This window comes from Flavobacterium ginsengiterrae, from assembly GCF_039539785.1.
Lineage (GTDB): Bacteria > Bacteroidota > Bacteroidia > Flavobacteriales > Flavobacteriaceae > Flavobacterium > Flavobacterium ginsengiterrae.
This window is the reverse complement of record NZ_BAABDU010000002.1, coordinates 1-57,671: the sequence shown is the minus strand read 5'-3', so window position 1 is coordinate 57,671 and position 57,671 is coordinate 1. Positions and strand designations below refer to the sequence as shown.

Below are 57,671 nucleotides of genomic sequence, written 5' to 3'. Positions count from 1 at the left end.
TAATTTAGAATTAGAAAATATTCTATAAAAAAACAAACCCGACAGATTTAAAACCTGTCGGGTTTATTTTTTTTAGAGCCTTCGATTTTGCTCAGGCTCAACGAAGTCGAAGATGTTTCAAGCTATTAAGATTTGAACCAGCTTTCTACCAATTCATCTTCAAATGAAGCTGCATTTTTATGAATAAATTCGTTTGTGTTTTTATTATACGAATAATCTAAAGCCCATGTTTTGTGGTTTTTAGCTAATTCTTTAATGCTTTCGCAAACAAAAGCAATTTCTTCGTTAGTTGTAGTTGGATGAATTGACATTCTAATCCATCCCGGTTTTTTAATCAAATCCCCAATCGTGATTTCATTCACCAGTTTATTAGAAGTTTCCTGATCTACGTGCAGTAAATAGTGACCGTAAGTTCCGGCACAGCTGCAACCGCCTCGAGTCTGGATTCCAAATCTGTCGTTTAATAATTTTACACCTAAATTAAAATGAAGATCATCTATAAAAAAGGAAACAACTCCTAAACGATTTTTATGCTGTCCTGCTAAAATTTTAATATTTTCTACAGGCTCTAATTCATTAAAAACAAAATCAACAATTTCATGCTCACGCTCTAAAATGTTTTCAATTCCCATTTCTTCTTTAAGCTCAATTGCAAGAGCGGTTTTAATAACCTGAAGAAATCCCGGAGTACCACCATCTTCGCGATCCTCAATATTATCAATATATTTATGTTCGCCCCACGGATTTGTCCAGCTTACAGTTCCTCCGCCCGGACAATCAGGAATCATATTGTTGTATAATTTTTTATTAAAAATCAAAACACCAGAAGTTCCGGGTCCACCCAGAAATTTATGCGGCGAAAAGAAAATTGCGTCAAGTGATGCTTCAGGATCAGCAGGATGCATATCAATATCAACATAAGGGCCAGAGCATGCAAAATCTACAAAACAAACTCCATTATATTTATGCATTAATTTTGCTGCTTCATGAAAAGGTGTTTGTAAACCTGTAACATTCGAACAAGAAGTAATCGAAGCAATTTTTATAGTTCTGTCACTGTATTTTTGTAATAACAGTTCTAAATTATCTAAACAAAATAAACCTTTTTCGCAAGATGGAATTATTTCAACATCGGCAATGGTTTCCAGCCACGAAGTCTGATTAGAATGATGCTCCATGTGCGAAATAAAAACAATAGGTTTCTTTTCGGCAGGAACAGTCGTAAAATTTTTAAGATTTTCTGGAATTTTTATACCTAAAATACGCTGGAATTTATTAATAACTCCGGTCATTCCTGTTCCATCAGTAATTAAAACATCATCTTCGTTTGCATTCGTATGACGCTTAATAATATGTCTGGCATGATGATATGCTTTTGTCATGGCAGTACCTGACACCGTTGTTTCGGTATGTGTGTTGGCAACAAAAGGTCCAAAATGATTGAGAAGTTTCTCTTCAATGGGTCTGTAAAGTCTTCCGCTGGCAGTCCAGTCTGTATAAACAATATTCTTTTTGCCAAAAGGTGACATAAATTCCTGATCTATGCCAACAATATGCTTCCTAAAATCCTGAAAATAAGTTTCAAGGCTCATGGTATTATTTTTGGTATTCATTAGTTGTGCCTGTGTTTGACTGCAAATATATTGCTTTTTTATATAATTGAGGATTTATCAATAACAAACTTCAAAAACTGAATAAACTTTTAGTATTTTTAGTCAAACGGAAGTTTTTTAGATAAATTATCACAATATTCTATCGGATTAATAGGGCATGTAAACTTAACGATCACATTTATGGGAAATTTATCAACTGCTACTTTTGGCGGAGGATGTTTTTGGTGTATAGAAGCTGTAATTCAGCGCTTAAAAGGAATTGAAACAATAAAATCCGGTTTTTCAGATGGTTTTATAAAAAATCCGGCATATCGTGAGGTGTGTACAGGTAGAACAGGACATGCAGAAGTTATTCAGGTTACCTTTAATTCTGACATAATTTCATATCATGATTTGCTAACCGTTTTTATGACAAGCCACGACCCTACAACTTTAAACCGTCAGGGCGGCGACAGCGGCACGCAATATCGTTCGATTATTTTATATCATGATCAAAATCAAAAAGAAATTGCAGAACAGGTTTTTAAAGAAGTTCAGCCACTTTATGCTGATCCAATTGTAACACAGCTACAAGCTTTTCAAGTTTTCTATGAAGCCGAAGAAGATCATCAAAACTATTATAACAACAATCAGGAAGCCAGATATTGTGAGGTTGTAATTGATCCAAAAATTCAAAAACTTAAAAAAATGTATGCTGATAAATTAGTAAACTGATTTTTTTTCTGCCACAGATTACATGAATTAAAAGGATTTTGATTTTGTTGTAATAATTATTAAAATCCTTGAAATCTATGGCTAAACAATAAAAAACTAAAAATGAAAAATTTAAAAATAAATAATCGATTTACAGCAGAACTTCCTGCAGATCCGGAATTAACGAATGAAATCCGCCAGGTTAAGAATACCTTGTTTTCGTATGTAAATCCAACAAAACCATCAAACCCGAAATTAATTCATGCTTCTGAAGAAGTGGCAGCATTAGTTGGGATTTCCAAAGATGAAATACAATCAGAAGAATTTTTGAATGTATTTTCAGGAAAAGAAATTCTCGATCAAACCCAGCCTTATGCGATGTGTTATGCAGGACATCAGTTTGGAAATTGGGCAGGACAATTAGGTGATGGCCGCGCCATAAATTTAACAGAAGTAGAAAATAATAAACAGCGTTTTACACTTCAGTTAAAAGGTGCCGGAAAAACTCCTTATTCACGAACTGCTGATGGTTTAGCTGTTTTGAGATCATCTATAAGAGAATATTTATGTGCCGAAGCCATGCATTATTTGGGTGTTCCCACTACCCGATCACTTTCTCTAATTCTTTCCGGTGATCAGGTTTTACGAGATATTTTGTACAACGGAAATCCTGCTTACGAAAAAGGAGCTGTTGTGTGTCGTGTTGCACCTTCATTTATTCGTTTTGGAAGTTTTGAAATGCTGGCTGCCAGAAATGAACTGAAAAATCTGAAACAGTTTGTAGAATATAATATCAAACATTATTTTCCTGAAATTACAGGAGAACCTAAAGAACAATATTTACAGTTTTTTCAAAAAATTGCCGATTCAACACGCGAAATGATTTTACACTGGCAGCGAGTAGGTTTTGTTCATGGTGTTATGAATACAGATAACATGTCTGTACATGGAATTACGATTGATTACGGACCTTACGGGTGGCTGGAAAATTACGATCCAAACTGGACTCCAAATACTACAGACAGTCAAAACAGAAGATATCGTTTTGGAAACCAGCCTCAGGTTGCGCATTGGAATTTATATCAATTGGCAAACGCAATTTATCCTTTAATTAACGAAACAGAACAACTGGAAAAAATATTAGAATCTTTTATGGATAATTTTATTTCAGATTATAAAATTATGTTTTTAAGTAAATTAGGCATATTTACTTCAACTGAAACTGACAATGATTTAATTGACAATCTGGAAGCTGTTTTACAATTAGCGGAAACCGATATGACGATATTTTTCAGAAATTTAAGTACCGTAAAAAAATCAGATTCCGCAGATGAAGCTGTCAAAAAAATAGAATTTGCATTTTATAAAATAGAAGAGTTTTCAGGAGAAATTTTAGAAGCCTGGAAAAAATGGTTCACGGTTTATCTTGAAAGATTAAGCGTAGAAGAATTATCGGATGAAGAACGTTCAGAAAAAATGAATGCAATTAATCCCAAATATGTTCTTCGAAACTATATGGCACAATTGGCTATAGATGCTGCCGATAAGGATGATTATTCGCTAATAAATGAGTTTTATACTTTATTGCAAAAACCTTATGACGAACAGCCGGAATATGAAAAATGGTTTGCAAAACGACCAGATTGGGCAAGATCTAAAGTTGGCTGCTCAATGCTTTCCTGCAGTTCTTAAGTTTTTGCCGCGAATTCATGAATTTTAATTTTCTAAAATGACAAAAAGATTAATTCGTGAATTCGCGGCTAAAAAAATTACTTTGAAGCAATATAATCCACAATCATATTGGCGTGGATTCTTGAGTTTTCGATAAACCACTTATGCGTCTGCATTCCTCCGCATACAACACCTGCCAAAAATAAACCTTCAACATTTGTTTCCATAGTTTCAGGATTGTAAACCGGAATTTTTAATTCATCATCAGAAAGCTGAATACCAATGCTTTCAAGAAATTTTAAATCAGGTTTGTATCCCGTTAATGCCAGAACAAAATCATTTTCTATAGTAACTTTTCCGTTTGGCGTTTCAATTTCAACTTCATTATCCCGAATTTCGGTCATATTCGATTCAAAATATGCTTTGATACTTCCTTCAGCAATTCGGTTTTCAACATCGGGTTTAACCCAATATTTTACACGGTTGTTTATTTCGTTTTTGCGAATTACCATGGTTACGTTAGCGCCTTTTCTCCAACATTCAAGAGCAGCATCTACAGACGAATTATTTGCACCTACGACCAAAACATTTCTAAATGCATATTCGTGAGCTTCTTTATAATAATGGCGCACTTTTGGTAATTCCTCGCCTTTTACATTCATTAGAATAGGAATATCATAAAATCCGGTTGCAATAACTACATTTTTAGACTGGTACAAGTTTTTATCTGTAGAAACCACAAATAGAGAATCTGTTGTTTTTTTAATTTCGGTTACTTTTTCAAATAGATTTATGTTGAAATTAAAATAACGATGAATGTTTCTATAGTATTCCAAAGCTTCCTGACGACCCGGTTTTGGTGCCAAACAGTTAAACGGAATATCGCCTATTTCCAGTCTTTCGGCTGTTGAAAAAAAAGTCATATATAACGGATAATTGAAAATACTATTTACAATTGCCCCTTTTTCTATAATCAGGTAGTTTAAATTCTTTTTTTGAGCTTCTATTGCACAGGCCAGTCCAATTGGTCCGCCTCCCACAATTATTAAATCATATTGTGTTGTCATATTATTCTTTTTCCCAATTCTTAAAAGGATTCTGGCTCAAATAAGCATTGTAGTATCTTTTATCGTTTGTTACTTCTTCTCCAAGCCATTCTGGTTTTTCAAAACTTTCAGTTTCAGACTGAAGTTCAATTTCAGCCATTATTAAACCTTCATTTTCTCCATAAAATTCATCAACTTCATAAATATGGTTTCCTGATTTAATTTCGTAACGTGTTTTTTCAATTTTACCTTTTTCGCATAATTTCAGCAGTTCAGCAGCTTCATCCAGCGGAATTTGATTTTCCCATTCAAAACGCGTCATACCACCCTGATGTCCAATCCCTTTTATAGTTAAATAGGCTTTTTCTCCTTTAATTCTTACGCGCACTGTTCTTTCGGGAACTGAACTCAAATACCCTTGTGCAATTTTATTTTTTGCAAATGCCTGTTCTTTAAAATCATCAGATTTTACAAGAAATTTTCGTTCTATTTCGAGCATTTTAATTCTAAATTTATTTTACTGCAAGTTACTTAATTTAATTCAGTCATGAAATTGGGTTTTTAAAAATCTAAACTTTCATGTTCATTTTAACTTAAACCTTAACTGGTATGAAATGAAACCAATTTAACTGATTATTAATATGTTGAGTATTTGTATTTTGCCTAAATTTGATAGAATCTTAATTTATTTACTATGTCTAAAAAAGCACTTTATTTGTTAGGCATTGCTCTTACCATAATTTTAGGTACATTTTTGTACATAAAGTTTTGCTGCAATTGCGGTGTAACTGAACCGAAGGCTGCTGAAAAGGCACCGCCAGCGGTAATTAAGACCAATAATTTTGTCCCTTTTGTACTGAATGGTTCTGGATTTGAATATCAGACTAATGATAATTTCAAATTCTTGAAAAATAATACCGCCATAATTCAGCCTGTAAGCGACTCAATTATAATTGGAATTGAAAATCTTAAATCGTATCTGATTTCAAATCCAAAGCAAAAAGTAACCATTACGGGTTATGCGCTATCTGATGAAACAAACACTTCAAAATTTGAAAATCTTGGTCTTGCAAGAGCAGACGATGTTAAAAATTATTTCGTTTCTAAAGGTCTCACAGCTTCGCAGTTTGATACTAAAGGAGAAATTGTAAACAGTTGGAAAATAGATGCCGATACTTTAATTGGACCTGTTGAATATAAATTTGAAACTATCGATACTTCTTCTGTCGGAAGCGATAACTGGACAGCATTAAAAGATAAAATTAATGCCAATCCTTTAACACTTCATTTTAATACCAATAAATCTAATTTTGATTTTAATTCTGATGAAAAGGAGAAAGTGTCAGATATTTCAAAATATTTAGAGAATGTAAAAGATGCTTCGGTCTTAATTATTGGACACAGTGATAATGTTGGAAACCGGGAATCGAATATAATTCTGGCGCAAAAACGTGCTGATTTTGCTAAAAACTATTTAATAAAAAATGGCATAGAAAATTCAAGAATTGCAACAGAGTCTAAAGGACCCGATGAACCTGCCGGCGATAATACAACGGCTGAAGGAAAAGCCAGTAATCGAAGAGTTGTAATTACAATTAAATAATTAAAAATATACGATCATGAATTTACCATGTATTTTAATACCAATAGTAGTAGGGATAATCTGCGGAATTTTAGGCTACCTGCTTGGAAAATTGAATTCAAAAGGAGATGATTCACTTACTGCTTCACTGCAGGCCGATTTAGATGCCTGCAAAGCAAATACAAAGAATTTGAACACTAAAATATCTTTGCTTGAAAAAGATCTAGAAGCCGCTCATGCGAAAGTTTCTGCTTCTGTTTCTAAATCGTTTGTCGCTTCTGAACCTGTTATTGTATTTGACAGCACACTGGCAGAAAATGTTTTAGGCCGAAAAATAAAACAAGATGATTTAAAAATTGTGGAAGGAATAGGTCCAAAAATTGAAGCGCTTTTTAACGAAGCCGGAATTAAAAGCTGGAAAGATCTTTCTGAAGCTTCTACAGAAAAACTACAATCAATTTTAGATGCCGGCGGTGAAAATTATGCCATTCACAATCCGAGTACCTGGCCAAAACAAGCTCTGTTTGCTTATGAAGGAAAATGGCAGGAATTAAAAGAGTGGCAGGAAAATCTTTTGGGAGGAAAGGAATGAGAAGAAGTGACAGAGTTACAAAGTGACAAAGATTTAAAGCTTTTTTTGCTGCTTTGCCACTTTGTAACTCTGTTACTTTGTCACTAAATTAGTTATTTCAGAATCCCATTTCAGAGATGTATTGTACCATAATTGTCCTTTTGAAACTTCGAGCGGACAGTCAAAATTATTGGTATAAAGGGCTCCGGTTCCCAAGCCTTGAGGCATATTAGAATTCAGGGTATATGTCCATTGTGCAATGGCATTTAAACCAACATTGCTTTCTAATGCCGATGTAATCCACCAGCCAATATCGTATTTTTCGGCTAATGTAATCCATTCTTGTGTTCCTCTAAAACCGCCTATAAAACTTGGTTTTAAAATGATATATTGAGGCTGAATTTGCTGAAGCAGTTTTTCTTTTTCTTCGAATGAATAAATGCCGATTAACTCTTCATCTAATGCGATTGGAAATGGCGTGATTTTACACAAATCAGCCATTGCCTGAATATTACCTTTTTTAATAGGCTGTTCGATGCTATGCAGCTGAAATTGATTTAACTGACTGAGTTTATTTAAAGCTTCATTTACAGCAAAAGCACCGTTTGCATCTACGCGTATTTCGATTTCATCTGCTGAAAAATGCTCGCGTATAAAAGCCAATAATTCGAGTTCTTTTTGAAAATCGATTGCTCCAATTTTTAGTTTAATACAGCTAAAACCTGCCGCTAATTTATCTTCAATTTGCTCTTTCATGAATGCAGGTTCTCCCATCCAAACCAAACCGTTAATTTCTATTGATTTTGATCCGGAAGTAAAATCAGATGGAAAAAGCAAATAAGGATTTTCGCTTTTGAGAGATAAAAAAGCCATTTCAATACCAAACTGAATTGATGGAAATTCTAGTAAAGATTCCCAAAGCACTTTTTCTCCTAAATGAATGTTTTCGCAGGTCCAGCGCAATCTTTCTTCATAATCATCCCGATCATCAGCGCTTAAACCACGCAGAATACCACACTCTCCTATTCCCGTTTTTCCGTTTTCTTCTAAAACAATAAACCAGGTTTCTTTTTCGGTCATAATGCCTCGTGACGTTCCTGACGGACGTTTAAACTCAAGCATATATTGATGATATGAAGCTGTCATATTTTTGTTTTTAAACCATATAAGTCATATAAGTTTATTTAATATTTTGCGTTAGCAGTTTAAAATAAACTTATATGACTTATATGGTAAATATTTTAATTATATAATTTTAAAACTTTTTCAAAGTCTTTTGAAGGCAGGCCTGCTTTTTCGAAAACTGCAAAATCAGATTTTGTTTTTTCTTTCCAGCTTATGTTATCTGTAACATTTTGATCCTGATATTTTTTATAGATTGCTTTGGCATCGCTGTAATTATTGCTTACTAAATAAACGTGGGCTAAATTTAGTTTTATAAGCAACTCTGTATCGTCAAATTTTTCACCTTCCTGCAAAAACTTAAGGGCTTTTGCATATTGTTTCGTTAAAATATAGCAGTAACCAATTGAATTATAATCTAATGCTGTGGCTTTTCCGTCGTTGATAATTGTGCTTGATTTTTGGATTGCCTCGTTGTATTTTTGCTGCTTTATTAAACCAGAAACCTGATTTCTTAAATCGTTATAAACGTTTTTAGAAATATCGGCATCTTTATAACAAGCGTTCCCAAAATCTTTGTACACTTTTGTTTTTTCTACGGCAAGCAGTTTGTCAAATTCTGAATAACGATATTGTTTCATTATTTTTTCAAGAATACAAACACAAAAATCATCAGAATTGGCCATTTTTTGTGCCATTGTCGATGTTTTGCAAAGACTGATGATTTCATTTTTGTTATCCTGATTCCAGCCTCGATTGAGTTTTACGTTAACCCAAGGGACGACTTCTAAAACTACTTTCTGGCTCAAAAACCAGTTTTTACTTTCAAATCCAAACCAAATTGTGGTCGTGTTTTCTTTTAAGCACGAATTTTTTCCTAACGAAATACGTTTTGCATCCTTACTAACAGGTTCTCCCTGAGAATAGCAGGCTTTGTCTATTTTTCCGTCGGTTACGTATTTTTTAGCGTTTTCGTTTGAAGTAAAAAGCGAATACGTACATTGATCATCTCCGGAAATATTAGACATTAAAAAAACAGCTCCGGCAGAACCTTGCCCTATACCGTACGGATCTGGAATTGATTTTAAAAGAGAAACCAGACTATTGGCCATTTGCTGATTTTTGTCAAGAAGCGTGATTCTGTAAACAATTTCAGTTGTTCCTACTGGCAGATCTTCTGTTTTTACTACAATACGGTCTCCGGCAGAAACCAGAATTTCTTTTGTTGTAGCACGTTCTTTATCCCAATAGCCGTCTTTTTGAGCAAAAGAGCTGTATGTTGAAGTAATTAAAAGAAGTAAAAATATTCTTTTGAAATTCATATTTGATTTATTTTTCGAATTCAAATGGACTCATAAAAAATTGTGCCAAAAAATATTCTTTTGAAACCGAATGCCCTAGCCCCGATAGAAGCGACATCCTTTTATGGTGGGGTTCACCATAAAAGATATAGCGGATAGCGGGATTAGCTCCTTATTTCTATTATTATAAATTATAATTCTATGGATTCTCCAATACCTAAGAGCATCAAATCTTTTCCTTTATCAAAGAATTTACGAATAGATTCTTCGTGGTTGATTTCGATGTAACCAAAAGTATCGAAATGGTAACCAAGAATTTTATCGCATTCTACAAAATCAGAAGCGATAATAGCGTCTTCTACATCCATTGTAAAATTGTTTCCAATTGGCAGAATTGCTAAATCTAATTTTGTTCGCAGCGGAATCAATTTCATGTCATAAGTCAACGCAGTATCTCCGGCGATGTAAATGTTTTTGTGTTCGCCTTCAATAACAAAACCTCCGGGATTTCCTCCGTAAGTACCGTCAGGAAAAGAGCTCGAGTGTATTGCATTTACATATTTTACTTTTCCAAAATCAAATTTCCAGCTTCCACCGTGATTCATTGGGTGCGCATTAAAGCCTTTTTTAGCGTAATAGCTTGTAATTTCAGCATTTGAAACAATAACTGCATTTGTGTTTTTTGCAATTGTTTCAACATCTAAAACGTGATCGCTGTGTGCGTGAGTTAATAAAATATAATCTGCTTTTAATGTGTTTATGTCGATGGCTGCTGCCTGTGGATTTCCTGAAATAAAAGGATCAACGATAATATGTTTTCCTCCAACTTCAATCGCTAATGAAGCGTGTCCGTAGAATGTTATTTTCATTTTTTCAAATTTTAAAATTGAACTTGATTTTTATCTTCCGCCCATGAAAAGATTAACAAAAATGTCTGCGATTAAAGAAATCATACATACTGTTAATAATATAGAAAGCAAGAATGTGCTTAGTGCCAGTTTTTTTAATTCTGGATCTAATAACTTAGGATTTTGGTTTTTATAAACCGTGATTAAATGTTTTGTTAATGGAATGTAAGCCAATAAAAACAAATACTGATCTAAACGATAATCGCTTAAAATAGCAAATACAACTACTAAAACCATTGCCGTAACAATTAAAAAGTAGTGATAGTTTTTTGCTTTTGCGCCGCCCATTTGCACCACAATTGTGTTTTTGCCTGATTTTCTGTCTGATTCTTCGTCGCGCATATTGTTTAGGTTTAAAACACCAACGCTTAATAATCCTATTGAAACTGCCGGAAGTATTAATAATGGATCTACTTCTTTAGCATATAAAAAATTAACTCCTAGAGTGCTTACAAGACCAAAGAATATAAAAACGAACAAATCGCCAAATCCTTTATATCCGTAAGCTGAGTTTCCAACCGTATAGCGGATTGCCGAAATAATAGCTGCGATTCCAAGTAAAAGGAAAAATATCGAATATCCGAAATTGTCTTTTCCAAAAGCAAAATAAATCAGGGTTATTGCTGCTAATAAAGTCAATACAGAAGTAATAATGATTGCTTTTTTCATGGCTTGCGGCGTAATAATCCCGCTTTGAATAGCACGCTTTGGTCCTACTCTGTCGGCATTATCAGTACCTTTTACACCATCGCCGTAATCATTGGCAAAATTTGATAAAACCTGTAATCCCAATGTTGTTAAAAGCGCAAAACCAAAAATTTTCCAGCTAAAAACTTCTGTTGGTGTATTAATGGTTTCTGTAGGGTTTGAAAGTGCATAAATACTTCCAACTATAATTCCGGAAACTGATAAAGGCAATGTGCGCAGTCTTGCGGCTTCAATCCAATGTTTCATATTTTAATTTTAGATTTTAGAATAGAGATTTTAGATTATTTTCTGACTTGAAAAATTATAGATTGAAAAATCTACAATCTGAAATCAGAAATCTAAAATTATTTACGGCAGCCATTTGTTTTCACCGAAATTTGGTTTTCTTTTTTCTAAAAAGGCATTTCTTCCTTCTTTTGCTTCTTCGGTCATGTAGGCTAAGCGTGTTGCTTCGCCGGCAAAAACCTGTTGTCCTACCATTCCGTCGTCTGTTAAGTTCATGGCGAATTTCAGTATTTTAATAGAAGTTGGTGATTTTTGAAGAATTTCCTGCGCCCATTCGTATGCAGTTGCTTCTAATTCGTCATGCGGAATTACGGCATTTACCATTCCCATTTCAAAAGCTTCCTGAGCAGAATAGTTTCTTCCTAAAAAGAAAATTTCACGAGCTTTTTTCTGTCCAACCATTTTAGCCAGATAAGCAGATCCGTAACCACCGTCAAAACTGGTAACATCAGCATCTGTCTGCTTAAAAATAGCGTGTTCTTTACTTGCAAGAGTCATATCGCATACTACATGAAGGCTGTGTCCGCCACCTACTGCCCATCCCGGAACTACGGCAATAACTACTTTTGGCATAAAACGAATTAATCGCTGTACTTCTAAAATATTTAAACGGTGTTGCCCGTCATCACCTACGTATCCTTGGTGTCCGCGAGCGTTTTGATCACCGCCGCTGCAAAATGAGTAAACTCCGTCTTTAGTTGAAGGACCTTCTGCAGAAAGCAAAACTACTCCAATAGAAGTGTCTTCCTGTGCATCGTAAAAAGCCTGGTATAATTCTGAAGTTGTTTTTGGTCTGAACGCATTTCTAACATTTGGTCTGTTAAAAGCAATTCTGGCAACTCCATTACATTTTTTATAGGTTATATCTTCAAATTCTCTGGCAGTAATCCAATCCATTTCTATTTGTTTTATTTTAAAAAATTATAGTGTAAAAATAAAGCATTTTTTACATTTTACCCTATTGATTTTTGTTTTAGTCAGCATTAATAATACTTTCAATGTTAACAATTAGATAATGCAGCCAAAAAATAACACTTTTTAACATTAGTTTTAAAAAATAATGAGTAATTTTACACCCTAGAAATCAACGAGATACGAGTTGTTTTGTTGATATAAGATTGATTTTCTTTCACTGATTTATTAACCTAAAAAATGATTTTTTTGAGAAAATTTAAAAAATTTGTCGCTCATTTTTTTACGGTTTTAATTAGTAAACCTGTTAATAATGGGCAAATGATTTATTCGTTTGTTGAAACTTCAAAAAGGAGAAAGTAGCACCTAAGGTTAAACGCTAGAATTGTTTTGTAATTAGTATCAAATTGATTACGAAAGAGGAATAAATGCTAACTAAAACTTTCTAAAAGTTATTTTATTAAACCAAATGGATTAGCCGTGAAATTAAATTTTTGATTTTAAAATGAACGTTTTAATCGTTTAAAGACATACCATTTCAGAGTAATTTCAAAAATTCGTAAAGCTATTACTTTTGAGATGAATTCGAATTTATTTTATTTCTGTTTTTTTTTAATTACAATTTTTTTTAAAACTAGAATAAAAAGGGAAAGGCTGCTTGTAATGAGCAGCCTTTCTTGTTATGTGGATTTTAAAATTCCAAAAGGTAAAATTTCCAAATTCCAAATTCCAATTTATCCTTAATACATTGGAATTTGGAATTTATATTTTTGAATTTTATTTGGGATTTAATTTTCTTTTACAAGATAAATTCCATCTTCTTTAATTTCAATGAGTTTTTCCTTGTATAAAGCTCCAACTGCTTTTTTAAAAGTCTTTTTACTCATTTTTAAAACCGTTTTAATGTCTTCAGGATGTGAATTATCGTTTAAGCGTAAAAAACCTCTGTTTGCTCTTAATTCATTTAAAATCTTTTCGGCATTTGGTTCAATGCCTTGATATCCTTGAGCTTGCAAAGCAACATCAATTTTATTATCAGGACGAATATTTTTGATATATCCGCGCATTCTGTCGCCGGTTCTTATCGAATCATCGTAAACTTCATCTTTGTATAAAAGACCTTTATGCTGTTCGTTTATAATTACATTAATCCCTAAATCAGTAATATGCGAAACAATTAAATCAACTTCTTCACCTTTTTCAACGGTGAGCTGATCATTGCTCAAAAACTGATTTGTTTTACTGGAAGCAACTAAACGATTTGTCTGTTTATCTAAGTATAAATATACCAAATAGCGTTTTCCTTTTTCCATAGGTCTTGCCTGCTCTTTAAACGGAACAAGAATGTCTTTTTCCATTCCCCAGTCCATAAAAGCACCAACCTGATTAATGTAGTTTACCCTTAAAAGAGCAAATTCATTTAAAAAGATATAAGGTTCAAGGGTTGTAGCAACGGGACGCTGTTCGTGATCTAAATAAACAAAAACAACAAGTTCTTCGCCTATTTCAAACTCTTTTGGAACGTATTTATTTGGTAATAAAACATCGTGAATTCCATCTGGATCAATTTCAGGATTTCCCAAAAATAAACCAACTTTGGTATCACGTAATATAGTAAGTGTATTGTATTTTCCTATTTCAAGCATTATATTAAGTTTCTAAGCCTTATAGCGGCTAAGTTTCTAAGGTGCAAATGTACGAAGTTTGAAATGGTAATAGGGAAATGTTTAAAATTAAATCTTATAAAAAGAAAAAAGCGTCAAAATTTGACGCTTTGAGTTTTTTATTTGTAAACACTTTCTTTTTTAAAATGTATGGTCAATAAATAATAAATAACGACTCTGTATTTATGTTTATTTGACTTTCCGTACTTTTCTAAAACCGCATGAATAGCTTCATCTAATGCCGGAGTATCTGCTAAGCCTAATTTTTTAATTAGAAAATTATTTTTAACAGTGTGAATTTCTGAATCTTGATTTCCTGCTACTGTAGAGGCGTCAGCATTATAAATTGACGGCCCGCAGCCAATAGTTACTTTTGTCAGCAAATCCATGTTTGGAGTCACGCCGCATTTTTCTTTTAATTCAGCTTCATACTTCTTGATTAATTCTTCTCTCTTGCTCATAATAAATTAAATATTGGTTATATTAATGCAGTCAAATCTAAATAATATTAGAAATGAAAACAAATTTTTAACAATATTTAACTTACAATATATTACACAAGCTCTTTAAAGTATTGTTTTAAAATAACATCATTTTCCTGCGTTGGCGTAAATACTTCTAAAATTGCAGGAGCATCGTTTGCATTGTAAAGCTGTTTCAGATTTTCATTTAAAGAAGATAAATCACTTGCTTTAAAATAATTAAACTGATACATCTTAGCCAAATGTTCGGCTGTTAAATGATGTGAAGTTTCAAAGTAAGTATTAAAGACTGGTTTTTCCTGATGTCCGGGCAAAATTCTGAAAATACCGCCGCCGCCATTATTTATTATAATGATTTTGAAGTTTTTAGGAATATAAGAGTTCCACAGCGCATTGCTGTCGTATAAAAAGCTGATATCGCCGGTTATAAAAACCGTTTGTTTATTACTTGCTGTGGCCGCACCTACTGCTGTAGATGTACTTCCGTCAATACCGCTTGTACCTCTGTTGCAATATACTTCAATCGAAGGATCAATATCTATTAACTGTGCGTATCGTATAGCAGAACTATTGCTGATTTGAAGCTGGCTGTTTTTAGGAAGTGATTCTATTACTTTTTCGAATACTTTAAAATCTGAAAAACCAATTTTTTTAAGGTAATCCTGTTTTCTGATTTTTCTTAAGTTGTAAACTTCTTCAATTTTAGAGAAATAATCACTTTTTGTAAACTCTGTTTTTGAAAGCAGATCTTTAAAGAAATCATTCGGTTCCATTACAAAGTGTTTACTTAAAGCATTAAATGTATCGTAAGCACGTAAGGTATCTATATGCCAATGGTTTGCTGGTTTGTGTTTTCTTAAAAAAGCTTTAATTCGTTTAGAGACAATCATACCTCCAAATGTGATTAAAAGCTCTGGCTGAAAATCATTAAAATCGTCATCATCAAACGGCGTAATTAAGCTGTCTATACTGCTTATAAAACTTGGATTATGAAGATTTGAAGTTGTTTCTGTAAGTACTACAATCGACGGATCTTTGGCAAAATTTTTCAAGATTTCCGCATCAACAGAATTGGCTTCGTTTATACCGCCAATAAGAATAAGCTTTCTTTTGGCTTTATTCCAAATTGAAATAATTTCGTCTTCGTTCTCTATAATTTTTGTTTCCGGATTTTCTACCAGATTTGTAATCTTGGGCTGTACAGAAAGTTCTGAAACGGTTTCGTACAATGGCTCTTCAAACGGAGCATTAATATGAACTGGTCCTTTTCTTAAAATAGATTCTTCTATGGCTTTGTTGATTTTTAAATCATTTTCCGCAGAAGCTTCTTCGGCTAAATTGGCATTAAAAACAGAATGATTTAAAAAGACATTTTCCTGACGAATGGTCTGCCCGTCGCCAATATCGATTTTACTCTGCGGACGATCTGCAGAAATTATAATCAAAGGAATTTGACTGTAAAATGCTTCGGCTACAGCCGGATAATAATTTAAAAGTGCTGATCCTGATGTACATACAACCGCTGTTGGTTTTTGAGTCTGCTGTGCAATTCCCAACGCAAAAAAAGCGGCGCAGCGCTCATCGGCAATACTGTAACATTTAAAATTTGGATTTTGCGCAAAACCTATAGTTAAAGGTGCATTTCGCGAACCTGGAGAAATTATAATATTGTGAATTCCTTTTGCTGAACAAATCTCGATAATGCTTTGTGCAAGCGCTATTTTGGGGTAAATCATTCTAAATGGTGTATAATATTTTAAGAAAATTAAGTACTGAAAAATTTTCTTTTGCGATTACAAAGTTACGAACTTCGCGTCTTATTTAACTTATATATTAGGAAGATATTAAGAGTGTTTTTAGAAAAAGAGGATATATTTGTAAAACAGAATTTTCTTTACCTAAATAAGCACTTATATGCGTTTTTTATATTTACTATTTGTTTTTATTTCTATACCCGCCGTACAATCACAAAATCAATTTTCTGTTGATGGAATATCTTATAAAACTGCAATCGAAAATGCAAAAAAGGAAAACAAACCTGTTTTTGTAATGCTATATGCAGATTGGTGTCCGCATTGTAACCAAATGAAAAAAGAAGTTTTCAGCGACCCGAAAGTGATGGATTTTTTGAATAAAAATTATATATGCGTTTGGAAAAATATTGAAAAAGAAGAAGGAATAGCGCTTAAAAATAAGTTTAAAACCACTTCTCTGCCTGCATTTTTGTTTTTAGATTCTAATGAAACGCTTTTATATGCTTTAAAAGGAGAATTGAAAACACCGGAATTTTTAGCCGAAGCAAATTATGCATTAAATCCGAAATTCCAGCTTCCGTATTTAGAAAAAGAGTTTCTGGCAGATCCAAATAACGTTACCAAATTTTTTGCTTATTTAAATACACTAAAAAAAGGAAAAGACAGAACCGAATTGTCGATTCCAACGCATATTTATCTTCAAACACAATCAGATGATCAGTTAATCAGCGAAACCAATTGGCGTGTGATTGCAAATGGCGTTACAGATATTAGTTCGAGGGAATTTCAATATGTTTTAAAACATCAAAAAGAATTTGCTGCCGTAGCTTCGCAAGATCGTATAGATCGTAAGGTAGAAAATATTGTAAATGAATTACTGCGTCCGTTAGTTGATAATCTGGATACGGTAAGCTATTACAAAAAAAGAGAAGTAGCGAAATCTATCAAATTGCAGAAAACAGATTTACTTGTTTTTAAATTCGATTTGACTATGGCTGAACGTACTGAAAAATGGAATTTCTATAAAAAAGTAACTTTTGAAGATACCGAAAAAACAGCCTGGAATGACGCAGGCTTACTGAAAGAAATTGGACAAACGTATTTAAAGCATATTAATGATACCGAAGGCTTAAAAAAATCTATTTCGTGGGTAAAACATTCTTTAGAATTAAATGATTCTTTTGACGGAAACCTGCTTACAGCAAGACTTTACAATAAAATTAAAGATAAAAAATCAGCATTAAAATATGCGAAAGATGCCAAAGCAATTGGCAAAGAAATGGGCTGGAATACAAATGATGTTGATGCTTTACTTGCTGAACTAAATTCAAAATAACTTAAAAACATATTTATTCGTCGTAAATTTGTGATGAATAAATTCAACTAAAAATGAGCGTTATACTTAGACCCGCCGTAACAAGCGATTTAAATAAAATTCTGGAAATTGTTAATCATTCTATTCTTCATACAACTGCAAATTACAGCTATGATGTGCAGACTATTGAAGTGCAGACAAAATGGTTTGAGGATAAAAAGTTTAAAAATCTTCCTATTATTGTGGCCGAGCTTGACGGCGAAGTGGTTGGTTTTGGGAGCTACGGACAGTTTAGAGAAAAAATAGGATACCAATATACGATTGAACATTCTGTTTATGTAGTCGACAATATTATAGGAAAAGGCATTGGATCTAAATTATTAACTGAACTAATTCGTTTGGCAAAAGAGCAAGGTTATCATGTTATGATTGGTGCCATCGATGCGGATAACGCCGGAAGCATTGCTTTTCATGAAAAATTTGGTTTTGCTGCCACAGGAACAATTCGCGAAGTAGGTTACAAATTTGATCATTGGCTTGATTTGGTTTTTATGCAGCTGATCTTAAAATAACAGAAAAAATAAATTCAAAATAAAAAATCCAAATTCCAGCTTTATAAGTATTGGAATTTGGATTTTTTATTATTTAAAAGATTAAAAACTTTATCTGCTCCACTCAGAGATACTGTCTTTATTCATTTTTACGTAATCTTGGTTGTTCGCCGCTTCGGCTGCTGCTAAAGAAGCTTTTGCAGTTTCAATCGCACCTTTTTTATCACCTTGTTTTGCTTGGATTAATGATTTTAATCTGGAAACATAATAAGGCTTTTCTGTACTCATATCTAAAGCTTTATCAACATAAGTTCTTGCAGTTTCAATATTTCCGTTTGAAGAAAATAAATATTGAGCCGATGCAAAATAGTCATTCCATGATGGTCCAGATAATGTTTTCTCGATACTTGCTGTTGCAGTTTTAGCCGTTGGTACTTCAAATTTTAAAGCTACATGAGAGTTTTCCCAAGACATTTCTAAATAAGCAAAATTTGGATCTAAACCATTAATGCCAATTGTAAAAGTTTCAACCGGTGTTGGAAGTGCATTTTCTTTAACCGTTGTTCTTAACACAACATAAGAGTCATTCCAGTTTTCTGGTAATCCCCAGTTGTCTGTAGAAAGGTAAAAAATAACTTCCCAGCTTTCGATTTTAGGAATTGTGTAAATCGCGTATTTTCCTTTTTTCAAAGTTTTACCATCGATTACAACATCATCACTGAAATTGATAATAGTGTTTTCGTTTGCTCCTGTTCTCCAAAGTTTACCAAAAGGAACTAAGTTACCAAAAACGGCTCTTCCTCTGGCTCCTGGTCTTGAATACGTAACTTCAACATCAGTTAAACCAACTGTTTGTTTGATATATGCTTTTGGACTCGCTTGCGGTGTTTTAACCTGAGCTTCAACTGCAAACGGAGCCAAAACAATGGCTAGTGCAATAAGTAGTTTTTTCATTTATGATTTTATTTGTTTTTGTTCAAATTTACGAATTCAATCAGCTTACAAATGTTAAATTTTATATAATTCAGGCTTTAAGCTGTGATATTTTTTCAGCATTTAATTCGCTAAAATTATTGATAATTAAATCGGCCAGAGAAAGATCCTGCATATACGAATGGTCGCTGTTGTAGCCCACGCAGTAAATTCCCGCTGCTTTTGCTGCTTTTACACCGTTTGTGCTGTCTTCAATAATGATGCATTCGTCTTTTGGAGCGATTGATAATGATGCAGCGTGAATAAAAATTGCAGGGTTTGGTTTTGACTGCGGAAAGTCTTCGCCACTTACAATATGCGAAAAATACTGGTGCAGATTAAATCTTGTAAAAACGCGCTCTATAGTAACTTTTGATGCCGATGAAGCCAGAATGAGCTGAATACCGCTGTTGTATAAATCTTTAATTAAATCTTCTACACCTTCTAATAAATATAAATCTTCTTTAGTATCAAAAGCATCATTAAAAAGGTTTCTTTTTCTTTTAATCAAATCTTCAACTTCATGTTCGATAGACGGGAAACTTCCTTTTAAAGCCTGAAACGTATTTCGGGTTGAAAATCCGGTAAATGAAGTATACATTTCTTCTGAAACTTCAATATTCAATTCTGAAAATTGTTTGTAATAAGCATAACGATGAACGGGTTCTGTGTCGACAATTACGCCGTCCATATCAAAAATTACTGTTTTAATCATTTTTTTTAGATTCTGAGGTTCTGAGTGACTAAGGTTCTAAGGTTTTCTTTTGCACTTTTTTAATCATTGATCATAAACTTAGAAGTTTAGTCTCTTTGCTCCTTAGCCTCTTTATTAATTAAATAACGAATAACGGTTTCTGCGGCGTGTAAACCAAATAATCCTGGCATGTAACTGTTTGTTCCGTAGAAAGATTTTTTAAAGTTTTTACCGTCTGTAAGTTTCAGGCTGTTTTCATTTTGAATTTCAGATGAAAACACCACTTTCAGTTTGTTAATTTTTACAGCTTTTAAACGCTTACGAATCGTTTTTGAGAAATAACAATTGATGGTTTTAGAAATATCGGCAACTTTTACTTTAGAAGCCAGCATTTTTCCTCCAGCTCCCATACTGCTTATGATTTTAACTCTTTTGCGTTTTGCAGCGATAATTAAATTGAGCTTTGGAGTAATACTGTCAATACAGTCTAAAACATAATCAAACTCTGAAGAAACGATTTCAAATGCTCTTTCCGGCGATAAAAATTCCTGAACACGAGTCAGATTTAATTCCGGATTTATATCCATTAAACGGTCGCCTACAATTTTAATTTTGGGTTCTCCAACAGTAGAATGCAAAGCTGGCAGCTGTCTGTTAATATTAGTAATATCTACCACATCGCCGTCTACAATTGTCATATTCCCTACTCCGGCTCTTGCTAAAAATTCGGCTGCAAACGATCCAACGCCGCCCAAACCTACTACTAATACATTTGCATTACGCAAATTTTCTAATCCTTCTTTTGTAAATAAAAGCTCAGCTCTTTCTGTCCATTCTGCCATATACTATAACTTTGTTTTTTTAATTGTTTTATTTTAGGTTTAATGATTCCAGTTTTCAAAAACCTCTTTATAATTACTTGAAATAATCTCTTGTAACTCTTTTAAATTTATGTTTTTATATTCTGAAGCTAATTCATAAACCTGCTGAATATTTTCTTCCATTGAATCAGTTTCTAAAAAGAACCGTCCGTTTGGAATATTCTGAAAAACGGTTTTTAAATCAGGATTCTTTAATAGATATTTTCCAAATGAAAGATAAAATCCGTCTTTTAATAACTGTTCTGCAAGCTGTTTATTTTTGGCAAAACCATGGATAATCATAGGTACCGAAATTTTCAGTTTCTTTTTAATTTCGGTTACTTCCTGAAAAGCAGCAACACAGTGAATTACAACAGGTTTTTTATATTTTTCTGCTAATGCTAATTGCTTTTCAAAAACCGGAATCTGCAGTTCTAAGGGAACTTCAATTCGTTTATCAAGACCGCATTCGCCCACAGCCAGACAATTTTTATTTTGAAGTTTATCTTCAACAATTTTCAGTTCGGCATCAATTTGATCTTCTTTAATGTGCCAGGGATGTATTCCGACAGAATAAACCGTAATAGTTTCATCAAATTCCTGCGGATATTGATTTACCAATTCTAATACATTAGACTGATTTGTAAATTGATGTGTATGAAAATTGAAAAACTCCATTAATGAAAGGTTTTTACACCAGCTTTAACTTCAACTTTTAAGTCGTTTTCTAATGGAACCAGCGGACACGAATATTTATGATTATAAGCGCAATACGGATTATATGCCTGATTAAAATCAACTGCAATCGTATTTCCTTTCGGAATTTTTAAATCTATATATCTTCCTCCAATATAACTTTCTTTACCACAGGTTAAATCTGAAAAAGGCAGAAATAAATGGTCTTTATATTCTTTTTGTTTAGAAAGTTCGATATTTCGGTACACATTTAACTGCATTTCTTTACCGTCAAGTGTAAAAAATAAAGTACCGTATTTAATGTATTTTGGAGTTCGTGTTCCAGTAGTTTTCATTTCAAAAGCTTTTTCGTTTTTTGCTTTTTCAAACTTTGCGTTTACAAAAAACTTCTCGTTTATTGGGTAAAAATCTAAAGTTTTAAATGTCTTTAAATCTTCTTCCATTAATGGACTTGTCTTAGCGTCAGCATATTCTGAGTTAATCTGCTTTTGAAACTTTTCAGCTTCACTCTTACTGAATTTCTTTTGGCTGAAGCCGAAATTAAAAGCCAGTAACAAAATTAGGATTACACTTTTCTTCATCTGGAAAATTTTATGCAAAAATAGTTTAAAACTAACAAAGCAACAACCGTTGTACGTGACAAAGTTTCCTAACTTTGTGGCAAATACATCATTTATAATGCTCAAAACTGCTTTTAACCACTACATCAACAATTTTAAAGGATTTACAAGAGAAATTTGGATACTTGCTTTAATTACATTTATAAATCGTGCGGGTACAATGGTATTGCCGTTTTTATCTAAATATTTAAAAGAAGACCTTCATTTTACTTATAATCAGGTTGGGTGGATTATGGTTTCTTTTGGTTTTGGTTCTATGCTGGGTTCTTGGCTGGGCGGTAAACTATCTGATAAAATTGGTTTTTACAAAATCATGATTTTCAGTTTATTTACAAGTGGAATTTCTCTTTTCTTTATACAATATGTAACTACTTTTTGGGGACTTTGCATTGCCATGTTTGTATTAATGGTAATTGCTGATATGTTTCGTCCTGCGATGTTTGTGTCATTAGGCGCTTATGCAAAACCCGAAAACAGAACCCGTGCCTTAACATTGGTACGTCTTGCCGTTAATTTAGGTTTTGCCGCTGGGCCTGCGCTTGGCGGTTTGATAATTATGGGAATGGGATATTCTGGATTATTTTGGGTCGACGGAGCTTCTTGCATACTTTCTATATCTATTTTTGCTCTACTTGTAAAAGAAAAGAAAAAAGTTGAACACGATGATAAAGCGGAAAGTGCGGGAGATACAAAATCAGTTTTTCATGATAAAATTTTCTGGGTTTTCTTGTTTGTAAGTTTTGTAACGGCAATGATTTTCTTTCAGCTTTTTACGACCCTTCCTTTATATCATAATGAAAAGTTTGGTTTAAGTGAATTTCAAACCGGACTTTTAATGACTTTAAACGGACTTTTGATTTTTGCTCTCGAAATGCCTACGGTTGGTTTTATGGAAAGAAAAGCTTTTCCTAAAATCAAAATCATTATTATAGGATCGTTTGTAATGGCATTTAGTTTCGTTTTATTACTTATTAATATTTGGGCAGGAATTCTGGTTATAAGTATGATTTGTATTTCAATAGGCGAAATCCTCACTTTTCCTTTTTCTAATGCATTTGCTTTGAGCCGTGCTCCACGCGGACAGGAAGGTCGTTATATGGCTTTGTACACAATGAGTTTTAGTCTTGCCCATATTGTGAGTTCAAAAGTGGGTTTTGAAATCATATCTGATTTTGGTTATCAAATAAACTGGACTTTTATGGCCTGCATTGGAGTTTTGGCGACTTGTTGCTGTGTATGGATTAAAAAGGCTCTTCTTCTCGAAAAAAGAAAATAATTCTTGTTTTATATTTTAAAATACTAAAATTCAAATCATTAACTTTGATTTTGAATCGATTTTCTATGCTTTTAATTCAGATAAAAACGAAAAATTTAGTTAAATAACTATTTTTATAGTTGCGTAACTAAAAAAATAGTTGTAGGTTTGAATTAAAATTAGAAAACATGCAAAAGTTAACCAACAAAGAAGAAGAGATAATGCAGATTTTATGGAAGCTTAAAAAAGCTTTTGTAAAAGAGATTCAGGCAGAGATAACTGAAGATCAGCCACATTATAATACGCTTTCGACAATTGTTCGAAATCTGGAGGAAAAAGGGTTTGTAGCGCATAATGCTTTTGGAAATACACATCAGTACTATCCAATTGTAACTCTCGAAGCATACAGCAAAAAATACATGAAAACTGCTATTGATAATTATTTCAACAGCTCTTATAAAAATATGGTTTCGTTTTTTGCCAAAGAAGAAAAAATCTCTGCTGCAGAATTACGCGAAATATTAGACATGATCGAAAATCCAAAAGAAGAAAAATAAATCGTTATGGAAGCATTACTTATTTATATCGCAAAATCATCCGGATTAATCGCCCTGTTTTATTGTGCTTATTTCTTTTTACTTAGAAAAGAAACATTTTTTAACAGCAGCAGATGGTTTTTACTTACGGGATTAATTACATCTATAGTGCTTCCGTTAATTGTTTATACTAAAGTGATTTGGATAAATCCTGCTTCTGTATCAAATTTAAATTTTTCTGAAACAAATTTTATTCAAACAGCAGAAAATAAATCTTTTGAAATTAACTGGATTTATTTGGCACTTTTTGTTTACAGCATAGGTTTTACTGCTCTTTTAATAAAATTTGCGATCGATTTTTACAGCTTAAATTCTGTTATAAAAGGAAAAAAAATCCAACAGCAGGCTGATTTTAAATTTATCGACACAAACGAAAACATTGCACCCTTCTCCTATTTTGAATATATCGTATACAACTCATCAATGTATACAGCATCAGAATTAGAAAATATTATTGAACATGAAAAAATACACAGCGATCAAAATCATACTATTGATGTTTTGATTTCGAGAGCATTTTGTATGATTTTTTGGTTCAATCCCATAATATGGCTTTACAGAAAGGCAATTACACAAAATCTGGAATTTATTGCAGATAAGGAAGCCTCTGAAAAAGCAGCCGATAAAAAAGCATATCAGTACACACTTTTAAAAATAACAACACACGAAAATTGTGTTGCCATTACCAATCATTTTTATCAATCATTAATCAAAAAACGAATAGTTATGTTAAACAAAAATCAATCAAAAAAGAAAAATTTGTGGAAATACTGTGTTGTAGTTCCCATGCTTGCCGCTTTTGTATTACTTTTTCAAATTGAAACTATTGCAAAAGAAAAACAGCAGACTGTAAAAGAAATTTCGGAAAAAATTAAATCTGTTGATGTTTATAAAATTAGAAAAACTTCTACAGATGCAGAACTTCAGGAAATTAAAGAGAAATTGAAAAAAAATCACAATGTTGATTGTGAAATTTCAGAAGTAAAACGTAATTCTGAAAATAATTTAACTTCAATAAAAATTGATCTTAAAAACGGAGATCAAACAGCTCAGTCAACACAAACTACAGGAAATAGTACTATTAAAGATTTTGGCGTAATTGTAATTACAAACAGCAATGGTACTAAAAAAGTAGGTATTCAGACTTCTGATGAAGAGAATCACAAAACCGGTGTAAGCAAAAGCACCAGAAAAATAGAAATTAACGAAACTGATGATTCTGACTCTGAAACCAATTCAAAAATAGCTGTAAGCAATAAACTAACCACAAAAACCAATACCAATGTTAACACTAATTCTAGTACTAGTACAAAAAATAATAACGATAGTAATACAAGTATTAGCACTACTGTAATTACTAATGATGATAACACTACAACTACAAAAATAATTACTACAAAAAAAGGTTCAAGTGTTGCTGTTTCAAATGGAACAAAAACAAGCACAAAAAGTTCTCCTATGCTTATTATTGTTGACGGAGAAGAAATGCCTGCCGGTTATGATTATAATGAAATAAGCCCTAATGACATTGAGTCTGTAAATGTTTTTACAGGAAATACTGCTGCAAACAAATACGGAGAAAAAGGAAAAGATGGTGTTATGGTTATTAAAACCCATAAGTAGTCATTTAGTTAATTAAAATCTCTAAGGATGCAAAAACTAACCAACAAAGAAGAAGAAATAATGCATATTTTATGGAAGCTGAAAAAAGCTTTTGTAAAAGAAATTCAGGCAGAAATTACCGAAGATCAACCGCATTATAACACACTTTCGACAATTGTACGCAATCTGGAAGAAAAAGGTTTTGTCGCTCATAACGCTTTTGGAAACACACATCAATATTATCCGGTTGTAACTCTAGAGGCTTACAGTAAAAAGTATATGAATACGGCAATTGATAATTATTTTGACAGTTCGTATAAAAATATGGTTTCTTTTTTTGCTAAAGAAGAAAAAATATCTGCCGATGAATTACGCGAAATTTTAGCAATGATCGAACAACCAACAGTAAACTAATCAAATACCACCATGGAAGCACTTTTCATTTTTATTTTAAAATCAAGCGGACTGCTGGCAACATTTTATTTTGCTTACATTTTTTTATTGCGCAAAGAAACTTTTTTCAACAGCAGCCGATGGTTTCTTCTGGCTGGTTTGATTACTTCTGTTGTATTGCCTTTTGTAGTTTATACTAAAGTAATCTGGGTAAATCCGACACCAGTATCTGCTCCGGCCGTAATAGAAACAATAGCGGTTTCAGACACTGCTGTACCTAATCACTACAACGCAGTTTATGTTCCGCAGCCTGTTGAAGAAGAAAGTTTTGAAATAAACTGGAATATAATCACCATTTTAATTTACAGCATTGGATTCGCCGCTTTTATGATCAAATTTGGTTTAGACTTTTACAGCTTAAATTCTGTTTTAAAAGGCCGAAAAATCCAGCAGCAGGAAGATTTTAAATTTATTGATGTTAATGAAAACATTGCTCCTTTTTCTTATTTCGACTACATTGTATATAATTCATCACTATATACAGCAGCCGAATTAGAAAATATTCTGGAGCATGAAAAAGTGCACAGCGATCAAAAACATACCATCGATGTTTTGATTACAAGAATATTTTGCATTTTATTTTGGTTTAACCCAATAATCTGGCTTTACAAAAAAGCAATTCTTCAAAATCTTGAATTTATTGCTGACAGCGAAGCTTCAAAAAAAATTACTGATAAAAAAGCATATCAGTACACATTATTAAAAATCACAACGCATGATACATGTGTTGCAATCACCAATCATTTTTATCAATCATTAATCAAAAAACGAATTGTCATGTTAAACAAAAATCAATCAAGAAAGAGAAATTACTGGAAATATTACGCAGTAATTCCGGCATTAGGCGCTTTTGTGCTGTTGTTTCAAATAAAAACCATTGCTCAGGAGAAAAAACAGAATACAGCAGTAGTTCAAAAAGATACTGTTAAAGAACTTGTTACCATCACCAAAAATACTACTGACAAGGAATTAGATGATTTAAAAGGAAAACTAAAAACGAATCATAATGTTGATTTTCAGGTTTCTGATGTGAAACGAAATTCTAAAGAAGAATTGACCGGGATACAAATTCAGGTAAAATCAGAATCAGGCAAAAAACAAGTTGTAAGCATGAATGGAAGCAACGGAATTAAGGATTGTACTTTCGCAATTGGAACAGATAATAAAGGAGCTGCGACCATTAGCGTTGAAGGCCTTAAACCGCCAACACCGCCAATTCCTCCTGTAAATGCTGAAAGAGCAGTTGTTGTTCGTAATTTTGATGAAGACGGTATTGCTCCTGTAGCACCTATCGCACCGGCTGCACCAGCTTTTCCAGCAGGACCAATGCCAACACCAGTTGATATGTCAAGAATACCAAAAGCACCAATAGCTCCAAAAAATATTAATGATAAAGCTGCCTGGAGCAAATTTGAAAAGGATATAGCTGAATTTGAAAAAAAGATGCAAGCAATAGAACCAGAACTTTCTGCATACGGAGAAAAAGTCGAAGCAGTTATGGCGGAAAGAGAAGCAATTTTCGAAAAACAAATGGAAAAATACGAAATTGCAATGCAGAAATTCAATATCGACATGGATAAATACAGCAAAGATATTCAGCTAAAATATGGTCCGGATTCAAAAGAGTATCAGCAAAATATGAAGCAGTACGAAAAAGACATGAAACAGTATGATTTTGATATGAAGCAACATGCCAAGGACATGAAACAGTACGAAAAAGATATGAAGCAGCATGAAAAGGACATGAAAGAATGGGAGAAAGAAAACAGAAAATCTTAATAAAATATCTTTCTAAAATCTACAAAAAAGACTTTGCCGACAGCAAAGTCTTTTTTTATATCTTTGAAAAAACAAATCTGTCATGTATAAATTTTTAGCCAAACTAAATAAAATTCTTCTTCCAAGTTTTACCAAACAAGGTTTAGATATTTCAAAAGCCAAAAAATGGCAGATGGCTATTATTGGCTATCGTGCTTACGTTACTAAACGTGCATTAGACAATTAAATCAAATATTTTATACATATACAACAGAAAAACAGTTTAACTGTCTCTCTGTATTATTCCTTTTATGAAAAATAAAGAAATTGCCCTTCCGCCTGTTCCAGCGGTGTTATTGGCTATTATAAGTGTACAATGCGGCGCAGCAATTGCCAAAACTCTTTTTCCTGTAATTGGCGCTGCAGGAACAGCTTCAATACGTATTGGCGTTTCGGCTTTAATTTTATTATTAGCTTACAGACCCAATCTAAAGGAAATTACGCCAGCACAATGGAAAATTGTTATACCATACGGTTTGTCGCTTGGCGCAATGAATTTGATATTTTATCTTGCAATTGAAAGAATTCCAATAGGTTTAGCAGTTACTTTAGAATTTGTAGGGCCATTATTATTAGCCATTGCCGGTTCAAAACGTATAATCGATTACTGCTGGGTATTATTAGCTGCCATAGGGATTTTGTTAATCGCACCGTGGACAAATGACAGACTTGATCCTATTGGAATTTTGTGTGCACTTTTAGCTGGAGCTTTCTGGACAGCATATATTGTTTTAGGGGGGAAAATCTCTAAAATAATGAATGATGGTAAAGCTGTTACAACAGGAATGTTGTTTGCAGCTATTTTAGTCCTGCCTTTTGGTTTTATAGAAAACGGATTAATTAATCTTACACCAAAACTTTTTGGAATGGGTGTTGCACTTGCTCTTTTATCCAGTGCAATTCCGTTTACATTAGAAATGAAAGCTTTAGGACAACTTCCTCCGCGTACTTTTAGTATTTTAATGAGTTTAGAACCCGCAGCTGCTTCTATTTGCGCTTTTATTTTCTTAAGTGAAAATCTAAGTATTTCAGAAATTTTAGCTGTCGTGTGCGTCGTAATAGCTTCCGCAGGAAGCACTTTAACCGCAAAGAAATAAAAAAGTCCTGCTGATAATGCAGGACTTTTTCGTTTTAGACAATCTGTTTTTGGAAATCTTTCTTATTTTTTTGGTAATAATACCGCGTCAACCACATGAATAACTCCATTTGACTGGTTTACATCGGCAATTGTAACTTTAGATTTACTGCCATTTTCATCTGTAATGTATAAATCTTTTCCTTTCATCCAGGCTGTAAGTGTACCACCGCTCACTGTTTTTAAAGTTGCTTTTCCTTTCCCCTCTTTTATAGCAGTCGCTATATCAGATGCATTCATTTTGCCGGCAACGACATGATAGGTCAAGATCGTTTGAAGTGTTTTTTTGTTTTCAGGTTTCAATAATGATTCTACAGTTCCTTTTGGCAGTTTATCAAAAGCTGCATTTGTTGGAGCAAAAACAGTAAACGGACCTGCGCCTTGTAATGTTTCTACTAATCCTGCTGCTTTTACTGCTGCTACAAGCGTTGTATGATCTTTTGAATTAACGGCATTCTCAATAATGTTTTTATTTGGATACATTGCTGCTCCACCAACCATAACTGATTTTTGAGCGTTTGATGTAAATACAAATCCTAAAGCTAAAACTGCAACTGCTAAAAATTTTCTAGTTTTCATAATAAATGTTTTTAAGTTATAAGCTCATTTACGGTGATAAAGATCTTTTGGTTTTAAAATAAATTATTGAAACCCTGATAATAAACTTAAAAAGAGTTAGAATCGTAGTAAAAACTCAGCTTAGCATCATTAAAAATATTTTTTAATAAAGTAATTTTTATTAAATATTTATTATTATTTTTAGAAATAAAACTTTTAATCATGAAAAATTTACCTCAAAAAGTAAGAAGTAGAAAATTAAGTTCTAGAGTGGATTTAACCGCCATGGTCAGCGTTTCTTTTTTGTTAATTATATTTTTTATGGTTGTAGGAGAATTGTCGAAGCCTAAAATTATGGATTTAAGTTTGCCTTATAATGATCCAAAATGGGATAATGTTACTCATTGTGGAATTGGAGTTGACAATCGTTTAATTACTATTTTATTAGATGGCAATAATAAAGTAATTACATATTCAGGACTTTTATATTACCCGATAGAAAGTCCCAAAAAGCTTAATTATGGTCAAAATGGAATTCGTAAAGAACTTGAAAAAAAAAGAAAAAGGATTCTTGAATATTCCGCTTCTATTGGAAGATATAAAAATGGACCTATTGTAATTATTAAACCAAGCAAAAAAAGCAATTTTAAAAACTTAATAGATATTCTGGATGAAATGGCAATTACAAGAATTGATACATATGTTATTGTCCCTGAATTTACTCCAGAAGAAACCAAATTATTAGCTTTAAACTAAATCCTAACCATATGAAAAACCTTCCTCAAAAAGTTCGAAGCAGAAAATTAAACTCCAAAGTTGATTTAACTGCTATGGTTAGCGTTTCTTTCTTGCTGATTATATTTTTTATGGTTGTTGGTGAATTATCAAAACCTAAAGCAATGGATTTTGCTTTACCTGATAAAGATCGTGGTTGTGGCGGCGAACCAACTGGATGCTATATAGGTGATCGCTTTTACACAATATTATTAGGCGATAATGATAAAGTCGTAACATATCGCGGAATTTCTCCAAATTCGTCAAAAGAAAAGAAAGAAAAAAATTACAATAAAAATGGATTTAGAAATGAATTAAATCTTTTTAATAAAAAAACACTTGAATATTATGCTTCTATAGGAAAATCTAATCGTGGTGCAATTGTTTTTATAAAGCCGTCCAGCAAAAGTAATTACGGAAATCTTGTGGTAGCTTTAGAAGAAATGAGAATTGCAAAAATTGATGCATATGCTATTGTAGATGATTTTACTCCAGAAGAACAAAAATTAATTGCTTCAAAATAATTCCATAAGTTTTAAAAAATTACAACAAAAAAAGTCCCACATTTCTGCGGGACTTTCTATTTAGAATCTAAGACGCACTGCTGTGCGTCTCTACTAAGAATTATTTTTTCTCAGTTTTTTCCATTTTAGCTTTTAAAGCAGCTAATACATCATTGTTATCTCCTAAAGTTGCAGCTGGTGCATTTGTAGTAGAGTTAGATGAAGTATTTTCAGTTGCAGCTTTCACGTTTTTCTCTTCTTCTTCTCTGAAGATAGCAGTGTGAGAAGCAACTACTCTTTTGAATTCTTTGTTGAATTCAATTACTTTGAAATCAGCTGTATCACCTTTTTTCAATTTCTTTCCGTCTTCTTTTTCAAGGTGACGAGTAGGAATGAAAGCAACGATATCATCTCCGAATTCTACAGTAGCTCCTTTGTCAACGATTTCAGAAATCTCACCGTTGTGGATAGTTCCTACAGCGAAAGAATCTTCGTATTGATCCCAAGGATTAGCAGTAGTTTGTTTGTGACCTAAAGATAATTTACGTCCTTCAACATCTAATTCTAATACAACTACATCAAGTTTTTCACCAACGTTTACAAACTCAGATGGGTGTTTAATTTTCTTAGTCCAAGATAAGTCAGAGATGTAGATTAATCCATCAATTCCTTCTTCTAATTCTACGAAAATACCAAAGTTTGTAAAGTTTCTAACGATACCTGTATGTTTAGAACCTACTGGGTATTTAGAAGTAATATCAGTCCATGGATCTTGAGTCAATTGTTTGATACCTAATGACATCTTACGATCGTCTCTGTCAAGAGTTAAGATAACTGCTTCAACAACATCACCAACTTTCACGAAGTCCTGAGCAGAACGTAAGTGAGTAGACCATGACATTTCAGAAACGTGGATTAAACCTTCAACACCTTCAGCAACTTCGATGAAAGCACCGTAATCAGCGATTACAACTACTTTACCTTTTACTTTATCACCAACAGTTAAGTTAGCATCTAAAGCATCCCATGGGTGAGCGTTTAATTGTTTCAATCCTAATTGAATTCTTGTTTTCTCATCATCGAAATCAAGGATTACAACGTTTAATTTTTGGTCTAATTCAAGAACTTCACTTGGGTGGTTGATTCTACTCCAAGAAAGGTCAGTAATGTGAATTAATCCGTCAACACCACCTAAGTCAATGAACACACCATAAGAAGTAATGTTTTTAACAACACCTTCTAATACTTGTCCTTTTTGTAATTGACCGATGATCTCTTTTTTCTGTACTTCAATATCAGCCTCGATAAGAGCTTTGTGAGATACAACAACATTTTTGAATTCGTGGTTGATTTTTACCACTTTGAATTCCATCATTTTGTTTACATATACATCGTAGTCTCTAATTGGCTTAACGTCAATTTGAGATCCTGGTAAGAACGCCTCGATACCGAATACGTCAACGATCATACCTCCTTTAGTTCTACATTTAACAAAACCGTTAACGATTTCTCCAGTTTCATTAGCTGCAATAACTCTATCCCAAGATTTGATAGTACGTGCTTTTCTGTGAGATAATACTAATTGACCTGTTTTGTCCTCACGGATGTCAATTAATACTTCAACTTTGTCACCTACTTTTAAGTTTGGGTTGTAACGGAATTCATTTAAAGAAATAACACCTTCAGATTTAGCATTGATATCAACGATAACGTCTCTATCTGTAATTCTAACAACAACTCCTTCAACTACTTCTTCTTGATCTGTAGCGATGAAAGTTTTTGATACTAGTTCTTCAAACTCTTGTAAGTTTTTCTCATCTACTGCATCGATTCCTTCTTGGAAGTTATGCCAGTTAAAATTTGCTAAAAACTCTTCTTGTGATTTTAATTGTTCAGACATGCTGATAAAAAAATTTGTATTCTGCTTTTCTCGAGTTTCTTCATGCGATAGAAAATACAGAAGTTGTTTTACATAAATGGTTGATACCTAAAGGAAACTCTTCTCTGCCAAAAGGTCTGCAAAAGTACTACAAATATTTGTAATTACAAACAGATAAGCAACTTATTATTTATCCAGTAATATTTTTGACAACTGAGCATTAACTGCAATATATTCTACAACCTGATCGGTATCAAATGTAATGTTGTCTTTATTATCCAGTTTTGATGTCTTATTTTCTATAGACAAATAACTGGTTCCTGATTTTGATTTATAGAGTGTAAATATACTGTGGCTGTCTTTCTTGCTGTCAACATCTTTACTTAATAATTCTAGATTATCACTATTACCTGTTAATATATCTGCTATTATCTGCTGTTTATTTTCAATAAAACCAAAAGCAGGCAGGATGATTTCGTCATACCATGAATTGGTAGATTCCGAAAAAGGTTTTTTAGCATCTAAATATGTTACAAACCCTGAAATCGCAACAACAATAACCAATTCTATTGCCCAAATCAGCCAGAGAAAAGCACCGCTTACCGTTGCTCCTCGAATACCCCACGTACCATATTCATTAACCTGAATGATATATTTAAAAACAACATCCGGCTGAAATATTAATGAAAAAACCTGTAAAAATTGAATATTGCTTACTGTAACTCCTATTCTGTTTGAACCATAACTTTTTCCCGCATTAATTACTAGGTCTATCCAGATTGCCCAATGTATGTATAATGCTAAAAAGGCGCCTAATAATCCAATAAAAAGTCCTAAAAGCGGATTTCTAACTTTTCCTTTTTTAATAACAAATACAGCAATTACAAATCCTACAAGAAATCCAAAGCCCATTGTAATAAAAAAGTTTATATAAACGAAAGGAATATACCATATACAGTAAGCGTAAATTAATCCAAGAATTGGAAATGCAGTAATACTAACTAACAAAAAGTATAAAATAAAAATTAATGAAAATCTGCCTGACGGTTTATAATATTTGTCCATAAAACAATATGGTTAAATGATTTACTAGTTTTTAATTAAATCGAAAATAGAACTTATTAAAAACTTTCTTACTAATATTTTGCAAGAATAATACTAAATTTTTAAATTTCAAAATCGATATAAACAAAAAAGCCCGACAGCTTTAAAATCTGCCGGGCTTATACTCCATTGTCTTTAACAAATTTATATATTTCTATAAATCTTGTTTTTGAACATATTCTAATAAATCCTTTGCATACAACCTCGCTCTATGTTTAACATCATCTTCTTTAAAACCGTCAACTGTTGAAGTCCCGTGAAAAAATCTAGGATTTAAAAACTCCATTTTGGCAAAATATGCTGTTTGCTCTACATTTTTAAAAAACTCAGATATTCTAAAATTATGTTTTCCATATGTTTTATAATCTGCTTCTACACCTCCAACAGTAATACTTACAAGTGCTTTTTTTCCTTTTAATTTATCACCTTTCGAGCCATAAGCAAATTGATATGTATAAACCATGTCAAACCACTGTTTTAGAATTGCCGGCATATTATACCAATATATTGGATATTGAAATATAATTACCTCATGGCGCAATAAAGCTTTTTGTTCTTCTGCTATATCAATCTTAAAATCTGGATATAAAGCTGCAATGTCTCTTACTTCTAATTTCATATCAGCTTTCTGCATTTCTTCAATAATTGTTCTGTTTGCAACTGAATTTTCTATTTGTGGATGCCCCAAAATTACTAATGCCATATTCGTTTTTTTTTATACTATATTTTTTATAGCATCAAAATTATATCTATATTGGTATTCTTACAATAACTATCTAATTGGATAGGCTAAAATAGTTTTATGGAAAGATTAGAATGTCAATCAGAATTGATTAAAGTTGATGGTAAAATTTACCCTTGCCCGCTTAGTTTGGTGATGGATTTAATAGGAGGTAAATGGAAAGCTGTTATTCTTTACTATTTAAAAAACGGTGACAAAAGATACAACGAACTCAGAAAAGAAATGCCAACGGTTACAGAGCGTACACTAAGTATACAGCTGAAACAACTTGAAGAAGATGGTATTGTTTTTAGAAAAGTTGAAGGTGAAAAACCGCCAATAAAAGTTACCTATGGCTTAACCAATTTTGGAAAAACCTTTTCAACTGTTCTTGATACAATTACCTTATTAGGAAATACAATAGTTTCTGAAAGAGGAGAATTTATTAATCGATAAAAAAATTAAACTCTTATTTTTAAAAGAAAACAACAAGCAATACAAAAACGGTAATTATAATAACCAGAGCTGTAATAAATCCAGCAGAATTAATATCTTCCGTTCTTTTCTCATATTCTATTGTATAATTATCTGGATTTATGTAATATAAACTAAAAGTTTTTGGATGAACTTTTAAATCTGGTCTAAAATGCGCCAAACCTAACAATAAACCTTTTGCCAATTCCAGCTTATTAGAATATATCATACTAAAAATATGGTTTCCAGAAAATGTTTCTTTGTGAGCTTCGACTTTGTTATTTACCAAAACAAACCAAAAAAATGCTTCATGCGTATATTTACCGCTTCCAACCATTTTTGAAAAAACGTCACAACTTAAAAGATCAGCATCTGAAGAAGTGCTTATTCCTGTTATTTTCCCATTAAAATCTTCGGCTTTTTGGAAATCGTTCCAGGAAATCGTTTTTATAACTTTATTATTAAACTTATTTATATAATGAATTCCACGATTATCTATAAAAGTTGTCGTATGTTTTATTGTTCTTTTTAAATAAACAACCTGTAAAATAATGGCCGGAAGAATTAGAAAAAAGCAAATAAAAAGAACACTTCCTTCAAGAGAAAGAAAAAATAATAAACAAAAAAATATCCCAAGAACTAAAAGCAGAGAAATTGACATTAATATCCCAAAACCATAGTTCAAGATTTTAGAAGGTTTTGATGTTACAGGTTCAAATGACGGAAGATTTGTTTTTTGTTTACTCATACATGGATTAAAACACTAAAATATTTAAAAAATTGTAAAACAAAAAATCCTACCTTCAAAACTGAAAATAGGATTATAAATATTTTAAAAAAGAAATTAATGACTCAAATTCTCAATTTCTTTTGGGTCGTGTTTGTGTTTAAACAAAACAGCAAAAGCAATTGCGATAATCAAAGCATAAGCTGCAAACGATAACCAGATTGTATGCCAATCTTTCATTAAAATAGGATTTGCAAAAACACCATCTGCAGAAACAGAATTCCCCTGACTTTTTACAAATTCCAGCATTTTTGAATTTGCAGCATCTGTTTGCAAAAATCCGGCTAATTCTGTTGAAGTATTAAAAGACTTTGTAAAGAAGCGGTCAATTGCCCATCCTGAAGTTAAACTTCCTAAAACTGCTCCTACTCCGTTTGTCATCATCATAAATAAACCTTGTGCCGAAGAACGAATTTTAGAATCGGTATTACTTTCTACAAATAATGAACCTGATATATTAAAGAAATCAAATGCCATTCCGTAAACAATACAAGAAAGAATAATCATCCATAAACCATTTACAGGATCTCCAAAAGCAAATAATCCGAAACGTAAAACCCAAGCCAGCATACTAATAAGCATAACTTGCTTGATCCCGAAACGTTTTAAGAAAAATGGAATTGCTAATATAAATAACGTCTCAGAAACCTGAGAAATAGACATAATAATTGTAGAATACTGAATTACAAAAGAATCTGCATATTTTGGAAAATGTTTAAATTCATCTAAGAACACATCACCATACGCATTTGTCAATTGTAGTGCACCGCCAAGAAACATTGAAAAAACAAAAAACAAAGCCATTTTGTAGTTCCCAAATAATTTAAAAGATTCTAAACCTAATGTTTCTGTCCAGGTTGCATTCTCTTTAATTAATCGCTGCGGCTCACATTTAGGAAGTGTAAAAGCATATAAACCTAAAATTAAAGCTCCCACTCCGGCAATATAAAACTGATATTCTGTTGCTTTACTGCCGCTTAAATTCGTAATCCACATCGCAACAATAAAACCAATTGTTCCCCAAACACGAATTGGCGGAAAATCTTTTACAATGTTTTTATTATTAAGTTTCAGTGAAGTATAAGAAATAGAATTACTTAAAGCAATTGTTGGCATATAACAGCACATTGCCAAAAGCATTACTGCAATAAAAGTGTCTGGTGTGGTAACTTGAGCAATTCCAAACAAAACTACAGCGTATAAAATATGAAGAACTCCATAAAGTTTTTCAGCATTTACCCATCTGTCGGCAATAATTCCGGTTAATGTAGGCATGAATAAAGAAGCAATTCCCATGGTTCCAAATACTAAACCAAATTGTGTTCCTTCCCAATTTTTGGTTCCAAACCAATAATTTCCAATTGTAATAAGCCAGGCTCCCCAAACAAAAAATTGAAGAAAGCTCATAAAGATTAACCTGTTTTTAATTCCCATATAATGAAATTGTCTTAAAAGTAAAAATGAAGCGGTAAAACTACCATTTAAAATGAAATCTACAAAAAATTATGCTGTTTTAACAACATCATTCACTAATTCTAAAACTGCTGCAAATTGTTCTTCCTTATTTAAGTAAGAATTATCGATCTCAATAGCATCATCAGCAATTACTAAAGGAGAATCTTCGCGGTGTGTATCTATATAATCTCTTTCGACTACGTTTTTTAAAACTTCTTCATAAGAAACATTATCGCCTTTTTGCTGTAATTCATCAAAACGTCTTTGTGCACGGGTTTCAGGACTCGCAGTCATAAATATTTTAAGCTCTGCATTTGGAAAAACCACTGTTCCAATATCGCGGCCATCCATAACAAGAGCTTTATTAGTTCCCATTTCCTGCTGCTGTTCAACAAGTTTCGCACGTACTTGTGAAACTTCAGCTACTTTACTAACAAAATTAGAAACCTCAATTGTTCTGATTTGTTTTTCAACATTTTCACCGTTTAAATACATTTCGGCAAATCCTAAATCACTATTAAATTTAAATTCCAATTGAATTTTTGGAAGAGATTCAATTAAAGCTTCTTTATTAAAAAAATCAGCTCCAATAAACCCATTCTGCATAGCAAAATATGCTACAGCGCGATACATCGCTCCCGTATCAACATATACATATTCGAGTTCTTTCGCTAATTGTTTTGCCAATGTGCTTTTTCCTGTTGATGAAAAGCCGTCGATGGCAATAGTAATCTTTTTCAATTGTATTTTTTTTAAATTTATTTTTAATTCTGCTGAGTGAAATTCTGATTAGATAAACTATCAAAACCAAATTTGATTACAACATCCGCACAAAACTATTGCAAATGTAACCATCTTTATTTTTAAATAAGATTGAAAATTTTCAAACTTTTTGTTATAAAAGTCTTTTGTTATTCTATAAATTACTGAAAATTTAAAACGAGCCCAAAAAAACTTGTGTTTGCTGCCAATGTATATCGTGAATATGAATAATTAAATTTTAACTTATTCATTCTTAAGCCAAAACCTAATGAAACTCCAGAAAAATTACGCTGCTCATCAACTCGTAATTCTTCTCCTCTTCTAAAATTATATCCTAAACGTATATTGAAGGCTCTTTGCGGAAAAAGCTCGGCACCAAGTACAACATGACGAAGTGCATTATTAAAAAAAGATACTTTTTCATTACTTGTTGTTCCGTCTATATTGGTTTCACCACGTACAGGATTTGAAAAAGCAATATTCCATTGCTGTAGATTTTCTAATGTTAAATGCCAGCGAAGTGGTACGTGTTCTAATTGCTGCGAAATTCCAGCTGTGATTTCAAAAGGTAAATTCTCTTTAATCCCAGAATAGGTTTTAAATTGCGTTCCTATGTTTCTAAATACCAGCGCATAATTTATATCATTTATTGGATCGACATATAACAAACCTACATCGACTGCTGCCCCAAAAGAATTGTAACTTTCTAAAGTAGATGTTATCAGTTTACCATTTACACCTATATGAAGATCAGTAAAAGGAACATTATATGCATATCCCAAAGACAATGCGCCTTCACTTCCTGTAAAATCTGAGGTTTTTTGGCCATTTTCATCATAACCTTCAAATGATCCGTAATTTATATAATTAACGCCAGCATAAAAGGTTTGCACATGGCGATCGTATGTATAAGCATACGAAGCAGTTCCATACGAAGCTTCTCCGTAATAATTACCATAATTTAGAGCCAGACGATTATCCATATCCTCATTTAGGGCTGCAGGATTAGACATTGCCTGATTGACATCTTCATCATAAATCGTAATTATTTTTCCGCCAAGTGCTGCCTGTCGCGGATTGGTCGTTAAATTAAGAAATTGATAGGTGTAGCGCCCCCCAATCTGCCCGAAAGAAACCGAACAAATTAGTATCATTAAAAATAAAACAGGGCGTTTTAGCATTTGTTTTGTGGCGTTCCTTTGTGGAAATAACGCAGATGCAAATATAAAATTATATAAAGGAAAAATAAGTGTAAAATAACTTTCAATGAAAAAAATCCAAATTCTAATAATTTTGAACAAATTCCAATAAAAAAAAATCCAAATCCCAATCGTAAAATTGGAATTTGGAATTTAATTTTTTGAATTTGAAATTTTATTTCAACGTTTTTGCATTCTTAACATTTTGATCTGTTAATGCTATTGCAAGAACTTCGCTCATTTCTTTTACGTAATGAAAACTAAGACCTTCTAAATATTCTGCTTTAATTTCATCGATATCGCTTTTGTTTTCGTGGCAAAGAATAATCTCTTTAATACCAGCTCTTTTTGCTGCCAGGATTTTTTCTTTAATACCGCCAACAGGCAATACTTTGCCGCGTAATGTGATTTCTCCGGTCATAGCAAGACTTTTCTTTACTTTCTTTTGTGTTAATAATGAAACTAAAGAAGTAAGCATTGCAATACCTGCGCTAGGTCCGTCTTTTGGCGTTGCTCCTTCCGGAACGTGCAGGTGAATATTGTATTTTTGGAATAATTCAATACCTAAACCTAATTTCTTCGCATTTGCTTTAATATACTCAAGAGCAATTGTAGCCGACTCTTTCATTACATTTCCAAGATTTCCAGTGATCGTTAAAGCACCTTTTCCTTCAGAAATTAATGATTCTATAAACAAAATATCACCGCCAACGCTTGTCCAGGCTAAACCTGTAACTACCCCGGCAACATCATTATTTTCATATTTATCGCGTTCTAATCTTGGAACTCCTAAAACTTTTACGATATCTTCGTCTGTAACTTTTTTATTGTACTCCTCTTCCATCGCAACCGCTTTTGCTGCATTACGAATTACCTGAGCAATTTTTGTTTCTAAATTACGAACTCCAGATTCTCTAGTATATCCTTCAACAATTTTTTCTAATTGTTTTTTACCAATTGTCAGATCTTTTGCCGTTAAACCGTGTGCTTCTAATTGTTTTGGAAAAAGATGTCTTTTTGCAATCTCTACTTTTTCTTCAATAGTATAACCTGACATTTTGATAACTTCCATTCTGTCACGCAAAGCAGGCTGAATCGCTGCCATATTATTTGAAGTCGCGATAAACATTACTTTAGATAAATCATATCCCATTTCAAGGAAATTATCATAAAAAGCATTGTTTTGCTCCGGATCTAAAACCTCTAATAATGCAGATGAAGGGTCACCGCTGTTGCCGCTTGATAACTTATCAATTTCATCTAAAATAAAAACCGGATTTGAAGTTCCTGCTTTTTTCAAGCTTTGAATAATTCTTCCCGGCATGGCTCCAATGTACGTTTTTCTATGTCCGCGAATTTCAGCTTCATCACGTAAACCACCTAGAGAAATACGCACATATTCACGTCCAAGAGCTTCTGCTACAGAACGCCCAATAGAAGTTTTACCAACTCCCGGAGGCCCTGTTAAACATATAATTGGCGACTTCATATCATTTCGCAATTTTAAAACTGCCAAATGTTCAATCATTCTTTTCTTTACTTCGTCTAGACCAAAATGATCTTTGTCCAGAACTTTTTGAGCGTATTTTAGATCAAATTTATCTTTTGAATATTCGCCCCAAGGCAATTCTAAAAATAACTCTAAATAGTTACGCTGAATTCCAAAATCTGGCGACTGAGGATTCATACGACGCATTTTAGATAATTCTTTCTCGAAATGTTTCTGCGTTTTTTCGTCCCATTTTTTAGTTTTAGCCTTCTGCCCCATTTCGTCCATTTCCTCTTCCTGCGAAACGCCTCCCAATTCTTCCTGAATGGTTTTCATTTGCTGATGAAGGAAATATTCTCTTTGCTGCTGATCTAAATCAAATCGTACTTTTGACTGAATATCGTTCTTCAATTCTAATTTTTGAAGTTCTACATTCATGTAACGTAAAGTCTCTAAAGCACGCTCTTTTAAACCATTTATCGATAAAAGTCCTTGTTTCTCTTTTACAGATAAATTCATGTTTGAAGAAACAAAATTGATTAAAAACGATTGGCTTTCAATGTTTTTAATAGCAAATGTTGCTTCAGAAGGAATGTTTGGACTTTCTTTTATAATTTGAATTGCCAGTTCTTTAACTGAATCTAAAATAGCAGTAAATTCGCTATCATTTTCATCTGGACGTTCTTCTGATACTTCTTTAATAGAAGCTGTCATGTATGGCTCTTCTGAAACTACTTCGTCTATTTCAAAACGTTTTTTTCCTTGTAAAATAACGGTTACGTTTCCGTCAGGCATTTTTAAAACACGCAAAATACGCGCTACAGTACCTATTTTGTGAATATCATCTTTTGAAGGATCTTCATCTTCTTCATTAATCTGAGAAACTACACCAATAATTTTTCCGCCTGCATTGGCATCATTAATTAGTTTTATTGATTTGTCTCTTCCCGCAGAAATTGGAATTACAACTCCCGGAAACAAAACGGTATTTCGTAAAGGCAGAATTGGCAGAGAAACAGGAAGTTCTTCATTATTCATTTCCTCTTCGTCTTCTGGAGTTAATAATGGAATTAATTCTGCTTCTGAATCAAATTCCTGAAGTGACAGATTGTCAATAGTAAGTATTTTATGATTTGACATAATAATATATAAGTCGTTTTGTCATTAAAATTTTAAACCTATCTGCAAACATTTTATAAAATGACTTAATTTCTATTAAGTATTGCATTTACAAGATAGGTGGTAAAAATAGACAATCATTATGCCAAATACAATCTCAAGTGGTATTTTCATTAATTTTAAAAAAAATAAAAAAAATTCATTCAAACTGTAACATCTTAAAAAAAGCAAAGTCATTATAATAAACCAGCAAAAATTACTTGAGTATAACTAATCAAAATATCGAAGAATTAATCGCACTTTGTAAAAGTAAGAACCAAAAGGCTCAATTCGAAGTTTACAATCGTTATTGTAAAGCTATGTATAACGTGGCTTACAGGATTGTAAAAGACGAGCATTTTGCACAAGACGTCATGCAGGAGGGCTTTTTAAAAGCTTTTACAAAAATTAACGATTACAAACAGGAAGTCGCTTTTGGGGCATGGCTTAAAAGAATCATTATTAATTCCAGTATTGATTTTTACAAAAAAAACAATGCTTTCCAGATGGAAGACCTGAATAAAACGCTTTATAAAATTGAAGAAAACGATTCTATTTTATCTGAAAGCATAGATCTGAATTCGCTAAAAGTGAAACAGGTTTTAGACACTATTTCTGGCTTAAAAGACAATTACAGAATGGTTTTAACGCTCTTTTACATTGAAGGTTACGATCAGGAAGAAATCTGCGAAATATTAAATATAAGCTATGCCAACTGCAGAACCACTCTAAGCCGCGCAAAAGAAAGTTTACGAAAAAAATTAGAAGATATTGAAATCTCCACCTAAAAAAGCTGGTTACAATACACGCCAATTAAAAAGAAAACAATATCACTTCTAAAAAAATAAATTTTGGATATATGAAAAAGGAAAATGACGAATTAGATCAATTATTTAACAAGTTTGAAAATCAATGGGATATTCATGAGATGAATCCGGATCATCAAATTGATTTCTTAAATAAATTAAACGAAAAAACACCAAGAAAAAAGAATTATGCCGGCTGGGCCATTGCTGCTTCTATAGCACTGCTGCTGGGTGTATCTCTATTTTACAATAATAACGAGAAACCTAAGGAATTTAAATTTGCCTCAAAAGAAACCAAACGTACGGATTCTATCTTTAATATTTTGATTGAAAATGAGCTGGTTAAACTAAAAGAAAAAAATTCTCCTGAAAATGAACAAATCATTAACGACGCTTTAAAACAAATGAAAGTTTTTGATGCTGATTATGAAAAAATCATCAAAGAAGTTCAGAAAAACGGAGAAAACAAACAAATTATTTACGCAATGATAAGCAACCTGCAAACGAGAATTTCATTTTTGCAGACAGTATTACAGCGCATTGAAGAAAACGAAAATCTAAAAAACACAACTCATGAAAAAACATTATAACATATTAATCTTATTGCTTTTGATTCCTTTTTTAGGGTTTTCAAATGACGACAGCTATATCTCAAAACAAAAAACAATTAAAAAAACATACATAGTAAATTCTAACGCAGGAATTGATATCGATAACAAATATGGCAATATTACTGTAAATACATGGGATGAAGACAAAATAGATCTTGATATTGTAATTAAAGTTAACGGTCCTAACGAAAACTGGGTAAACGAAAAACTAAACAGTATCGATATAAATATTACAGCCCTTAAAAGCCTTGTAAGCGCCGTAACCTCAATAGGTAATTCGAGTGTAAAAAGTAAAGGCAGCAACAATAGTTTCGAAATTAACTATGTAATCAAAATTCCTAAAAATGGTGGTATTAAACTGGTAAATAAGTACGGAAATATTTCTGTTCCGGTTGCCGAGGCTTCAACAAATATAAACTGTAAATATGGTAAAGTAACTTTAGGAAAACTTAACGGGTCTAATAATCAGGTTGAAATTGCTTACTGCCAAAACTCAACTATAGATTACATACAAAGTGGAAACATTGACGCCAGATATTCCGGCCTGAAAATTAATGATTCTGGAAATATAAATCTGGATGCAAATTATACCGACGTAAATTTAAATGACGGTCAAAACATTAAATACAACTGCAACTACGGCACTTTTAAATTTCAAAAAATTAACTCCTTAAATGGTTCTGGAAATTATTTAACGGTAAATATTGGCGAAATCTCCAGTAACTTATCTTTTGATACAAATTACAGCAGAATTAGTGTTGACAACATGAATGAAAAAGCAGGAAACGTAACGATTAATTCTGGATATACAGATGTTTCTATTGGCTATGCTCCTAATTATGCTTTTGATTTTGATATTTCCGGCAGATATACAAACATTAAACACGATAATTCTTTAGATATTTCGGTTTCTGAAGTAAAAAGCAACAATAAAAGAATAAGTGGTTTCTATAAGAAAAAAGGACAAAATAAAGTCAATATTACGTCGACTTATGGAAATGTTTCACTAGTTAAAAATTAATCATCTAAAAAATCAAAACAATGAAAAAGTCAATTTTACTTTTAGCCTTGAGCGTATTTCTTATTACAGCAAATTCTAATGCTCAAAAGAAAATAAACGGAAACGGCAAAATTATTACTGAAACCAGAAATACCGGAGATTATGACGGTATACGAATCTCAGGTTCCTTTGATGTAGATTTGGTTTCTGGAAAAGAAGGAAAAATTAGTATTAAAGGAGAAGAAAATTTACTGTCTTCAATTAAAGTTGAAGTTGAAGGAAATGAATTAAAAGTGTATGTTGAAAAAGGCATTCAAATTCGTACAAGTTCAGGTAAAAAAATTGAAATAACAGTTCCATTTGAAAAAATTTCGGCTGTTACTTTATCGGGTTCAGGCGATGTTCGAACTAAAAATAAAATCAACAGCGATGCTTTTTCTGCTAAATTATCAGGATCAGGAAATTTTGATTTAGATGTTGATTCTAGAAATTTTGATCTTGCTTTAAGCGGTTCCGGAGGTATTGTTTTAAAAGGAAAAACAGATTCTTTCACGAGTAAAACATCGGGTTCTGGAAATGTAAATGCTTCTAATTTAAAATCAAAAGCAGCAGATATTACTGTTTCTGGTTCTGGGAATAATATAGTAAACTGCGAGGGAAGTTTAACCGGAAGAGTTTCTGGTTCTGGGAATATTAAATATTTAGGAAACCCTGAAAAACGAGATGTAAAGGTTTCTGGTTCAGGACAAATTTATAAAGGTTGATTATTTAAATAAAATATCACGAATTACAAAAACTATCATCAATCAAATAATTTCGTGCAATTCGTGATATTGGTTGTTAAGAAAGACGTTTCTATTAATTTGAAACGTCTTTTTTATGTACTCTTCTTAAAAGGAAAATAGCGGTAACGAAGAAAATTCCCAGAATTACAATAGCAGCACGAGGACTTCCTGTAATTTGATCGATAATTCCATAAACACACATTCCTATTACAATTCCTATTTTTTCTGCTACATCATAAAAACTAAAGAACGATGCAGTATCTTCTGTTTCAGGTAATAATTTTGAATATGTGGAACGAGATAATGCCTGAATTCCTCCCATTACAAATCCGGCAACTGTAGCCATAACATAAAAATGCATTGGCAGTGTAATAAAAAATGCAAGTGCACAAAATACAGCCCAAATTGCATTTATAAAAATTAAAGTTGGAACGTTGCCAAATTTTTCTGAAGCTCTTGAAGTTAAAACAGCACCAACGACTGCGACTAATTGAATTATTAAAATACAAACAATTAATCCAATTGTACTTTGTTCTTTAGTTTCCCATTGAATTTCCTGTGCACCAAAATAAGTTGCTACAAGCATTACAGTTTGTACAGCCATACTTGAAACAAAAAAACCTCCTAAATAACGTTTTAAAGGAATATTCTCTTTTAATAAAGCCCAAACCTTTTTTAGTTCTTTAAAACCATTAAAGACAACAGATTTTGTCAGTTTTTGTCCAGTTTCCTTGCTCCCTTTTGGTAAATAGTAATACGTATACTGGCTGAATAAAATCCACCAAACTCCCACCATTACAAACGAATAGCGCATTGCTTTCATAGCAGCTTCACCATCTGTTCCTGAAATTCCAAAAAGTTTTGGTTTCATAATCATGGCTAAATTGATAATAAGTAAAATGACGCTTCCTATATATCCTAAAGAATATCCTTTGGCACTAATTCTATCCTGCTGCTCTTCAAATGCAATATCCGGAAGATAAGAATTATAAAAAACCAAACTTCCCCAATAACCTAATAATCCAAGGAAATAAAACAGTAGTCCAACGTAAATATTATCTAAATCAAACCAGTATAATCCCATGCAGGACAAAGCTCCCACATAGCAGAAAAACTTCATAAAGGATTTTTTGTTTCCAACATAATCAGCAATTCCAGAAAGTAATGGAGAAATAAACGAAACTACCATAAAAGCAAAAGCGGTAATAAAACTTATTAATGCCGAGTTTTTAAGATGCATTCCAAAAACATCTATATAATGATCGCGGTCGCTGAATAAAGCTTCATAAAAAATTGGAAATACTGCCGATGCAATAGTCAGTGTGTAAACTGAATTTGCCCAATCGTAAAATGCCCAGGCATTTAAAAGTTTCTTATCTCCTTTTTGTAGGTTTTTCATAGAAATGATTTTGTTAACAGGCTACGAATTTATCTATTTTTTATGATAATCAAACAGAAATTATTTAATTGCTACATTATTAAATTATAAACTTCTTCAAAACAAAAAAGCTATTCAAAAATGAATAGCTTTTAAATCTTTTAATGTAGTCTTATTTTATAGTTCCCACTTTAAGTGCGATTGCCTTAGCTTCAGGAATTAAAGCTTTTATATTAGCAATTCTGGTAGCGTCTGAAGGGTGAGTACTCATGAATTCAGGTGTTCCGGACCCGCCTGATTTAGCAGCCATTCTGCTCCAAAATGATACTGCATCTTCTGGATTATAGCCTGCAATTGCCATTAAGGTCAAGCCAATTTTATCAGCTTCCGTTTCGTTGCTGCGACTAAATGGCAGCATTACTCCCACTTCTGTTCCCATTCCGTAAGCCTGAGAAAATATCGCCTGCGTTTGTGCTGATTTACTGCTTGTTGCAGCATCCAGAACCGCTCCTCCAATTTGTTGCAGCTGTGCCGCACTCATTCTTTGTGCACCATGGTTTGCTAATGCGTGCGAAACTTCGTGTCCCATTACCGTTGCCAGACCAGATTCATTTTGAGTTACAGGAAGAATTCCAGAATAAACGACAATTTTTCCTCCTGGCAGACACCAAGCATTAACCTCTTTATTCTCAACCAATTTATATTCCCAACGATAATCTTTTAGATACTGTGATTGTCCTAAATAGGTTAAATATTTTTCGGCTGCTAATTTAATCTTATAACCCACATTTTCGACAAGTTTCGCATCTGATGTTCCGGTAACAACTTTATTCTCGGACAAAAAAGTACTGTACTGCTGAAATGAAGTTGGAAACAATTCACTATTTGAAACAAAATTCAAGTTTTGTTTTCCTGTAATTGGGTTTGTTGCACAGGATAAAACAAGACTGCAGAAAATCCCTAAAAACAAATATTTTTTCATAATTCGTGCTATTTTCAAACAAAAATACAATTATTAAAATTTAATTTTTTACAGAATTTAACAAAAAAATATCAGAATTATATTTATTCTCCCACAATATGAAGTTCACTAAACTCTTTATCAATTAGTAAGAATTTGTTTTCTTCAAAATTTATTTTATCAAAATCAATTTTTTCGTTGTCAATTTCAATTTCCGAAACCTTAAATGGCAATCCAATTAAATTGATTTTATACTTGCTGTATGGTGTTTCGTATTTTCCTTCTTTGTGAAGCTGAACAATTAATTCTTTTTCTTTTCCAATTGTTCTTAAAGATAAATAACTGTAACGTCCTTTTTTATAATCGTAACCATCCTGAGCGTCTTCATAAACTGCGGACTGTTCTTTTCCATTTTTGAAATAAATATCTAGAGTTAATTCATCAAATTCTAATTCGCCAACATATTGCTGCACGGGATATTTTGGTATAACAGCGCCTGCTTTTACAAAAACAGGAATTTCATCAAATTTAGTATCAATCCATATTTCTCTTCCACCAATAAATAATTCATTGGTCCAGTAGTTATACCACTCACCTCTTGGTATATACATACGTCTGCCTACAGCATTAGGTTCAAGGATTGGGCATACTAAAATTTGGTTTCCAAAGATAAATTCATCGTTTCTGTAATGCGTCTGCGTATCATCCTGATCGTAATACACAAGAGGTTTTAGCATTGGGATTCCTTCTTCAATATATTGCCAGAACATGGTGTACAAATAAGGCAGTAATTGATAACGCAGGCTGACAAATTTTCGGGTAATATTAATTACTTCTTCGTCAAAAGCCCATGGCTCCTGATTTCCGTGATCTCCGGAAGAATGCGTTCTGCAGAAAGGATGAAAAACACCTAATTGAATCCATCTTGCGTACAATTCTCCAGTTGGCTGTTCTGCAAATCCGCCAATATCAGATCCTGTAAATCCCATTCCTGAAATTGACATTCGCTGTACTTGGATATTCGCAATCCATAAATGTTCCCAAGTTGCCACATTATCTCCTGTCCATGACGATGTATAACGCTGTGCACCTGAATATGCCGATCTTGTAATTACAAACGGACGTTTTGGATACGCAAATCGTTTTACTCCATGATAAGTTGCTCTTGCCATTTGTGTTCCATAAATATTATGCGCTTTTCTGTGGCTGCAAGGATTTCCGTCGTAAACATGACGAACATCCATTGGAAAAGTTTTATTAGGAACTTCCATAACAGCAGGTTCGTTCATATCATTCCAAACACCTTTTACACCAATATCTGCAACTAATTCTTTAAATAAACCAGCCCACCATTCTCTTACTACGGGATTTGTATAATCAGGAAAATTACATTCTCCCGGCCATACTTTACCTTTCATATAAGGACCGTCGGCTCTTTTGCAGAAATAATCTTTTTCGAGAGCTTCTTTATAAACCCAGTAATCTTTATCGATTTTAATTCCCGGATCGATAATTACAACCGTTTTAAATCCGTCTTCGGCTAATTCTGCCACCATTTTTTTTGGATCTGGAAAGTAGTTTTTATTCCATGTAAAACATCGAAATCCTTCCATATAATCAATATCGAGATAAATGGCATCACACGGAATTTGAAGTTCTCTGAATTTTGATGTGATTTCTTTTACTTTGCTTTCCGGATAATAACTCCATTTACATTGGTGATATCCTAAAACCCAAAGCGGCGGTAATTCTGGTTTTCCGGTTAAATCAGTATAATTTGTAACAACATCCTGCATTTGCGGACCGTAAATAAAATAATAATTCATTTCTCCGCCTTCTGCCCAAAAACTGGTTACGTTTCTTCTTTCCTGACAAAAATCAAAGAAAGTTCTAAAAGTATTGTCAAAGAAAATACCGTAGGATTGTTTATTATGAAGACCAATATAAAACGGAACAACTTTGTATAATGGTTCCTGATCTTTTTGATATGCATATTGATCTGTGGCAAAATTTTCTACTCTTTTGCCTTTTAAATTCATTTGGGTTGCTTTATCTCCTAAACCATAGTAACATTCTCCATCTTTAGAAAATTTACTCATTTTTACGATATTCCCGCCGTACTCATAGCTTTCTTCCCAGTGAAAACCAAGTTCATCTTCAAGAATCAGGAAATCATTTAAATCGTAAACTGCCAGACGAAGATCTGCTTTTTGAATTTTGCATTTTACTTTACTGGTCCTGATTTGAAAAAAAGTTTCTTCTTCTGTAACTTCCAGAAAATTATAACCATGCAGCTGCGTTTTATCAATAGCGTATGAAAAATCATTGCTAAAATAGCCTTTTGTTGTAAAGCGAAATCGAATTAAACTGTCTCTAAGAATTGTGACTTTTAAAATAACTTTGTTATCTGTATTAAAAAAAACCGAATCGCCTTCGTGTTCGTAAGACACAATTTTGGAAGGATATAAATCGCCTTTGTACTCTAATGATGTGTTTGTAATCATATCGCCAATGAATTAATTATAACAATAATCGCTATTTCAAACATACAAAAAAAGTTAGTAAAGCCCTATGAATAAAAGGTTTATTAACGAAAACGTTTTTTCTGGCTTAGAATTAAATTATCGTTCTAAAAATCGAAAAATCGATAATTTAAGAACGATAAAATGACAAAATAATACTTCTAAAAATGATTGTAAGATTTTTTCTAAGCGAAAGAATATACTGTTACACTTAATGGCGGTAAAATAAGTTCTATAGAAAATTCTCTGCCGTCATAAGGTGTAGATTCTATTTTTAATGTATTAGAATTTCCTACACCGCTTCCGCCATAAACTGAAGCATCACTATTAAAAATTTCTTGTAATTTCCCTTTTTTAGGAATTCCAATTCTATATTTTTCACGAACTACTTGTGTAAAATTGCATACTACAATAACATCTTGGTCAGGATTATTTCCTTTTCGAATGTATGACATAACTGCGTTTTGGTGATCAGAATAGTTAATCCATTCAAATCCTTCTCCAGAAAATTGTTTTTCATACAAAGCCGGCTGCGACTTATATAATTGATTAAGATCTGTAATTAATTGTTTTATTCCTGAATGAAAATCATATTGCAGTAAATGCCAGTCTAGACTTTGTTCAAAATTCCATTCAGATGTTTGTCCAAATTCAGCTCCCATAAATAAAAGTTTTGTTCCCGGATGCGTAAACATATAGCCATACAATAATCTCAAATTGGCAAAACGCTGCCATTCGTCGCCAGGCATTTTGTAAATAAGTGATTTTTTACCATAAACCACTTCGTCATGCGAAAACGGAAGCATGAAATTCTCTGTAAAAGCATATGTCATCGAAAATGTCAGTTCATTTTGATGATATTTTCTATAAACCGTTTCTTTTTGAAAATATTTTAAAGTATCGTGCATCCAGCCCATCATCCATTTCATTCCAAAACCTAAGCCTCCTATAGAAGTTGGTCTTGAAACCATAGGAAACGATGTGCTTTCTTCTGCAATGGTTTGAATTCCATTAAAATTAGAATAAATTACTTCATTAAATTCTTTAAGAAAACTTATACTGTCAAGATTTTCTCTTCCGCCAAAAATATTAGCTTCCCACTCACCATCTTTTCTTGAATAATCAAGGTATAACATTGAAGCTACAGCATCGACTCTTAATCCGTCAATATGATAATTTTGAAGCCAAAATACCGCATTGCTGATTAAAAAAGCACGTACTTCATTTCTTCCATAATTAAAAACTAAACTTTTCCAATCCGGATGATAACCTTTTCTTCTATCTGGATGTTCATATAAATGCGAACCGTCGAAAAAACCCAGACCGTGAGCATCATCAGGAAAATGCGACGGAACCCAATCCAGAATTACACCAATTCCTTCCTGATGCAGTTTATCTACCAGAAGCATAAAATCCTGTGGTTTGCCAAAACGAGAAGTGGGTGCAAAATATCCTGTTAATTGATATCCCCAGGATGGATCATACGGATATTCCATAACCGGCATGAACTCAACATGTGTAAAACCGGTTTCTTTTATATATTTTACCAATTCATCGGCCAAATCTAAATAACTTAAAAATTTGTTATGATCGCCTCTTCTCCATGAACCTAAATGCACTTCGTAAACTGAATACGGTTTATCCAGAGCATTATATTGCTCACGATGCTGCATCCAGTTTTCATCTTTCCAGTTGTAATCTAAATCCCAGACTACAGAAGCTGTATGAGGCGGTTTTTCACAGTATAAAGCAAAAGGATCTGCTTTTTCTGTAATGACACCATTTATGCTGGATTCAATTTTATACTTATATAGAGAACCTTTTGAAATATCCGGAATAAATCCTTCCCAAATTCCCGAAGAATCCCAGCGTACATTTAAGTTATGTTCTTTATGTGTCCAGTAATTAAAATCACCAACAACCGAAACCGATTTTGCTGTAGGCGCCCAAACCGCAAAATAAACACCTTTTACTCCATTTACTTCAATTAAATGTGCTCCTAATTTTTCATATAATCTGAAGTGTTTTCCGGCTTTAAATAAATCTATATCAAAATCGGTAAAAAGAGAATGTGCAATTACTTTATTCATATTTGGTTTTTAAGGCAATATTGGAATTTTTATATTAAATTTTTTTCAAAAATTATTCTATTCTAAAGTTATCTGAAAGCGTAACACCTTTTTTAATAACGACAATTCCATCTTTAATGCTGTATAATTCATTAGTAAAATTATCAAGATGCTTTCCGCCGCTAATATGGACATTGTTTCCAATTCGCACATTTTTATCAATTAAAGCATTTTTAATAAAACAGTTTTCACCAATTCCTACGTGAATTTTATTAATACTGCTTTCATGGTTCAATTCATCAAGATCCTGATAAAAATCGTTACCCATAACATAGCAGTTTTCCAAAACTGTTCCTTCGCCTATTCTGGAACGGATTCCAATAACAGAACTTTTTATTTCTTTAGCATTAATAATACATCCTTCGGAAATCAAAGATTGGTTAATAATTGAGTTTCTAAATTTTGAAGGAGGAAGTAATCTTGGTCTTGTGAAAATTTTATTTTCATTATCAAACAAATTAAACTCTGGTATATCAGCAGTTAAACCTATATTGGCTTCAAAAAAGGATTCAATATTTCCAATATCTGTCCAGTAACCTTCATATTGATAACTTACAATTTTGTGTTTTCCAACAGCCTGCGGAATAATTTCTTTTCCAAAATCTTTTGTTTCAGGGTTTGACATTAATTCCTCAAGTAATGATTTATTAAAAATATAAATCCCCATTGAGGCAAGATATTTTTTACCTTTTTCCTTCATTTGTTCGCTCACATCAGATTCCCATTCCGGCAGTAAAGATGCGTCTGGTTTTTCAATAAAGGCCTCAATGACACTCTCGTGATTGGTTTTTAAAATCCCGAATTCTGGAGCATCTTTAGCATTAACCGGTAATGTGGCTATAGAAATTTCGGCATCGGCAGCTATATGCGCTTCCAGCATTTCGTTAAAATCCATTTGATACAATTGATCGCCCGAAAGAATTAAAGCGTGATCAAAATCGTGTTTTAAAAAGTGCGACATACATTGTCTTACAGCATCTGCAGTACCTTGAAACCAAGTTGGATTATCTGGAGTTTGTTCTGCTGCCAGAATATCTACAAATGACTGGCTGAAAATACTAAAATTAAAAGTATTCTTAATATGAGCATTTAAAGACGCCGAATTAAATTGTGTTAAAACAAATATTTTAAAAATATCAGAATTGATACAATTAGAAATTGGAATGTCTACCAAACGGTATTTTCCACCAATAGGAACCGCCGGTTTTGACCTTGTTTCTGTTAATGGGAATAAACGTGATCCCTGTCCTCCTCCTAAAATAATAGCAACTACATTTTTCTTTTTAAATTTCATTTTTCTCAATTATTAGGTTGTATATTTCGATATATTCTTGGCATACTCGCTCCCAGGAATGATCTGCAGTCATTCCTCTTTGGACTACTTTATTGAAATTTATTTTATCGGCAAACAGCTTTAAACCACGATTTATAGAATAGCAAATATCGCCTACTGAAGCCTGATCATGACAGATTCCGTTTCCATCATCACCAAAATCAATAACAGTATCTCTTAAACCTCCTGTCCTTCTTACCACAGGAATAGTTCCATAACGCATAGCATACATCTGGTTTAATCCGCATGGCTCCACTCTAGAAGGCATTAAAATGTAATCAGAACCAGCATAAATTAGATGTGCCAAATCTTCATTATAACCTATAAATACGTTATAATTTCCTTTGTAATCAGTACGAAGCTGTATTAATTGTGATTCAATTTCAGGCTTTCCTGAGCCCAGAATCAAGATATTTAAATTCTCAAAATTTTCAGATAATGCTAAAGCTGTAGCCTGAGGCAGTAAATCCCCTCCTTTTTCATCAAACAAACGTCCAATAAAACTAAATAAAGGTTTTGAAGGATCAAGTTCAAACTGCTCGCATAATTTTTCTTTATTTTTTTGTTTTCCAGCTTCAAAGTCATTTATAGAATAATTTTCAGCTATCATTGAATCTTTTAACGGATTCCAGACTTCAAAATCAATTCCGTTTAAAATGCCTTTTGATTTATTTCGAACGGAATTAAATAACCCTTCAAGTCCGTTTGCTGCATAATTAATTTCATTTAAATAACTCGGAGAAACTGTAGTTACTGCATCAGCACATTTAATTCCAACAGCTAGTGAATTAATGCAATTGTTCCATTCTAAAAAGCCAACATGTTTTAAATCAAACTCTGGAAGATAGTATAACTTATCAAAGCCAAACCAACCTTGATACAAACCGTTATGAATGGTGATAACCGTTTTTACATCTTTTAAATTCTCATATTTATAAGCAAATTGAAGCAAAAACGGAATTAATCCTGTATGATGATCATGACAGTTTATAACATCCGGAACTTTATTTCGCGCAATAATCCAATCTAAAACGGCAATTTGAAAAGCTACAAATCTCTCGATATCATCCTCATATCCATATATATTAGGACGATTAAACAATTCATTAATTTCTATGAGATACAATTCGTATCCCAATTTGTTTGTAGACTCTTTAAGAACATTAAAAGGGAAATTAAAATTTCCAAGTTTGACAGTTCCCCAATGCACACATTCAAAAATATTTTCATTTTTAAATTTGGTATCGTAACAAGGAACAACAACCCTTGTGTTGTGTCCTGCATTGGTTTGATATTTTGGTAATGCGCCTACAACATCGGCCAGACCGCCAACTTTAGCCATAGGATAACATTCTGCACTAATATGAAATATTTCCATTTCAGAATTAATTTGCGATTATTTTTATAAAACAATCATTAATATGCTACTTTTATCTTTTTTAAATTTAGCAAAAAAATAGGCAAACTTCTGCTCTGAAATACGTTTTATCGAAATGGCAAAAAAGGTAACTAATCCTACTAAATCATTAAAAATTCCACAGATTATTATAATATCTGCGAAAATTTGCGCATTTGTGTCTATTAAACTGGCTGTAAAATTTGCTGCAAGAATATTTACAACGCCCATAAAACATAAAGTTCCTAAGCGTGAGTTCGAAATGGATCTCAAAAGCACACAAAAAAAAATTACCGTCCCCGTTATCAATAAGGATATAGTAACATATCACTACGGCCAAAGTGAGCGCAAAATATTATTAGTACACGGCTGGTCTGGACGTGGAACTCAATTATTTAAGATTGCCGAAGAACTTATTCAAAACGGTTATTCAACTATTAGTTTTGATGCTCCTGCTCACGGAAAATCGGAAGGGACAACCACAATAATGTCTGAATTTATTGCTTCAATATTAGAAATTGAAAAACAATTTGGCCCTTTTGAAATTGCAATTGGTCATTCTCTGGGCGGAATGTCAGTTTTAAATGCTGTTAAAGACGGCTTAAACGTTAATAAAGCCATTATAATAGGCAGCGGAGATATTGTTCAGGATATTCTTGATGAATTTATTTCAAAGCTAAAGCTGAAAAATGAATTTAGTGATCGTTTACGCCTATATTTTGAAGATAAGTACCAATTAAAAATGGATGATTTTTCAGCTTACAAGGCTGCGCAGAAAATTGAAATACCAGTTTTAGTTATCCATGATAACGATGATCCCGAGGTATCCGTTAAAGCTGGAAAACATATTCATCAAAATCTCATAAATGGTTTCTTATTTTTAACTGATGGATTGGGCCACAGAAAAATACTTGGAAATCAAAATGTTATAAAAAAGATTCTTGAATTCATTAAAATCAATTAACTTTATAAGTAACAATTTCAATATTAACAATAAAGAGAATAAAAATGGATTTATTTGGAGAAACATCAGATTGGGAAACTAAATTAAAACCCATTTTAAAAAAGTATAAAAACAAAAAACATCCTTTAGATTACCAAAATACTTATCAGTTATTAGTCATGGTTGTTTTGTCTGCACAAGATTCAGATGCAAATATTAATTCTATAGCACCTGCACTATTTGAAAAATTTCCTACTCTTAAAAGTCTATCGAAAACTGATACTGAAACTTTTATACCTTATATAAGCAAAGTTCGAAATCACGGAACCAAAGCAAATTGGCTTTTGGAAATTGCAAAAGACATTCAAGAAGATAAAAATATTCCTCTGACTATGTCAGGATTAACCGCATTGAAAGGTATTGGAAGAAAATCTGCAAACGTAATTTTAAGAGAAACAAATCAGCCAGCCGAAGGAATTATAGCTGATTTACATGTGATAAGAGTTGCACCGCGAATTGGAATAATAAAAGAATCAAAAGATGGCAACAAAGTAGAAAAAGATTTGATGCAGGCACTGCCTAAAAATATTTGGGGTGAAATTGGAATGGCAATTTCATTTCTGGGTCGCGAAACATGCAGACCTAAACCTAAATGTCCGGAATGTCTTTTAACGGACATCTGTTTATATTATAATACAGAAATACTTAAAAACTAATTATTTTCTTCTTGTGTCAATTAAATAAATAATTTTCCAGGAATCCTTTTCTTTAAATAATGTAAAAGTATTCACGCCCGAATGACTGAGCTTTTCATTTAAATAAAATTCATATGGTGCCCAAACGTGAGCCATTGAGCCATCAATTTGAATATTATAACTCAATATTTTCTCCTGAAATTTTAAAGTAGAAGGAATTGAGACGATAGATTTATAAAATTCTCCAGCGCTTTCTCCGTTTAATTTATTTCCTTTTACAGAATTCTCGTTGATTGATTGCAGGATAATCTTATCAGAACAAACTGATTTTATTTTTACTGAATCTCTTTGATGAAATCCTTCAAAAAAAATTTCAATACTTTTTTGAACTTCTTGTTTTTGTGCATGAGCTGTTAGTGATAAAAAAGCTAAACATAAAATAATATATATTCTCATATCCAAAATCTTTTAATTAAACTCCAAATTGTGTTAAATGATGATCTAAATGTTTAGCAAACATATTATTCCATTCTTTAGAAGTTAATTTGCCAAATGAAAGAGATTCTTTACCCTCAAATTCATTCTCTCCCAAGCTCTGCGTTTTATCAATATAGTTAATGAGTCTATTTTTCTCAAGATCAAAATTTTTATCTCCTTTTATAATAAATTGTGGAGCTGTTTTGATATTTTTAGCATACGGAGTATCGCCAACAACAGCTTTTTTAGCTAATGCTTTTAGAAGAAATCTCACAAAAACATTTGGTTTTGCATGAATGTTATCATATGCCATTTCATATGTCACATTACAATGAGCCAGCATTTGATCAACAGACATTTTGCCCCAAACTGGCTGAGAATCATTTTTCAACTGATTAATACGTTTTATAAATTCGTCACAATCCTCTCTTTTAAAAACATTTTGCATAATCGAAATAATATAAATGACACAATAAGGTAAAAATATAAAATTTGCTTCAAAATTATTTTAATAAATACAATTTTACATTACTAAAAAGAAAAAAGTTCAGTTTATTCCAAAAAAAAACTTCAATCAGCAAAAGCCAATTGAAGTTTTTAGTACTCAGAGCGGGACTTGAACCCGCACGAACATTGCTGTTCACTGGATTTTAAGTCCAGCGTGTCTACCAATTTCACCATCCGAGCATTATGTGGTACCTCCAGGGATCGAACCAGGGACACATGGATTTTCAGTCCATTGCTCTACCATCTGAGCTAAGGTACCTTTTTACTTTAAAAGTAAAAGTTAGAATAAAAAACCCCGTTAAATAAAACAGGGTTTTTAAAAAGAAAGGCGACGACATACTCTCCCACAATACTGCAGTACCATCTGCGCAGGCGGGCTTAACTTC

56 protein-coding genes and 2 tRNA genes (1 of these 58 running past the window's edge) are annotated in these 57,671 nt (G+C 32.6%); 23 read left to right on the top strand and 35 right to left on the bottom strand.

Features of this window, described 5'->3' with window-relative positions:
- Positions 1-3, top strand: partial view of a nuclear transport factor 2 family protein gene (locus tag ABD859_RS00950; protein ID WP_345138982.1) — the final stretch only. It extends 468 nt beyond the left edge of the window; the window shows 3 of its 471 coding nt (coding positions 469-471); the start codon falls outside the window, past its left edge; it ends in the stop codon at positions 1-3.
- A gap of 122 nt (positions 4-125) precedes the next feature.
- Here the strand turns inward: ABD859_RS00950 and ABD859_RS00945 are convergent, their stop codons facing one another.
- Entirely contained in the window at positions 126-1,613 is a 1,488-nt protein-coding gene (locus ABD859_RS00945) for an aminotransferase class V-fold PLP-dependent enzyme (protein WP_345138979.1), read from the bottom strand.
- A 180-nt stretch (positions 1,614-1,793) separates the two neighbouring features.
- Between ABD859_RS00945 and msrA the strand changes: the two genes are divergently transcribed.
- Entirely contained in the window at positions 1,794-2,327 is a 534-nt protein-coding gene (gene msrA / locus ABD859_RS00940) for a peptide-methionine (S)-S-oxide reductase MsrA (protein ID WP_345138976.1), read from the top strand.
- A 102-nt stretch (positions 2,328-2,429) separates the two neighbouring features.
- Entirely contained in the window at positions 2,430-3,998 is a 1,569-nt protein-coding gene (locus tag ABD859_RS00935) for a protein adenylyltransferase SelO (RefSeq protein ID WP_345138973.1), read from the top strand.
- A gap of 77 nt (positions 3,999-4,075) precedes the next feature.
- Here ABD859_RS00935 and ABD859_RS00930 read toward each other — a convergent pair whose 3' ends face one another.
- Together ABD859_RS00930 and ABD859_RS00925 are read right to left on the bottom strand one after the other, a co-directional pair.
- The gene (locus ABD859_RS00930) at positions 4,076-5,044 is read right to left on the bottom strand and encodes a YpdA family putative bacillithiol disulfide reductase (RefSeq protein WP_345138970.1); all 969 of its coding nucleotides are present in this window, start codon (positions 5,042-5,044) and stop codon (positions 4,076-4,078) included.
- Between the two features lies 1 nt (position 5,045).
- Positions 5,046-5,522, bottom strand: a complete 477-nt coding sequence (locus ABD859_RS00925) for a CYTH domain-containing protein (RefSeq protein WP_345138967.1) — start codon at positions 5,520-5,522, stop codon at positions 5,046-5,048.
- A gap of 195 nt (positions 5,523-5,717) precedes the next feature.
- Here ABD859_RS00925 and ABD859_RS00920 point away from each other — a divergent pair, with 195 nt between their 5' ends.
- The gene (locus ABD859_RS00920; protein WP_345138965.1) at positions 5,718-6,626 is read left to right on the top strand and encodes an OmpA family protein; all 909 of its coding nucleotides are present in this window, start codon (positions 5,718-5,720) and stop codon (positions 6,624-6,626) included.
- Between the two features lie 16 nt (positions 6,627-6,642).
- Positions 6,643-7,197: a hypothetical protein gene (locus ABD859_RS00915; protein WP_345138962.1), complete on the top strand. Its 555-nt coding sequence runs from the start codon at positions 6,643-6,645 to the stop codon at positions 7,195-7,197.
- Positions 7,198-7,269: 72 nt separating this feature from the next.
- Here the strand turns inward: ABD859_RS00915 and ABD859_RS00910 are convergent, their stop codons facing one another.
- The 8 genes from ABD859_RS00910 to menD all read right to left on the bottom strand — a co-directional run bounded on the left by ABD859_RS00910 (position 7,270) and on the right by menD (position 16,294).
- Entirely contained in the window at positions 7,270-8,322 is a 1,053-nt protein-coding gene (locus ABD859_RS00910; RefSeq protein ID WP_345138959.1) for an o-succinylbenzoate synthase, read from the bottom strand.
- 95 nt (positions 8,323-8,417) lie between these two features.
- Positions 8,418-9,620: a tetratricopeptide repeat protein gene (locus tag ABD859_RS00905; RefSeq protein WP_345138956.1), complete on the bottom strand. Its 1,203-nt coding sequence runs from the start codon at positions 9,618-9,620 to the stop codon at positions 8,418-8,420.
- Between the two features lie 170 nt (positions 9,621-9,790).
- Positions 9,791-10,468 (bottom strand): metal-dependent hydrolase, encoded by a 678-nt coding sequence (locus ABD859_RS00900; protein WP_345138954.1) that lies wholly within the window; start codon positions 10,466-10,468, stop codon positions 9,791-9,793.
- A 30-nt stretch (positions 10,469-10,498) separates the two neighbouring features.
- Entirely contained in the window at positions 10,499-11,461 is a 963-nt protein-coding gene (menA, locus tag ABD859_RS00895) for a 1,4-dihydroxy-2-naphthoate octaprenyltransferase (protein WP_345138951.1), read from the bottom strand.
- A 102-nt stretch (positions 11,462-11,563) separates the two neighbouring features.
- Positions 11,564-12,397 carry a 1,4-dihydroxy-2-naphthoyl-CoA synthase gene (locus ABD859_RS00890; protein WP_345138949.1) on the bottom strand — a complete coding sequence of 278 codons (834 nt, stop codon included), beginning with the start codon at positions 12,395-12,397 and terminating at the stop codon, positions 11,564-11,566.
- Between the two features lie 803 nt (positions 12,398-13,200).
- Positions 13,201-14,058, bottom strand: a complete 858-nt coding sequence (locus ABD859_RS00885; RefSeq protein ID WP_345138947.1) for a CvfB family protein — start codon at positions 14,056-14,058, stop codon at positions 13,201-13,203.
- A 137-nt stretch (positions 14,059-14,195) separates the two neighbouring features.
- The gene (locus ABD859_RS00880) at positions 14,196-14,537 is read right to left on the bottom strand and encodes a DUF2853 family protein (protein ID WP_345138945.1); all 342 of its coding nucleotides are present in this window, start codon (positions 14,535-14,537) and stop codon (positions 14,196-14,198) included.
- 92 nt (positions 14,538-14,629) lie between these two features.
- Positions 14,630-16,294, bottom strand: a complete 1,665-nt coding sequence (gene menD, locus ABD859_RS00875) for a 2-succinyl-5-enolpyruvyl-6-hydroxy-3-cyclohexene-1-carboxylic-acid synthase (RefSeq protein WP_345138943.1) — start codon at positions 16,292-16,294, stop codon at positions 14,630-14,632.
- 178 nt (positions 16,295-16,472) lie between these two features.
- On the opposite strand from menD, the gene ABD859_RS00870 reads away from it, so the two are divergent.
- Complete coding sequence (locus ABD859_RS00870) at positions 16,473-17,648, top strand: thioredoxin family protein (protein WP_345138941.1); 1,176 nt, start codon at positions 16,473-16,475, stop codon at positions 17,646-17,648.
- 53 nt (positions 17,649-17,701) lie between these two features.
- Complete coding sequence (locus ABD859_RS00865; protein WP_345138939.1) at positions 17,702-18,199, top strand: GNAT family N-acetyltransferase; 498 nt, start codon at positions 17,702-17,704, stop codon at positions 18,197-18,199.
- Positions 18,200-18,289: 90 nt separating this feature from the next.
- Here ABD859_RS00865 and ABD859_RS00860 read toward each other — a convergent pair whose 3' ends face one another.
- The 5 genes from ABD859_RS00860 to ABD859_RS00840 all read right to left on the bottom strand — a co-directional run bounded on the left by ABD859_RS00860 (position 18,290) and on the right by ABD859_RS00840 (position 21,981).
- A complete protein-coding gene (locus tag ABD859_RS00860) occupies positions 18,290-19,132 on the bottom strand; it encodes a DUF2911 domain-containing protein (protein ID WP_345138936.1) in 843 nt (280 codons plus the stop codon).
- 70 nt (positions 19,133-19,202) lie between these two features.
- Positions 19,203-19,865: an HAD family hydrolase gene (locus ABD859_RS00855; RefSeq protein ID WP_345138933.1), complete on the bottom strand. Its 663-nt coding sequence runs from the start codon at positions 19,863-19,865 to the stop codon at positions 19,203-19,205.
- Between the two features lie 86 nt (positions 19,866-19,951).
- The gene (locus ABD859_RS00850) at positions 19,952-20,686 is read right to left on the bottom strand and encodes a tRNA threonylcarbamoyladenosine dehydratase (RefSeq protein ID WP_345138930.1); all 735 of its coding nucleotides are present in this window, start codon (positions 20,684-20,686) and stop codon (positions 19,952-19,954) included.
- Positions 20,687-20,725: 39 nt separating this feature from the next.
- Complete coding sequence (locus ABD859_RS00845) at positions 20,726-21,382, bottom strand: TatD family hydrolase (protein WP_345138928.1); 657 nt, start codon at positions 21,380-21,382, stop codon at positions 20,726-20,728.
- Entirely contained in the window at positions 21,382-21,981 is a 600-nt protein-coding gene (locus tag ABD859_RS00840; RefSeq protein ID WP_345138925.1) for a DUF1684 domain-containing protein, read from the bottom strand. Before ABD859_RS00840 ends, ABD859_RS00845 begins: the two co-directional genes overlap by 1 nt.
- Before the next feature lie 97 nt (positions 21,982-22,078).
- On the opposite strand from ABD859_RS00840, the gene ABD859_RS00835 reads away from it, so the two are divergent.
- The 7 genes from ABD859_RS00835 to ABD859_RS00805 all read left to right on the top strand — a co-directional run bounded on the left by ABD859_RS00835 (position 22,079) and on the right by ABD859_RS00805 (position 28,841).
- Positions 22,079-23,296 carry an MDR family MFS transporter gene (locus tag ABD859_RS00835; RefSeq protein WP_345139983.1) on the top strand — a complete coding sequence of 406 codons (1,218 nt, stop codon included), beginning with the start codon at positions 22,079-22,081 and terminating at the stop codon, positions 23,294-23,296.
- A gap of 167 nt (positions 23,297-23,463) precedes the next feature.
- Positions 23,464-23,832: a BlaI/MecI/CopY family transcriptional regulator gene (locus ABD859_RS00830; protein WP_071638058.1), complete on the top strand. Its 369-nt coding sequence runs from the start codon at positions 23,464-23,466 to the stop codon at positions 23,830-23,832.
- Between the two features lie 6 nt (positions 23,833-23,838).
- Positions 23,839-25,494, top strand: coding sequence for a M56 family metallopeptidase (locus ABD859_RS00825; protein WP_345138921.1), 1,656 nt, complete (start codon positions 23,839-23,841; stop codon positions 25,492-25,494).
- A 27-nt stretch (positions 25,495-25,521) separates the two neighbouring features.
- Positions 25,522-25,887 carry a BlaI/MecI/CopY family transcriptional regulator gene (locus ABD859_RS00820; RefSeq protein WP_345138919.1) on the top strand — a complete coding sequence of 122 codons (366 nt, stop codon included), beginning with the start codon at positions 25,522-25,524 and terminating at the stop codon, positions 25,885-25,887.
- Between the two features lie 12 nt (positions 25,888-25,899).
- On the top strand, positions 25,900-27,705 hold the full coding sequence (locus ABD859_RS00815; protein WP_345138917.1) for a M56 family metallopeptidase: 1,806 nt from the start codon (positions 25,900-25,902) through the stop codon (positions 27,703-27,705).
- An 82-nt stretch (positions 27,706-27,787) separates the two neighbouring features.
- Entirely contained in the window at positions 27,788-27,931 is a 144-nt protein-coding gene (locus ABD859_RS00810; RefSeq protein ID WP_057117877.1) for a hypothetical protein, read from the top strand.
- A gap of 64 nt (positions 27,932-27,995) precedes the next feature.
- Positions 27,996-28,841: an EamA family transporter gene (locus tag ABD859_RS00805; RefSeq protein ID WP_345138914.1), complete on the top strand. Its 846-nt coding sequence runs from the start codon at positions 27,996-27,998 to the stop codon at positions 28,839-28,841.
- 62 nt (positions 28,842-28,903) lie between these two features.
- Here the strand turns inward: ABD859_RS00805 and ABD859_RS00800 are convergent, their stop codons facing one another.
- Positions 28,904-29,458, bottom strand: a complete 555-nt coding sequence (locus ABD859_RS00800) for a fasciclin domain-containing protein (protein WP_345138911.1) — start codon at positions 29,456-29,458, stop codon at positions 28,904-28,906.
- Positions 29,459-29,659: 201 nt separating this feature from the next.
- Here ABD859_RS00800 and ABD859_RS00795 point away from each other — a divergent pair, with 201 nt between their 5' ends.
- Both ABD859_RS00795 and ABD859_RS00790 read left to right on the top strand, forming a co-directional pair.
- Positions 29,660-30,193 carry an ExbD/TolR family protein gene (locus ABD859_RS00795; RefSeq protein WP_345138909.1) on the top strand — a complete coding sequence of 178 codons (534 nt, stop codon included), beginning with the start codon at positions 29,660-29,662 and terminating at the stop codon, positions 30,191-30,193.
- Between the two features lie 11 nt (positions 30,194-30,204).
- Positions 30,205-30,735, top strand: a complete 531-nt coding sequence (locus tag ABD859_RS00790; RefSeq protein ID WP_345138907.1) for an ExbD/TolR family protein — start codon at positions 30,205-30,207, stop codon at positions 30,733-30,735.
- A 100-nt stretch (positions 30,736-30,835) separates the two neighbouring features.
- On the opposite strand, the gene rpsA is transcribed toward ABD859_RS00790, so the two are convergent.
- From rpsA to ABD859_RS00775, 3 genes are all read right to left on the bottom strand, one after another.
- On the bottom strand, positions 30,836-32,614 hold the full coding sequence (rpsA, locus tag ABD859_RS00785) for a 30S ribosomal protein S1 (protein ID WP_229355991.1): 1,779 nt from the start codon (positions 32,612-32,614) through the stop codon (positions 30,836-30,838).
- Between the two features lie 165 nt (positions 32,615-32,779).
- On the bottom strand, positions 32,780-33,658 hold the full coding sequence (locus ABD859_RS00780; protein ID WP_345138905.1) for a hypothetical protein: 879 nt from the start codon (positions 33,656-33,658) through the stop codon (positions 32,780-32,782).
- A 193-nt stretch (positions 33,659-33,851) separates the two neighbouring features.
- Entirely contained in the window at positions 33,852-34,400 is a 549-nt protein-coding gene (locus ABD859_RS00775; RefSeq protein WP_345138903.1) for an NAD(P)H-dependent oxidoreductase, read from the bottom strand.
- A gap of 99 nt (positions 34,401-34,499) precedes the next feature.
- Here ABD859_RS00775 and ABD859_RS00770 point away from each other — a divergent pair, with 99 nt between their 5' ends.
- Entirely contained in the window at positions 34,500-34,874 is a 375-nt protein-coding gene (locus ABD859_RS00770; protein WP_345138900.1) for a winged helix-turn-helix transcriptional regulator, read from the top strand.
- A 19-nt stretch (positions 34,875-34,893) separates the two neighbouring features.
- Here the strand turns inward: ABD859_RS00770 and ABD859_RS00765 are convergent, their stop codons facing one another.
- From ABD859_RS00765 to lon, 5 genes are all read right to left on the bottom strand, one after another.
- Positions 34,894-35,640 (bottom strand): hypothetical protein, encoded by a 747-nt coding sequence (locus ABD859_RS00765; protein ID WP_345138897.1) that lies wholly within the window; start codon positions 35,638-35,640, stop codon positions 34,894-34,896.
- 96 nt (positions 35,641-35,736) lie between these two features.
- On the bottom strand, positions 35,737-37,113 hold the full coding sequence (locus ABD859_RS00760; protein ID WP_345138894.1) for a nucleoside permease: 1,377 nt from the start codon (positions 37,111-37,113) through the stop codon (positions 35,737-35,739).
- A gap of 69 nt (positions 37,114-37,182) precedes the next feature.
- Positions 37,183-37,875 (bottom strand): (d)CMP kinase, encoded by a 693-nt coding sequence (cmk, locus tag ABD859_RS00755; RefSeq protein WP_345138891.1) that lies wholly within the window; start codon positions 37,873-37,875, stop codon positions 37,183-37,185.
- A 182-nt stretch (positions 37,876-38,057) separates the two neighbouring features.
- Positions 38,058-39,077 (bottom strand): type IX secretion system protein PorQ, encoded by a 1,020-nt coding sequence (gene porQ / locus ABD859_RS00750; RefSeq protein ID WP_345138889.1) that lies wholly within the window; start codon positions 39,075-39,077, stop codon positions 38,058-38,060.
- Positions 39,078-39,270: 193 nt separating this feature from the next.
- The gene (gene lon, locus ABD859_RS00745) at positions 39,271-41,724 is read right to left on the bottom strand and encodes an endopeptidase La (RefSeq protein WP_345138888.1); all 2,454 of its coding nucleotides are present in this window, start codon (positions 41,722-41,724) and stop codon (positions 39,271-39,273) included.
- Between the two features lie 239 nt (positions 41,725-41,963).
- On the opposite strand from lon, the gene ABD859_RS00740 reads away from it, so the two are divergent.
- The 4 genes from ABD859_RS00740 to ABD859_RS00725 all read left to right on the top strand — a co-directional run bounded on the left by ABD859_RS00740 (position 41,964) and on the right by ABD859_RS00725 (position 44,923).
- A complete protein-coding gene (locus ABD859_RS00740) occupies positions 41,964-42,530 on the top strand; it encodes an RNA polymerase sigma factor (RefSeq protein ID WP_345138885.1) in 567 nt (188 codons plus the stop codon).
- Positions 42,531-42,601: 71 nt separating this feature from the next.
- Positions 42,602-43,138 (top strand): anti-sigma factor, encoded by a 537-nt coding sequence (locus ABD859_RS00735; protein ID WP_345138883.1) that lies wholly within the window; start codon positions 42,602-42,604, stop codon positions 43,136-43,138.
- Entirely contained in the window at positions 43,122-44,180 is a 1,059-nt protein-coding gene (locus ABD859_RS00730) for a DUF4097 family beta strand repeat-containing protein (RefSeq protein WP_345138881.1), read from the top strand. Before ABD859_RS00735 ends, ABD859_RS00730 begins: the two co-directional genes overlap by 17 nt.
- A 20-nt stretch (positions 44,181-44,200) precedes the next feature.
- Positions 44,201-44,923 carry a head GIN domain-containing protein gene (locus ABD859_RS00725; RefSeq protein ID WP_345138880.1) on the top strand — a complete coding sequence of 241 codons (723 nt, stop codon included), beginning with the start codon at positions 44,201-44,203 and terminating at the stop codon, positions 44,921-44,923.
- Positions 44,924-45,017: 94 nt separating this feature from the next.
- On the opposite strand, the gene ABD859_RS00720 is transcribed toward ABD859_RS00725, so the two are convergent.
- From ABD859_RS00720 to ABD859_RS00695, 6 genes are all read right to left on the bottom strand, one after another.
- Complete coding sequence (locus ABD859_RS00720; protein WP_345138878.1) at positions 45,018-46,343, bottom strand: MFS transporter; 1,326 nt, start codon at positions 46,341-46,343, stop codon at positions 45,018-45,020.
- 151 nt (positions 46,344-46,494) lie between these two features.
- The gene (locus ABD859_RS00715; protein WP_345138876.1) at positions 46,495-47,304 is read right to left on the bottom strand and encodes a M48 family metallopeptidase; all 810 of its coding nucleotides are present in this window, start codon (positions 47,302-47,304) and stop codon (positions 46,495-46,497) included.
- Positions 47,305-47,387: 83 nt separating this feature from the next.
- Positions 47,388-49,787, bottom strand: a complete 2,400-nt coding sequence (locus ABD859_RS00710) for a glycoside hydrolase family 31 protein (protein WP_345138874.1) — start codon at positions 49,785-49,787, stop codon at positions 47,388-47,390.
- Positions 49,788-49,990: 203 nt separating this feature from the next.
- Positions 49,991-51,895, bottom strand: coding sequence for a 1,4-alpha-glucan branching protein GlgB (gene glgB, locus ABD859_RS00705; protein ID WP_345138872.1), 1,905 nt, complete (start codon positions 51,893-51,895; stop codon positions 49,991-49,993).
- A 52-nt stretch (positions 51,896-51,947) separates the two neighbouring features.
- Positions 51,948-53,228, bottom strand: coding sequence for a glucose-1-phosphate adenylyltransferase (locus ABD859_RS00700; protein WP_345138870.1), 1,281 nt, complete (start codon positions 53,226-53,228; stop codon positions 51,948-51,950).
- On the bottom strand, positions 53,218-54,645 hold the full coding sequence (locus ABD859_RS00695; protein ID WP_345138868.1) for a glycogen synthase: 1,428 nt from the start codon (positions 54,643-54,645) through the stop codon (positions 53,218-53,220). The genes ABD859_RS00700 and ABD859_RS00695 overlap by 11 nt, the downstream gene beginning before the upstream one ends.
- Before the next feature lie 115 nt (positions 54,646-54,760).
- Between ABD859_RS00695 and ABD859_RS00690 the strand changes: the two genes are divergently transcribed.
- Entirely contained in the window at positions 54,761-55,627 is an 867-nt protein-coding gene (locus ABD859_RS00690) for an alpha/beta hydrolase (RefSeq protein WP_345138866.1), read from the top strand.
- A gap of 44 nt (positions 55,628-55,671) precedes the next feature.
- Entirely contained in the window at positions 55,672-56,322 is a 651-nt protein-coding gene (locus ABD859_RS00685; protein ID WP_345138864.1) for an endonuclease III domain-containing protein, read from the top strand.
- Here the strand turns inward: ABD859_RS00685 and ABD859_RS00680 are convergent, their stop codons facing one another.
- From ABD859_RS00680 to ABD859_RS00665, 4 genes are all read right to left on the bottom strand, one after another.
- Positions 56,323-56,757 carry a nuclear transport factor 2 family protein gene (locus ABD859_RS00680; protein ID WP_345138862.1) on the bottom strand — a complete coding sequence of 145 codons (435 nt, stop codon included), beginning with the start codon at positions 56,755-56,757 and terminating at the stop codon, positions 56,323-56,325.
- A 16-nt stretch (positions 56,758-56,773) separates the two neighbouring features.
- Entirely contained in the window at positions 56,774-57,226 is a 453-nt protein-coding gene (locus tag ABD859_RS00675; RefSeq protein WP_345138860.1) for a DUF1569 domain-containing protein, read from the bottom strand.
- Between the two features lie 153 nt (positions 57,227-57,379).
- Positions 57,380-57,465: transfer RNA gene (locus ABD859_RS00670), tRNA-Leu, on the bottom strand.
- Between the two features lie 6 nt (positions 57,466-57,471).
- Positions 57,472-57,544 (bottom strand) — tRNA-Phe (locus ABD859_RS00665).
- Between the last annotated feature and the right edge of the window lie 127 nt (positions 57,545-57,671).

Excerpts from the sequence above, each read along its gene's own strand:
- ABD859_RS00945 (WP_345138979.1), bottom strand. The coding sequence starts at position 1,613 with ATGAATACCAAAAATAATACCATGAGCCTTGAAACTTATTTTCAGGAT.
- msrA (WP_345138976.1), top strand. The coding sequence starts at position 1,794 with ATGGGAAATTTATCAACTGCTACTTTTGGCGGAGGATGTTTTTGGTGT.
- ABD859_RS00935 (WP_345138973.1), top strand. The coding sequence starts at position 2,430 with ATGAAAAATTTAAAAATAAATAATCGATTTACAGCAGAACTTCCTGCA.
- ABD859_RS00930 (WP_345138970.1), bottom strand. The coding sequence starts at position 5,044 with ATGACAACACAATATGATTTAATAATTGTGGGAGGCGGACCAATTGGA.
- ABD859_RS00925 (WP_345138967.1), bottom strand. The coding sequence starts at position 5,522 with ATGCTCGAAATAGAACGAAAATTTCTTGTAAAATCTGATGATTTTAAA.
- ABD859_RS00920 (WP_345138965.1), top strand. The coding sequence starts at position 5,718 with ATGTCTAAAAAAGCACTTTATTTGTTAGGCATTGCTCTTACCATAATT.
- ABD859_RS00915 (WP_345138962.1), top strand. The coding sequence starts at position 6,643 with ATGAATTTACCATGTATTTTAATACCAATAGTAGTAGGGATAATCTGC.
- ABD859_RS00910 (WP_345138959.1), bottom strand. The coding sequence starts at position 8,322 with ATGACAGCTTCATATCATCAATATATGCTTGAGTTTAAACGTCCGTCA.
- ABD859_RS00905 (WP_345138956.1), bottom strand. The coding sequence starts at position 9,620 with ATGAATTTCAAAAGAATATTTTTACTTCTTTTAATTACTTCAACATAC.
- ABD859_RS00900 (WP_345138954.1), bottom strand. The coding sequence starts at position 10,468 with ATGAAAATAACATTCTACGGACACGCTTCATTAGCGATTGAAGTTGGA.
- menA (WP_345138951.1), bottom strand. The coding sequence starts at position 11,461 with ATGAAACATTGGATTGAAGCCGCAAGACTGCGCACATTGCCTTTATCA.
- ABD859_RS00890 (WP_345138949.1), bottom strand. The coding sequence starts at position 12,397 with ATGGATTGGATTACTGCCAGAGAATTTGAAGATATAACCTATAAAAAA.
- ABD859_RS00885 (WP_345138947.1), bottom strand. The coding sequence starts at position 14,058 with ATGCTTGAAATAGGAAAATACAATACACTTACTATATTACGTGATACC.
- ABD859_RS00880 (WP_345138945.1), bottom strand. The coding sequence starts at position 14,537 with ATGAGCAAGAGAGAAGAATTAATCAAGAAGTATGAAGCTGAATTAAAA.
- menD (WP_345138943.1), bottom strand. The coding sequence starts at position 16,294 with ATGATTTACCCCAAAATAGCGCTTGCACAAAGCATTATCGAGATTTGT.
- ABD859_RS00870 (WP_345138941.1), top strand. The coding sequence starts at position 16,473 with ATGCGTTTTTTATATTTACTATTTGTTTTTATTTCTATACCCGCCGTA.
- ABD859_RS00865 (WP_345138939.1), top strand. The coding sequence starts at position 17,702 with ATGAGCGTTATACTTAGACCCGCCGTAACAAGCGATTTAAATAAAATT.
- ABD859_RS00860 (WP_345138936.1), bottom strand. The coding sequence starts at position 19,132 with ATGAAAAAACTACTTATTGCACTAGCCATTGTTTTGGCTCCGTTTGCA.
- ABD859_RS00855 (WP_345138933.1), bottom strand. The coding sequence starts at position 19,865 with ATGATTAAAACAGTAATTTTTGATATGGACGGCGTAATTGTCGACACA.
- ABD859_RS00850 (WP_345138930.1), bottom strand. The coding sequence starts at position 20,686 with ATGGCAGAATGGACAGAAAGAGCTGAGCTTTTATTTACAAAAGAAGGA.
- ABD859_RS00845 (WP_345138928.1), bottom strand. The coding sequence starts at position 21,382 with ATGGAGTTTTTCAATTTTCATACACATCAATTTACAAATCAGTCTAAT.
- ABD859_RS00840 (WP_345138925.1), bottom strand. The coding sequence starts at position 21,981 with ATGAAGAAAAGTGTAATCCTAATTTTGTTACTGGCTTTTAATTTCGGC.
- ABD859_RS00835 (WP_345139983.1), top strand. The coding sequence starts at position 22,079 with ATGCTCAAAACTGCTTTTAACCACTACATCAACAATTTTAAAGGATTT.
- ABD859_RS00830 (WP_071638058.1), top strand. The coding sequence starts at position 23,464 with ATGCAAAAGTTAACCAACAAAGAAGAAGAGATAATGCAGATTTTATGG.
- ABD859_RS00825 (WP_345138921.1), top strand. The coding sequence starts at position 23,839 with ATGGAAGCATTACTTATTTATATCGCAAAATCATCCGGATTAATCGCC.
- ABD859_RS00820 (WP_345138919.1), top strand. The coding sequence starts at position 25,522 with ATGCAAAAACTAACCAACAAAGAAGAAGAAATAATGCATATTTTATGG.
- ABD859_RS00815 (WP_345138917.1), top strand. The coding sequence starts at position 25,900 with ATGGAAGCACTTTTCATTTTTATTTTAAAATCAAGCGGACTGCTGGCA.
- ABD859_RS00810 (WP_057117877.1), top strand. The coding sequence starts at position 27,788 with ATGTATAAATTTTTAGCCAAACTAAATAAAATTCTTCTTCCAAGTTTT.
- ABD859_RS00805 (WP_345138914.1), top strand. The coding sequence starts at position 27,996 with ATGAAAAATAAAGAAATTGCCCTTCCGCCTGTTCCAGCGGTGTTATTG.
- ABD859_RS00800 (WP_345138911.1), bottom strand. The coding sequence starts at position 29,458 with ATGAAAACTAGAAAATTTTTAGCAGTTGCAGTTTTAGCTTTAGGATTT.
- ABD859_RS00795 (WP_345138909.1), top strand. The coding sequence starts at position 29,660 with ATGAAAAATTTACCTCAAAAAGTAAGAAGTAGAAAATTAAGTTCTAGA.
- ABD859_RS00790 (WP_345138907.1), top strand. The coding sequence starts at position 30,205 with ATGAAAAACCTTCCTCAAAAAGTTCGAAGCAGAAAATTAAACTCCAAA.
- rpsA (WP_229355991.1), bottom strand. The coding sequence starts at position 32,614 with ATGTCTGAACAATTAAAATCACAAGAAGAGTTTTTAGCAAATTTTAAC.
- ABD859_RS00780 (WP_345138905.1), bottom strand. The coding sequence starts at position 33,658 with ATGGACAAATATTATAAACCGTCAGGCAGATTTTCATTAATTTTTATT.
- ABD859_RS00775 (WP_345138903.1), bottom strand. The coding sequence starts at position 34,400 with ATGGCATTAGTAATTTTGGGGCATCCACAAATAGAAAATTCAGTTGCA.
- ABD859_RS00770 (WP_345138900.1), top strand. The coding sequence starts at position 34,500 with ATGGAAAGATTAGAATGTCAATCAGAATTGATTAAAGTTGATGGTAAA.
- ABD859_RS00765 (WP_345138897.1), bottom strand. The coding sequence starts at position 35,640 with ATGAGTAAACAAAAAACAAATCTTCCGTCATTTGAACCTGTAACATCA.
- ABD859_RS00760 (WP_345138894.1), bottom strand. The coding sequence starts at position 37,113 with ATGGGAATTAAAAACAGGTTAATCTTTATGAGCTTTCTTCAATTTTTT.
- porQ (WP_345138889.1), bottom strand. The coding sequence starts at position 39,077 with ATGCTAAAACGCCCTGTTTTATTTTTAATGATACTAATTTGTTCGGTT.
- lon (WP_345138888.1), bottom strand. The coding sequence starts at position 41,724 with ATGTCAAATCATAAAATACTTACTATTGACAATCTGTCACTTCAGGAA.
- ABD859_RS00735 (WP_345138883.1), top strand. The coding sequence starts at position 42,602 with ATGAAAAAGGAAAATGACGAATTAGATCAATTATTTAACAAGTTTGAA.
- ABD859_RS00730 (WP_345138881.1), top strand. The coding sequence starts at position 43,122 with ATGAAAAAACATTATAACATATTAATCTTATTGCTTTTGATTCCTTTT.
- ABD859_RS00725 (WP_345138880.1), top strand. The coding sequence starts at position 44,201 with ATGAAAAAGTCAATTTTACTTTTAGCCTTGAGCGTATTTCTTATTACA.
- ABD859_RS00720 (WP_345138878.1), bottom strand. The coding sequence starts at position 46,343 with ATGAAAAACCTACAAAAAGGAGATAAGAAACTTTTAAATGCCTGGGCA.
- ABD859_RS00715 (WP_345138876.1), bottom strand. The coding sequence starts at position 47,304 with ATGAAAAAATATTTGTTTTTAGGGATTTTCTGCAGTCTTGTTTTATCC.
- ABD859_RS00710 (WP_345138874.1), bottom strand. The coding sequence starts at position 49,787 with ATGATTACAAACACATCATTAGAGTACAAAGGCGATTTATATCCTTCC.
- glgB (WP_345138872.1), bottom strand. The coding sequence starts at position 51,895 with ATGAATAAAGTAATTGCACATTCTCTTTTTACCGATTTTGATATAGAT.
- ABD859_RS00700 (WP_345138870.1), bottom strand. The coding sequence starts at position 53,228 with ATGAAATTTAAAAAGAAAAATGTAGTTGCTATTATTTTAGGAGGAGGA.
- ABD859_RS00695 (WP_345138868.1), bottom strand. The coding sequence starts at position 54,645 with ATGGAAATATTTCATATTAGTGCAGAATGTTATCCTATGGCTAAAGTT.
- ABD859_RS00690 (WP_345138866.1), top strand. The coding sequence starts at position 54,761 with ATGGCAAAAAAGGTAACTAATCCTACTAAATCATTAAAAATTCCACAG.
- ABD859_RS00685 (WP_345138864.1), top strand. The coding sequence starts at position 55,672 with ATGGATTTATTTGGAGAAACATCAGATTGGGAAACTAAATTAAAACCC.
- ABD859_RS00680 (WP_345138862.1), bottom strand. The coding sequence starts at position 56,757 with ATGAGAATATATATTATTTTATGTTTAGCTTTTTTATCACTAACAGCT.
- ABD859_RS00675 (WP_345138860.1), bottom strand. The coding sequence starts at position 57,226 with ATGCAAAATGTTTTTAAAAGAGAGGATTGTGACGAATTTATAAAACGT.